We start from the raw sequence: 57671 nt of genomic DNA, 5'->3' as shown, positions 1-57671 counted from the left end.
TCGTGTGGATGCGGTTCAGAGCGTGGGTTATATGGACCTTCCTCCCGGAAAATATACTTTTGAATTGCGTGCATTCGACAAATATACCCAGCATCAGGTGGGAGAACGTTCCGTTGAAATAGTTGTCGGTTATCCGTTATGGGCTTCGTGGTGGGCCATAGTTATTTATTTGCTCCTGTTTTTGATAGTGGGCTATTTACTCTTCCAGTTCAGACGACAGAGAGTGAGGGAAGATAAAATCAGGGAACGGATACACTCGTTCATCGGAGTAGCTCACGACATACGTACGCCGGTTGCACTGATAAAGGCTCCGTTAAGCGAACTTGAAGCTCAGGACGGTCTGCCGGAAGAGGGTAAGAAGAAACTGGCTATTGCTATGAAGAATGCGGAGAAACTTTTCACTATGATTACCCAGTTGCTGGAGTTACAGAAAGTGGAAGCGCATCCTGAACATCTGAAGGTGGCGTGGTATGATATAAAGGAATATATGGAAGATAAACTGTCCGCTTTCCGCATGGCTGCCGCTCAGAAAGAGATAGAACTGTATCTGGAAGTCGAACCGGAAATGCCTGAAGTGTGGCTGAACAAGAATAAGATGGACCATATTATGGATAATCTGCTCTCTAACGCTTTGAAGTATACAGAGAAAGGATCAATAGGAGTCATAGTGAAACAAGCCCGGAATAAGTGGACAGTCGAGGTGACGGATACGGGAGTCGGTATTCCGGCGGAAGAACAGAAAAACATCTTTAATGAATATTATCGTGCCAGGAATGTGGTGGACTCTCAGGAACAGGGCATTGGCATCGGCCTGATGATTACTTCCAGAATCATCAAACAACATCATGGAAAGATAGAATTCAGAAGTGTGGAGAATAAAGGAACCACGTTTACAATTACATTCCCCAGGAAACTGAAATCTGGGATAATAGTTGCCGCGAAAGAGAAATTGTCTGAAACCACTGCCCCCGATGTTCCATCTCAGGAAGAGAATGAACAAGTGGATAAGAATGTACTGTTGCTCGCCGAGGATGACAAAGACATGCGCGAATACCTGACGGACAGCCTGTCTTCCGAATATAAGGTTGTCAGTGTGCCCGATGGTGGAAAAGCTTTGGATATGGCAAGGGAAATCAATCCGGATATCATCATTTCGGATATCATCATGCCTGTCATCCAGGGGGATGAATTGTGCCGGATATTGAAATCATCAGTTGAAACCAGCCATATACCCGTCGTATTGCTGACTGCTCTTTGTGAAAGGGAAAATATCATATTGGGTCTGGAGGCTGGAGCTAATGACTATATCATTAAACCTTTCGATCTGTCTGTGCTGAAAGTGCGGCTTCGCAATATTCTTCAGAACAGGCAGCATCTCAGGGACACGGTTCTCTCTTCGGATATACCTGTGGATGAAGTGGATTATAGCAGCCAGTTGGATAAGGAATTTCTGGATAATGCAATGGCGGTCATTGACGAAAATATGGCTAATCCGGAATTCTCAATTACTGACTTCTGCCGTGCGTTGGGAATGAGTCGTACTTCTGTTTATAATAAAATAAAAACTTTGACAGGGCAGGGACCTAATGACTTTATCCGCATTGTGCGGTTGAACAAGTCGAAAGAGCTTTTGTTGTCACAGAAATATCCGATTGGTGAAGTCGCCTTTATGGTCGGTTTTTCGGACCCTAAATATTTCAGTACATGTTTTAAGAAGCAGTTTGGGATAAGTCCGAGCAAATTTTAGAGTATAAAAACTGTATTTAAACCTAAGTGGATAAGTAGCCAACCTTTTTTGTTAAATAATCAACTTACGTTTCCCTGATTGTGCGTAATATTGTGGCCAATAGTAACCCTCTAAAAATGCAGATAAAAAATGGAAACGTATTTAGGCCTGGACTTAGGCGGAACTAAATTACTGATTGGCGAAATAGACAGTCGTGGCAATATTCTGAGATACAAAAAATATGACTCCGGATATTTCAACCAACAAGCTGCGCTGGATATTATCAAGTTATCACTGGACGATTATATCAAAACTGTCGGGTGGTATGATAAGAAACCTCTGGCAATGGGAGTTGGACTGATTGGTCGGGTGGACCCTAATCTGGGTATCTGGCTACAGATAGACCCCAGTAGGACGCAACCTATTGCGTTGGCTAAAGAATTGGCGGATATCTATGGCATTCCCTGCCATATAGATAATGATGTGAAAAGTGCCACACGTGCCGAACGTGTATGGGGCTTCGGACAAATTTCCAAAAACTTCATCTATTTAAATATAGGCACAGGCATTGCGGTCGGTACGGTTGTGAATGGCAGGCAGATACGCGGTAGTCATTTCAATGCCGGCGAGGTGGGGCATGTGCGGGTAGGAGTGAACGTAGGAATCAAGTGCACTTGCGGAAGAATGGACTGCGTGGAGGCAATAGCTTCCGGCATTGGCTTCGACCGTTGTGCCCGGTTGCTTCATGAACAATATGAAACAGACTTGCATATTTCTAACGACAGGGGCGAGCGGATACCGGTCAGTGAAATTTTTGCATTAAGCCGTAAGGGCGACCCCCTCTGTGTGAAGCTCGTGGAGAATGCTTCCGAAGCATTGGCAAATCTGATAATGAACCTGGTACGGGTGACGGACCCTGAAACTATTGTTCTGGGGGGTGGTGTCGTGGCTGACGGATATATACATGCCAAGATACTGGAATTGCTGAATCCTACTACCATGCGCTTTGTAAGCAATGGTGTTGTTATCACAAAGTTGAATCCGGAGTTCATCGGTTTGTTGGGTGCAGGAGCTGTAGCCATGAATATGTAGAATCGGGACTACTTATATTTTATTACTAATATGAATATAACTATCACAAAGAATGAAAGCGAATTCGATTGTACGGCTGCCTGGCGCATAATCGGAGAGATATTGCACAAGCCGGAAGCGGTGATCGGGCTCTCAACGGGGCGCACGACCGGAAATCTGCACCGGATTGTCGGAGAAATATATTCCCGTTACCCTTTCAATACCTCTGCCGTCACCTTTTTCGGGTTGGACGAAGTGACCAATGTACCTCGTGAATATGCAGGAGCATGTTATACGATGTTGAAGACAGAAATCATAGATGCATTGGGCATTAAAGATGAGAACTTCCTGATGCTGCCTACCTTCTCGGATGATTTCAGTAGGGATTGCAATGCTTTTCAGGAAGAAATAGCCAGGCGTGGAGGCATCGACCTGTTGATTCTGGGATTGGGAGAGAATGGGCATTTAGGTTTCAATCAACCTCAGTCTCCTTTTAATGGTGAAGCATGGGTTACTAAGATGAACCCGGAATTGGAGGAACGTATCCGTCGGGAAACCGCTACTCCGCCGGAAAAAGAACTGGGTGGGGCTACTTTGGGCATAAAAAATGTCATGCAGGCACGCCGGATTGTGCTGGTGGCTAAGGGTGGCAATAAAGCCGGTATTGTGAAACGAATGCTGGAAGGACCTGTCACTCCCGATGTTCCTGCTTCCGTGCTTCAACTGCATCCGGATTGTGAGTTCCTGCTGGACACAGCTTCCGCTTCCGGACTATCTGAAAAATAATCATTATATTTATAATACTACATGATGACACAACAGGAAAAACAAATCAATTACATGGGACCGTTTCTCACAATGGTCTTTCTATTCCTTATTGTCGGATTCCTGACCACTGCCAATACTCAGTTTCAGGGACCGTTGAAAGAAACTTTCCTTATGAAAGTGGGTAATCTGAAGAATACGTTTGCCACTTTAATTACCTTTTCATGGTTTCTTGCCTATCCCATTTGTGGCGGGGTGGGTTCATCCTGGATTAATAAGTATGGCTATAAGGGAACGTTAATCCGTGGACTCTGGGTGATGATTGTCGGTTTGGGACTCTTTTTTGCTTCTTCTTATTTCACCGTAAGATTTCCTGATGCTGATGTCGTGATGGGAGGGAGTATCATTCCCATCGGTTTCTTTATTTTTTTATTAGGGTCGTTTGTTGTGGGGGCTTCGGCTACCATTCTGCAGGTTGTCATCAATCCTTATCTCACGGCTTGCCGGGTGAAGGGAACGCAGGCTATCCAGCGTCTCGCCATCGGTGGCACGGCAAACTCTGTCGGTACTACGCTTGCTCCTTATTTTGTGACGGGTGTTGTTTTCGGTGGTCTGGCTATGGAGGATATTCAGATCAGCCAGTTGATGATGCCCTTCCTGGCGTTGATGCTGACTATTGTAGTGGTTGTATTCCTGCTGATGAGGCTGTCTTTACCTGACATAGAAGGCACACGGGTTGAAAAAGGAGAGAAACTGGAGAAAAGTGTCTGGTCATTCCGGCATCTGACGCTGGGTGTCTGTGCTATATTCTGCTATGTGGGTGTGGAGGTTTGCATTGGTGCAAATATTAATTTGTATGCCATCGAACGGAATTGTCCTTCACCTGCCCTGATGGCTACACTCTATTGGGGTGGTATGCTGATAGGGCGTTTGGTGGGTAGTTCGTTGAGTAAGGTTCCTCCACGTGTGCAGTTAGTGGTGACTACCATATCGGCAGGTGTGCTGGCTCTGTTGGCTATCATCTTTAATAATCCCTGGTTGCTGACGGCAGTCGGCCTGTTCCACTCCATCATGTGGGGAGCTATCTTCACGTTGTCTGTGGCCCATTTGGGTAAATATACTTCGGTGGCTTCAGGAGTCTTTATGATAGGTGTAGTAGGTGGTGCTATTTTGCCTCTGCTGCAAGGTGTCTTCGCCGATTTGCTGGAAAGTTGGAGATGGTCTTGGTTTATTGTACTTTTGGGAGAATTATTCATGCTGTATTATGCATTGGTAGGTTCCCGCGTTCGTCAAATAGCTGATTAACTATAATATTATGAAAAGAATGAGATTTATGATTTTGTCTGTATTGGCAGTATTGCTGTCGTGCAGTAGTAAGGCAGGAGAATTACGCATGGCTTCTTCGGATGGCAAGGTGATTGTAGCTTATGTGACTTCCTGGAGTAGTGTCATGCCCGACCCGCAATACATGACGCATATCAATTATGCATTCGGTCATGTGAGCGAAACATTCAATGGAGTGGGGATTGATAATGAGAACCGTCTCCGGGAGATTGTTGCTTTGAAGGCTCAGAAACCGGGATTGAAAATAATGCTTTCCATCGGTGGATGGGGAAGCGGGCGTTTCAGTGAAATGGCTGCTAATGATGAATTTCGTCTGGCATTTGCCAAAGATTGCAAACGGGTAGTGAAAGAGTATGGTCTGGATGGCATTGATATCGACTGGGAATATCCTACCAGTGCGGCAGCCAACATTTCCGCTTCACCGGATGATACGAAGAACTTCACATTGCTGATGCGTGATATACGGAAAGAGATAGGAAAGAAAAAGCTGTTGACCCTTGCCACAGTGGCTTCCGGTGAGTATATAGACTTCAAAGCAATTCTACCTTATATTGATTTTGTCAACATCATGTCTTATGACATGGGAAATGCTCCCAAACACCATGCTGCTTTGTATAGTTCGGAAAATACAGGCTGGATGACTGCCGACGCTGCAGTTGAAGCACATCTCAAAGCGGGCATTCCGGCTTCTAAGCTGACTATGGGAGTGCCTTTCTATGGACGTGGTGGCGACCAGTATCCCAATTTCCAGGACTACCGTAAAGTGGGTGGTACGTCTGAATTTGAAGAGCGTTGGGATGATACGGCCAAAGTACCCTATCTGGCAAACAAGGATGGTGTGCTGGTTTTTGGTTATGAAAATCCCCGTTCGCTGGCTATTAAGTGCCAATATATTTTAGACAAGGGATTGCTTGGCGGTATGTATTGGGATTATGCTGGTGATAACCCTCAGGGGGATTTGCGCCGTACGATGTATGAGAGCCTGCTCGTGAATAAGAAAGGCCAGGCAGCTCCTTATCAAGTGTTGGTGCTGACTGAGCGCGGTGGACAGCATGGCGGATTTACGGATGCAGGTCTGCAATGGTTGGCTCAGGAGAGTGGAGCAATGAACTTTGAAATTACGGAAATAAATAATGCGAAACCTATTACGGAGGAATATCTCAATCGTTTCCATTTGATTATCCAATTGGACTATCCGCCTTATACATGGAGTGAAGCGGCACAAGCCGCCTTTACCAAATATATTGATGAGGGACGTGGCGGCTGGATAGGTTTCCATCATGCTACTTTATTGGGAGAATTTGATGGTTATCCGATGTGGCAATGGTTCTCCGACTTTATGGGCGGGGTGCGTTTCAAGAACTATATTGCTCCGTTGGCTGATGGAGTGGTTATCACGGAAGATTCGGAGCATCCGGTTATGAAAGGGGTGCAGGGTACGTTTATTATCCCTGATGATGAGTGGTATACCTATGACAAGAGTCCGCGCCGCAATGTGCATGTATTGGCACATGTGGACGAATATAGCTATACTCCTGCCTCGGATGTCAAGATGGGAGACCATCCTGTGGTGTGGGTGAATGAAAGTAAAAAAGCGCGTAATGTCTATTTCCAGATTGGACATAGCAAGAAGCTGTACGAAACGGAAGACTTTACGAAGATGTTCAGGAATGCGATTCAGTGGACATTGAAGAAATGATGTATATATAAAAGGCGCTCCTGTAAAGAGCGCCTTTTATATATACAACTGTTATTTTTTTAGTTTGATCCGCCTGTATGATCCCTGCTGAAGCCTTGAATCTGAATACTCGCCGCACCATACTTTTTGGCGGTGACCTTCACTACTTTAACTCCGTTGGGAGTAGCCACCTTAAAATTCCAAGCGTAGTTGACCAGTGCCTGGGATGCAGATACGATACGTATACCTTGACCTACCTGTAAATTCATACCGGTTTTGTAAGTCCTCTCTTCAGTATTGACTTTAGTTGTACCGACACGGTTAGCCACGATGTTTTTAATCATGCGGAAGCTCACATCCGACAATCCTTGGGCACTGCAAGCCGATTTTATATCACTTGTTTCTACCCCTTGCTTCACGGTATAAGGAATCTCCACATTAGTCAGCGTTTTTGAGCCGAGCGTGTTGTCAACGCCTGTGACGGTCAGGTTTTCGCTGGCAGTTGTAATCGCCGGGATAATTTCCGGGAGTTTTACCGAGTAAGCAGAAAAGTGAGTAACCTGAGTCTTATAACCGTCATCTGTTAATTTCACTTCTGCCATGTCCTTTTCCCATAGATTCGTTTTCGGGTTGAGGTAATAAAGTGCGGCACCCTCAAAGCTTTCATCACCCATCGGGTTGGCAACAGTTAACTCGACGGGAGTAACAAATTGAAGTCCGTCAGGACCACAAACCACGGTTGCTACGGCAGGTGCCGAAGCCGGTGATTCGGCTGTATTGTCTTCTGCCGAAGCTACATGGGCTACAGGTGCTATCGTAATCGTGAGATCTTCGGGAACGTCTACCACATTGCCGGTCTCGTCCTTAACATACATCACGGTCTGGGCAGGAATGGCTACTTCCACTGTTACGGTAGCCTCCGCATCTTCTGCTGCCACTTCGGTCGATGCTTCTACTTTTACTTCTTCTTTCGTCTGGACAATTTGTTCCTTAGTTACGTCTGCCAAGTCTTCTTTAGCCGCTTCGGTTGCGTTTTCCTGTTGGGTCGCTTCATCAGCAGCCTTTTGGGCTTCTTCGTCGGTTGCGATTTCCACTTTTACCTCTTCGGTCACTTTTTGCTCCACCGCTTTTTTATCCATCACGATGGTGATGCTTTCATTATGCGATTTCTTATCATCGGCAATCATGACTTCCGTACTCGCATCTATTCGTTTGTCGGCTGTGAAAGTCAAGACGTATGTACCGGTCTTTTCCAAATTCTCAAACGCAAACTTACCTTGTGCGTCGGTGTTGGTTTTCAAGATCTTGTCTCCGATGGTTGCGGTCACTTTAACATCACTGAGGGCTGTCTCAGCAGGTGTTAATACCATGCCGGTAATACTATGGGTTACGACCTCTACTACCGGAATCTCTACCTTCTCTTCGTCCTTATCCTTACAGGATAACAGACCTAAAGTTGTTGCTGCTGCAACGAGAGTTAAAACACTCCATTTCTTTAAATTTGAATTCATTTTCATGTCTCCTTTTTGGGGTTAATTATTAATTGGTTTGATAAACTTTTCGCTTATGTTATGATGGCTTTCAGAATAGATTCATTTGGAAGCAAATTCCTCCGGAGAAATATTTTCCATCCTGTAGGGAGGCTTGTAGCAACAGATGCTTCCATAGCAGGCAGTCGGCACCCACATTGATATCATCGCCTGTATATTCTGCTATCAGCCGGAGTTTTTTAACAAAAGAAGGCTGATAAGTAATGCCTCCTACAATCCCGTCCCATTTTCGGTTATAGTTGCGTTTCCACTTGCGGTAGGCGACATGTATGCCGATTTGGCTATTTTTGATTGGAAAGTGCTTGGTAGCAGCTATGTAGTAATTGCAGAAATATTGACTCTTCCCGTCACCATTGTGACTTTTTCCCTCATCCGCAGTGGCATTGCCTTTATCCTTTTTCCCGTCCGTACCATACGGATCATTGGTTCCTATGGCGATGGCAGGCCAATATTTACCTTCTTTCAACGGACGCAACTTTAGCGAGAAGTAGCGGTCCTGATAGTAATATCCTGTCTTTTTCTCCGCATTTTTATTAGCATCTCTCCCGCTTCCTTTTTGCAATGTGCAGGTGTAGGCTATTTCAATCCAGGAGAAAGGAGTTATACTTAAATAGTAAGTTCCGGTGTTGTAACTGAAAAATTGTGGGCTAAACTCTTTTGCAAGAAAATGGGCGCCTATTCTCGCTGTTCCCTCTTTATTCATTTCAGCCGAAGGAGTATGAATAAGTCCGGTTGTTCCTGTATATTGTTGGGCAACAGCAGTTGTCTGGAAAGCAAGAAATATCATGGCGATTAACCATTTTATCCGCCTCCCCTTATCCGTCATTCTTAATTCTTCATTCTTCATTTCCCACTACCTCCTTCCTTTTCGGAGAAATCGGCAGGCATCCTGTTCGCTCCCCATTGCAGTGAATCCCGGTTGAAGTTGCCTTCCCGTTCATTTTCTTCCGGATCTGTTCTATACATTAGCATGGAATAAGGATCAGCCTGCAGGTTGTAAGTTAACCGGAAGTTAGATGCCGGGCGGAAATTTACTTTTCGCATCTTTCGTTTGTAAGGTGGAATCATCATAACAATCTTGAAACCGAAATTTTCTTCACCCCAATCGCTGTATTGGGCATACACTCCTACTGTACAATGTTTGAAGTGTCGCATACATTCTCCCCTCACTCCATAGTCTTCATAAATGTACCTTCCTCCTTGCAGTCGAAATTCTGTATTCAGTTTGTCCATATACATCCTTACACCTATCCATCCTGTCATTCTCTCCATCTTGCTGCATTCCCAGTCTACAGCCATCGAGCAAAATCCTGTATAACCTATTTGTGCGTCCATGGCAAGCCAACGGTTCATTGGATACATCCACTTCACGTCCACCCCGTATCGTTCCCGGCCAAACAATCCGCCGCTAAACTTGAAGAACTGTTTGCCCCATTGCGCCTCTTTGGATACTACAGCCATGTTCAGCCGTATTCTTTTGTATCGTTCTCCGTAATCATTATAGATAGGAACATATCCTTCTGCCGCTATCATCCATTGCTTCTTGAGATGCCACTTGAAGCCCGGAGTCAGGTTTATCAGCAAGTCGTACAACTTGTTGTTATAATATATATTCCGATAATTGAATTCCACACCGGAGAATATATCTATGTACGATTCTCTTTGTGTTTGGGCACCACAGCTCATGCCGTTGCACATCATCGTAGCTACTCCGATAATAAGTGATAAGATTCTTCTATTCATATAATGCTTCATATTGTTTTGCTATATACTTCCATGTATATCGTCTTTCCGCAACTTTTTTCAGCGATTCTCCGTTTTCTTCAGTCCCATGCAGCAGTTCTACCAACTGTTCGCTGTCTCTGAAGTAGCAGGCTTTGTTTTCCGTAGTTTCCCGGTTGTAGATCACATTGTATGCCAAAATCGGCTTGCCGAAAAACATGGCTTCCACCAATGATGGATTTGTACCTCCGGCACTATGACCATGAATATAGACTCTCGCATTGTTTCTTAATGTGTATAGTACATCAAGAGTGTATAGCGCATTCAACATACAGATATTCGGATATTTGGAGTATTTCCTCTGCAACTCCTTTCCGTATGTACTATATTTCCAGTTACCTATAAACACCAGTTTCTGTCCCACTTCCGCAAATGCCTCGAGCGTAATGTGACAATTGTTTTCAGGCTCAATGCGGCAAATAGAAACGGCATATTCCTTTTTTATAAGCCCGTATTTTTCTAATATTTCGTTTTGTCTCATCATTGGCACATCCCTTAATACATGATTTCCGCCGTAAGCTATCAGTTCCGAATGCTTGTGATAGGTATCTGTCACATAGTCCTGAATACCTTTGTTATCGGTAATCACTACATCCGCATAGCGTACTGCTATTGCCTCGCTTGTTCGCAGAAAACATTTGGCAAACCTGCCCCATTTGTCTCTCCGGTGTTCCAGTCCGTCAATGTTTACTATCAGCCGCTTGCGATACAATAGTCTGAAGATGGGTAGGAAAATGCAGCCCGACACGCCTAATATGACTACTGCATCATAGCCTCGCAGACATTTAAGCATCGACAGGATATCATAAGGAGTGCTTTGCGCCCCATTAGCATGGAATAGCGGGACGTATTTCAGTTGTGCCCCTTTGTAGGATTTCATACGTGTGGAATAGTCTTTACCACTACAGAAAATGGTATAACGAACTTCGGACGAACAATTATCGCCGATAATGTTCTCCACTAAAGTCTCAAAGCCGCCATATTTTGCAGGCACACCTTGGATGCCCACAATAGCTACTTGTTTCATGAATATAAAAAGATTAGATGCTTTTATTGGACAGCTTACGAATTACGCAGGAAGTTCCTGCGCAAATCTCTCTCTGCTATTATTTTTGCTTGCAGAATCTTTTTGAGTAAGCTATTAAAAGAGTATAGGAGGAAAATTTAAACAAAAACTAATTGAAATAAAATCGGGATTACTTTTTCAGAAGTCAGACTTCATTTTCAAAATTGTATTGTGTAAAATGGGTAAATCTATTTTGATTACTTTAAATATTTCTTCAGCGTCAATATGGTGATATTCATGTGCTATGATATCTCGTAGCCCCATAATATCATTCCATGGGATATTGGGATATTTTAATAAATAGTCGTGTTCTGTTTTGGCATCAAGCACCTTGACACTCTCACCAATAAAAATGAGTTGCATGCAAATACCGCTCAATGTGAACATTCCATCCGAACTGTATAAAAAATCTTGGGCGGATTTGATATGAGAGGAGTTTTTCTCAATCAAGTTAATGGCTTCTTCTATTCGGCTAAGCAATGTCTGTATACGTTCTGTTTTATACATAAATCAAATCTTTTGAGATATTTTCTCCAAACAAAGATGAATTGATTTGATTGCTCAAACGAATAATGTCAACCTTGCAATTGAATAATTGTTCCAACTCCTTTTTCATACGTATTCGGGTGAATATATTGGCTTCTCCTTCGTAGGCAACATCTATATCGCTTTCGTTATTTTGTTCGTTACGAGAAACAGAACCAAAAAGTCCCATCCGCTCCACACCGTAGCTGATAGCTTTAGTGCGGAAATATTCGCTGAGCAAAGCAATATATTCTTTTTGAGATTTCATGATGGTCATTGTTTACTGTTAAATGCAAAGTAACAAATTCTATTTTGTATTTCCTAATCTATTCCGTTGTTTTTCTTTTAATGATGATGTGGCGAGTACTTTTGTAATTTGCCCAATCATATTGCCAGCATTAAATTTTTCAGAGTATTTTAAAGCATTAGTTGCCAATAGAGTGTATAGTGTTTTATCCGATAGAATATTCTTGATGACATTGGTTATTTTATCCAGTTCTTGTACGTCTATCTTGTAACCGTTCTCTCCGTCCACAACCATTTCTGCAATTCCTCCTTCTGTGGGCACTATCACTGGCAATCCGGCACTCATTGCTTCCAATGCCGTCAATCCGAATGTTTCTACGAACCGTTTCTTATCGGAGAGATTCAAAACGAGTGAAGCATGATTGTAGAAAGGTACGACATCATTCTGTCGAGGATATATGGTCAGATTTTGACAGATATTTATCTTGTGTTCCTTCATAAAGCAGTTAATATTCTCCTGCGTGTCGTTTACTACTAATTCAAAAGCAAACTGTGGTAATATTTGTGCGAGTTCGATAAACTCCAACGGACTCTTATACAATTTCAATGAGCCGAGCATTAAAATCTGTTTTCGCTCAAAGGCTGCCTGGGGGGTGGGAGTCAGTCTGTTCTCGAAATTCTTTGGCAGGGCATTGGGGACAACTGTTACATCTTTTTTCCGTTGCAGGAACGATGCTTGGTATTCTGATACGCAGATGATTTCATGCGCTAACTTCTGCATGGCAGTAGCCAGTACCTTGTAGAATGCCCCCTTTACAAATGCGTTCTCGTGATAATGATAAACTATGTGTTTACCCATGATGCGCCCGGCTAATGCCGGTCCGACAGGGAGTAAAGTGTTGATATAGAATACCACATCTTTATAGAATAGCCAACGGAACGCCAATAAAAATGTGTAAATCTGTATAGTACTATAGCGCAGTATTGTTATTACCGGATTATTGGAAAAGCGGTAAGAGTAAGAGTACTTACGCAAGTTCTTGTAATGCAGTAACTCATCCAGCGTGCCACCTTTGGAAGATATTAAATCTACTTGATAACCCTTTTTGAGTAAGCCTTCCAGCGCCATTTTTAGAACTTTGGGACTGCCACTGTAGTCGTTAAAGAGGTGGAAACAAATGATACGGTTCATTCCTGTAAATATTTTAGTAAGGATATCCAGATTCGGAATGATTTAACCATTTCTCTGTTTATGTTCCCTTTCTCACGAATAGCGAAACGAGATATTATCTCCAATAAATAGAGTAAATACATCTCTCGGTCTATCCATTTCCCATTTTCTGAATTTATATATTCGATAATCTGCGAAACGCTCCAATGCTTCTCAAAATATGCCGTTTGAGTAAAGAAGTGATATTTATCTAACTTGGGAGGGTAGGTAAGCTGTGCATATTCCCAATCAAATACAAATAATTGTCCGTTCTCCATAAACATATTCCATGGAGTGAAGTCAGCGTGATAGGTAGAAAAATCCATTTCCTGTTTTTGGTATTGCGACAATATCCGGTTAATGACGCTCGTTACCAATGTGACATCTACTTCTTGGGGAAGCCATTCGATATGCAACTGTAAATCAGTTAATGTCCGGTAGTAATCACTTTGCTCAAAAGTAATGAGTTGATGGGTGCTTTTATAGAGTCGGTCAAGAAAATCCTCATGCAACGCTGTCCATTTATGCACAACTTGTGAATTCCGGGTTTTTACTGTACTTTGCACGAACAACTTTATTCCATCTGTTGTTTCTCCGCAGAACATGCATACTGGTGTTTCCTTTAATCCTTTTTGATCCAACTCTTTTAGAATATGGGCTTCGCTTTTGAACAAAGTAGCAATATTCTCACTGTCCGTCACCTTACAATAGCCTAAAATACGCTTGCCTTTGCTGATTTGCATTGTAATCTTCTGATGTACACAAGGAGTACCGCAGAAAATCGAAAAATCGATCTCTGCTTCGTGGAATAACTGATAAAACAACCGCTTCAACTCATCATTTATGTCAAAATACACACTTCTCGCATGGATGACTTTGAGAACGAATGGTAAGCGGTGTAGCCACGGAAATAACGCTTTCACCATTTTTCCATTTCGTCCGCTGGGCTGGTAAAGATTCATTGCCACCTGCATATTATGTGCAGGCATCAGCCAAGTTTTACCGTCAGCGTTAGAAAAACGATATAGATGTTTACCCGTTCCCTTTATGAGGAAACGTTCTAAAATGGAATCGACTTGCATTTATTTTATTTGGAAGAATAAGATATATAAGCCTTGACAATCGCATCGCGAATTTCTTTCCCGTGATTCTCCCATGAGAATTTACAGGAGGCTTCCTGTGCCTTTCGTCCGAACATTTCCCGTTCTCTTGAGTCTGTGAGACGTAATATTCCGCCTTTTATATTCCGGATGACTTCTTTTCTTCCGGTTCGCGGAATTAAGATGGCATATTCATTGGTAAAGTAGCGGGTGTAACCGGTGGTATCCAGACAAATCAACGGTTTTCCCATAGCCATGCAGTCGAATGATACGGTAACAGCACCCTCTTTAAGGGCAGCGTTAATCACAACATCTGCTCTATCCATCATTGTTCTATAAGTTTCCATAGGAACTTTTCCTGTTAGTGTCACAGCCTTTTCCAACTTAAATCTTTTAATAAGTTTTTCAAGTCTTTTCTTGTCCGATCCATCCCCAACGATTGTCAAATGAAGATGAGTATTTTCTTTTATGGCTTCTGCCATAGCTTCAATCGTTAGGTCAAAACCTCGCCATGCATCCAGATGTCCTACAGTGATAAATTCAATCGTATCATTTTTCTTTTGGGATACTCTTGGTGTGTTGATAATATCTGCTGCCACATCAGTAAAAAGAATTGCTTTGTTTGCGTACTTCTGTGGTACTCGCTTATGGGTTATTTCTGTCTTACAAAGAATTAGATTGGCTCGTTTACAACGTTGTCTAAATCCGTAGTTATAAGATGTTGCCGATATTGCTATCCTCCGGATTTTCTCTATGATTTGCGATTTCTTATTGTAATGCCGGGAATATTCCGAAGGAATACTCTCTAATCCACCAACTGGTCCCCATACGAAGAACTGTGTTTGTCCATATTTACTCACCTTCCAGAGTACATTGCCGTAAGTAAGATGATGGAAAATCTTTATCTCATTCTCTTGCATTGTTCGTTTCACGATGTCATTGGTGCAATACTGCCAGATATTGTAGTAAGTGCGTACGCCTCGCAAACCTTTTTTCCAAAACCGTGCCCACTTGGGCCAATCGTAATAGAGGAAATGAATATGGTTGTATTCGGGATATTTAGCAATCCAAGGTTCAATGGTAGGTTGGTTACTCTTGCGAGTTAATACCCAAAGGTCGAAGTATTTGGACATTTCCAGCACCCAGTGCCAGCCCACACCGATTTCACTGCCTAAACCCGGTTCACAAGCGTAGGCAGAAACGAATATTTTAAGTTTGTTCATTGTTGATACTCAATTACCTCATTCTTTTCAAATTCTTCTGATGTTGCTCTTCAAACACAATCCGTAGAATTTTGCCGACTGCTTCTTGCGGTGTATTTTCATTCAATACTTTGTAGTACCCTTTCTTGTTGGCCAAGTAATCTATTTTTTGGTTGATGGTGGTTATGCCTTCTTTGTCTAATTCACGTTTACGAGTAAGAATAGTCTCCGATGAAGCGGTTAGAAGAATATTGTAATCAAGGGATGGGATGAAAATCTGTCCGTATGTATGTAGGAATTTGGGATTCAGATAAATACGACTTCGGCGGCTGTCACATATGATGTCTGTATAGTATCGGTCAAAAATTACGATTCGTGTAATGCGTATCACAGACTTCACTTTCATGAAATAGCCAATAATGTAATCTGCCGAATAGTAAAGGAGACGAATCAGAGAACTCAGTACACTTGTTTTTCCACCTCGATGTGGTTTACTGAAATTCCTGTCTACATCCTTTTTTACACCGGCTGAATATGCTATTTCTCCTAAATTGCCAAACAAGGTCGGGCGGAAATGGTAATAGGTATGAGCTTTGCGAAACACATCTCCTAAATTTTCTATCAGCAAGTCTATCACTGTAGTCTTTCCTGAACCGTCAGGTCCCGTAAAACCGATACTGAAACCGGTGTTGGAGCAGAGGTAGTTTTTAATATGGTGATATTCAAATTGCAAAAAGTTAGCTATTGCTCTCCAACCAAATCTATGGAAATTCCATTTCAAAGCAGCTTTCAGCAACTCTTTCTTATTGGCTTTATCACAAGCGGCAAGATTATTTTTGCCGAATATATCAACTATCAGTTTTTCCACTTGTGGGTTGTTCTCAACTATCTGCCGTGTATTTTTGTATTTATCAGGGTAGGTGGCACCTACAGCACGGTCGTACACATATTTGTCTAAAAATTCATATACCTTATTGGCATGATAAACCTGTCCGTTGAATAGCCGATGTTTTAATATCTCTTTATTTTCTATCAATACAATGCCGAATATGGAGGTGTGATAAAAGAAATCAAGCTGTACTAAATCTGCACTGTCGTTTTCATGCACCGTACCACATACCCATGTCACCAAGCGGTCACTGTTCAAGTAGGTCACAATATGCCATCCGCATAGTTCTATCAATGATATTAATTGTGGACGGATTTTCTGCAATTCACTTTTCTCAATGGCTATATCAATGTCTCGACTATTGTTGTGATACGGTAGTCCTTCAAAATTTCGCAGTACGGCATATTCTGTCTCAGTATTCAGAAAGTCAAATATGATTTTTAGAAAATCAGATGTTCCCATTATTTCATTCTTAACAAATTGTGCTTTACTTTATCTACAGCGTACCCCGGATTACAGAACGCGGACACTGATAAATACTTTATAAATTGAATCAGCTTACCTTTTTTCAGGCAATAATAAGCATTCCGTAAGCAGTCTGCCGACTTTGCGTCTTTTTCCAGCTTCTTTAGCTCTTCCTTACTCATCCGATCACGAAATTCAATAAAAGAAAGCTCTTTTTCTCCTCTTCTTCTCTGTTTCAAGTTGGCTTTGATATGGCGCATACGGAGTATCATTCCTAATGAATTGGCCGAAAGTGCTTGTTCGTGTTTCCTGTATTTGCACAATACTTCCGGAATCACTACAATTGCTTTTCCCTTTTTATATAGGTCGCTCATGCGTGTCCACAAATCCAAGTCTTCACATAAATCTTGATAGCGAGGCTTGCCATTTGGAAACCCAGTGATATTATGTCCACCTACTTGTAAGGCAAGCAAACGGTCGTATATGGCTGTGGGTTGCATGAAGATTAGCTTTTCTTTAGCTGCTTTTTCATAGAATCCTTCTTTGGTGGTTTCCCCTAAAAAGATTCCTCCATCCATCTTACCACCATTACTGTCCATGTATTCCAAATGACATCCCACCGCCATCAGATTACCGTCCGAACTGATTTTATTGTATAGCTTTTCCACCAAAGAGGGATACGGACAATCATCTGCATCCACGAATAAGAGATATTTTGTTGTCACATATTCCTCCACGAATCTGCGTCCGGCACACAAACCTCCATTTTGGGGCAAGTTGACCAATTCATACTGGCGCAAATTTCTTTTAAAGAAATCTTCAACTATCTGAACGCTGTTATCTGTCGAGCAATCATTCACTATCAATAAATAGAAATCCTGCATAGTTTGTGCTATGATGCACTGCAAGGTTTCCTCAATATATTTCTCTGCATTGTACATGCAGATAGCAAGTGTTAAATCATTAGTCATTTCTGTTTACCTATTAAGAATGGACACCTTTTATTCATAAAATATATGATAGGAATGTGTATTGATAGAAGAAGTGTAACCATGAGCAAGGCTGCCCACAAAGAATAGGTTGTAATTCCAAGCCAATGAACAACAATTTGTTTCATCATGGCTTGTATATTTCCATGCAATCCCAGAATTACCGCAGTACCTCCTCCTATTATTAAAATATACTCATTTCTACCTATTGTTCTGCTCACTACAATAACTCCCAAGCTTCCCAAAATCGCTCCAATATACATCAACAATAAACTGTGTCCATATCCTGCATCACTTATCTCTACATGACCATTATTGATACTTATATAATATGTGAGTATAAACAAGACACAGGATAGCATTCCTGCTGACCAATAAGATTTTTTCTTGAATATAACACTGCTATTGAAATATTTCATTGTAAAGCCAATCACATAAAAAGGGAAACAAAGCAATGCGGAGTCAAATCGAAAAAGTAGTTGTATACCAAGGCTTTTAGTGAAGAGAAAAAGTATTGTGCAAACAATGCTCATGGAAATTAATGAATATTTTGACGTATAAAATAGTTTGCATAAGAAAAATAGCATTTTTACGATGAATAAGGCTGCAAAGAACCATATTGGCCCGGTAAAGTATGATATTGCAGTTGTTTTCACAAAGAATATTCCTAATATAGGCATTATCAGAAAATCATTCCAACTGTTACAACCAAGCATGTCTCTATTACTCCATAAATGAAAATAGGTTAGAGGCAATACTATCAGACAAAACATAAAATAGGGCACCAGTAAACTTCGAATGTTTTTTTTCAAGTATGGCATGAACGGTTCCCTTTTGTCCGATGCAAAATATCCTGATAGGATAAAGAATAGAGGCATGTGAAAAGCATATATAAAATCAAATACTTCATTGCTGGCCAAACTGTTATGCCCAATCAGCATTAAGGTTATACCTATAAATTTAGCATTATCCGCCCATATTTCCCGCCTTTTATTCATCTTTCGTCTCATTTTCTATAATCAAACTGCCTTGTTCATTCTGTTTCTGAAACCAACTAATAGCTGTCATTATCATAAAACAACCCCATGTATAGTAGATATTATTAATAGAGAAACCTATAAAAAACAGAAAAATCAAGGTTTCTACGCTGAAAAAACGATAAATCATACAAGAATAAACCAGCAACATTGAAATTAAAAATGCAATCAGGCCATATTGATCTATGATTGAACTGTCCGTTTTCGACCACCATGCTTTATCTTTTTCCATAGACTGTCGTCCAATCCATGTTTCCTTTTTCGTCAAATCAGTCTTGGTGAATAAATTCAATACAGGAATTATGCGAACGGCACCACTACCTTCTTCTTCTTGCATCTTTTTGGTATTTCCTGTCATACTAGCTTTTGTCAATATTTCGACCCGTTTCATCTGCTGTAGTTCTATTGACTGTCCAAAAATAAAACAACCGACTAAAAAGGGAATAATATATATTGCAGTATGACGAGTTATGAAATAGAGGCTTAAAATAGCGATTCCCACAAAAGCTGTACCGCTACCCATAGTTAGCATAGCCCAGAAAAAAAATGCAGTTACCCAGCGGTGCTTACTATAAAATAGTTCTCCCAAGGTTAATTTTCTTGAAATGGAAATTTCTTCACATCTTAAATATCCCAGCATGGCTACTGTCAAGATACGCGCTGAATGACTTGGTTCCAAGGTAAGAGAAGGGAGCTTGCTTATACTCAAGAAAAACTGGTTTTGTAGGTTGATGATGGGCATATTGCGGATACCTATCAGTAGGCAACACTGCTGCAATATCAATACTATTCCATAAGCAATGATAAGTGACTTCAGTATATTTTGAAAATAATTTAGTGTAAAAGTCCCCTTGATGATAAAATCATAGTATGTAATGAACATCATCAAGTACATGGCTAAAAAGCCAAGGGTGGAGAAACGCATCTCGCCTTTGAACAACGACAAAAAATAAACGACTAACCAATATCCCATTCCCAATAACAGGGCTTTTGAGATATAGGGCTTTTTTAAAATGAATATCAGTGGACACAAAGCCATTACTGCCACTTTGACCGTGCTGATTGCACTCTGTTCAATGGGGACGAACAAGATGCAGAATAACACTACCAAAAATGTGGCAATGGTGCGGTCATTGAAAAATAGTCTGAGAGACAGCTTGGGGAATATTTTCATGAAGATCAAACTGATTATGTCAGAGAAGAATCTAGGAAAGGGGAAGTCGTAATTTTCCCGTAGAAAGTTTGCCTGCCGCTAGGATCATATCTCTTCCATTTAGAACGAAAACTTAACTTGAATACAAAATCTGTTTTGATTAAATTCAAATAATCTTTTTCACTCCATGATGAATTCATCAATTCGGCTAATCGGTTGCGGTACTTACATTCGTACTTTTGGCATTTCTGCATGTCATTTCTCACTTGTTGAAAATTTCGACAAGCGTAAAGTATGAGATAATCTTGAATTACATAATCAGGCCAACATCTTTCGTTGATAGCAATAGCTTGCAACATTTCGCTTACGAACTCAAACAACTTATACCTTTTTGCATTAGCGAATAGGCACCAACTACTCCAATTATATTCGAATGAAGTCCAAAAACGAATGGAATGGTTTAGAACTGGTACCTTACCGTTTGAAGAAAAGAGAGATAATTGCGACAATTTCTCAAACGGGAGTTTCCCAGACACCCATACAGTGGCATCCAGCCACAACCCTCCATATTGTGCCAATAAGGTATTGCGCACTATGTCGCTGTAATGCGCCCACGTAATACGTCCGGACAGAACTTTATCCATGATAACCGGCGATAACGAAATATAATCATCTACATTCTGATTGGTCACTAATGTTACATTGTGATTAAAATGCGTAAGTTGACGGTAACAGGCACGTATCAAGGGAGGCATATTTTCTTCGCCCTGTCCCCAGAATACCCAGATTTTATAATTCTCGACAGGAGCTTGATTTAAATTCTTAGTCCGATAACTCTCTATAATGTCAGAATAACGTTGACCTATATACCTGTCTAACCATACTGTCTTTTTACATATGACAAAAGAGGATAATTTATATGCGAAAGGTGGTCGCAAGTAAAAACATATCCACCAAATAAAATCATATAGAGCAAATGATATGCTATAATGTTTGGCCTTGAAAAATAAATCTTTAAAACGTTTGATTATAATCTGTTTCATTATCATTAATTTTGTTCATCCAAAACCTCCTTTATAGCTTCTAAGAAACCAGTACCATATAATTCATCTGGCTCCAGATATCCACCTTCCGCCCATTCATTCCAAGCAAAAACAAAAATTTTATCCGATTTATAATACTTCTTCGCATTCTCTACCAATAATGCAAAATAATGCTTGAATTTTTGGGGAGTAACTCCTGTATAACAAGAGCCGTTTATTCCAAAGCGTGGAGAATTATCCCAATCCGTAAAAGCACAAGGAATCATTCTAATAGTTCCGTTAGGACGCAGTTGCAATATTTTCTGCCACACTTCATCATAGTCATTTTGTTTTATTTCAGAATTATTCTTAGTCACCAGCAACCTCCTATTGATATGCAATATTCGTTTTATTTCACGACTATATTTCATTAATCGTGAAATCTGTCGTATATTCCTGTTTGAAATGCCATTTACATAGCCGGGATTCATTTCGATCCCGTACTCAAAACGAGATTTGTCCCATGATCTATCAAACGAAGAAGCAGCACTTTGATAAATATATGTGATGCCTTCAAAACCCTCTTTCTTAGCCATCTGTGTCCATAAATCCAACATCTTATTTAATTTCGTAATAATATGGGGAGTATATATAACCAATATAGGCTTGTTGTTCTCCTTCATATAACGATTGTCTTTAAAAAAAGGGAGCATGTAATTAAAATGATCTACCCACAGTTTCTCATTATTATAATCGTCATAAATCAATATTTTGGTAGATTTCGCATCTTTATATTTCCATGTATCGCGCCATTCTCCATTTGCCCAAGATATGCAATAATTTATATTGATTTCAGGGTGTGTTAATAATAGTTCCATTGGTCTGTGTAAAAGAACTTTTCCACTAAACCAATAATGATACATACAGAAACCGTAGATGCCGTACTCTTTGGCCATTTTACACTGCCATTTCAAAGTTTCAACATCATTCAAATCATAATAATTTTTATTGAGTGGTACACGGGGTTGATTATGTCCTTCAAACAGAGGTTTTGCTCCTTTTACATTTACCCATTCGGTAAATCCTTTTCCCCACCATTCGTCATTCTCCGGAATAGCATGGAATTGTGGGAGATACACCGGAATCACTTTTATATCTTTCATTTTTCTAACTATTTTATCATTTTTACTACTTTAGCCGGGCAACCAGCTACTACAGCATACGCCGGCACGTCTTTGGTCACGACAGTATTGGTAGCCACAATGGCTCCTTCACCAACAGTTACATTAGGCAGTATGGTAACTTTATCACCTATCCACACGTTATTACCGATAATAACTGCTCCATTGCTATGAATAGGACGCGTTAAAGGAGGGCTGATCATCTCTTCTTTGTAAGAACTTCCATGACTATTGTCGGTTATCAAGACGAATCGACCAGTCAGAACCCCATTGCCTATCACCACTTTCCGAGCGCAAGTGATATGTGAATATTCACCCAGCGAAACATTGTCTCCTATCTCCAACTGTGGATGTAAACCGGCATTAGGACAGGTTTCCAGTATGCAATGGCGCATAATAGAACTATGATTTCCTATGCTGATATGCTGTGCGGAAAGCAGGTTTATACCAGGAGCTAATAATGAACCATTGCCAAATTTTTGGAAGCGATTTCTGAAACGACGGGACACTACTGCACGCCTAAATAGATACCAGCCAAACGACCATTTAATAGGAAAGAGCAGAGAGAGGATACCAACCCAATTTCCAACGAATAGAATAAACTTTACCATAAACTATTTTTGATCAAGAATTTGCTTGTAAATTTCCAGTAACTTTGTTCGTATTGCATCAGGATCGTGCCTCTCAATAGCTTGTTGCCGGGCTTTATAACTCAATTGTAGAGCCAATTCCGTATCGGTACTGATACGTTTAATCAGTGCTGCTAATGTATAAGGAGCATTGGCTGGAAACAAAATACCTGTTTCCCCATTTCTTACTAAGGAAGTAATACCACCTACATACGTTGCTAAAACAGGAAGTCCAAGTACTTGAGCTTCACACAGGCTGTTCGGACTGTTGTCAATATAGCTGGGATGCACGTAACACGTAGCACTGCATAGGGCATTCACCAGTCTTTCTTCAGAGGCGGTTCCTATAATCTTTACATTCGTATCTGTCGCTTTTATCTTATATTTGTGCTCATAGAAACGAATATCTCGCACTCCATAGACTTGCCATTCAAAGTCTAAATCTGTGAAACGTTTCAGTAATTGGGCTGTTTTCAGAATCAGGTCAACTCCCTTGTACCAAGGATTGGAAATTACACTTATAATCTTTACTTTATCCGATTTTTGTAGATTCCACCGCTTACCATTGTTCATAAAAGAATCACGAAGTGCCTCTTCACAATGAAAATAGATAGCGTTTGGATTAAAGAGATTGATTAGATTTTTATCCCATTCAGTCCGTCCCATAAAGAAATAGCAATTTTGGATAGTCTTTATTTCCTGCTCAGCTCTTTTGTGGAAAGCAGGTTCTGACCGTATTCCTATTATACGACGTTGTAAACTCAATCCTTTATGGAAAATAAAATCAGAAGAACTCATCCCCACAGGAAATAAAGCATTATGATAAGGTGGGATACACCCTTGCATGTGAATTACCACTGGAATCAGCGTGTGCTGGCAAATGATTCCGAAATCGTTCTCACTACCAAATATCTGAATTAAATCGGGTTTAAAGTCCTCGATTATCTTAAGATAATATCTTACTTTCTCCTCCTTATTAGTGTTGTTTAACCACTTTTTCATCTGCGACCTTATGTTATATTGTATCGGATAATATACTACATCGTTTTTCTCATAACGAAAGTGGTCATCAGAAAAATTGAAGGCAACTCCCAATTGGATATTTTCTTCTGTCCGAATAATTTGCTCCAATGATGCAATCCAGCCTCCGCCATTATGTTCATTCGTATGAGGGTTGAAAAGGGAGGGGGTAACAGAAAACCAAAGCACGCGCATATTAAATTTGATTTATTGGCAATAAAAATATATGTAGTTTTTACCTAATCTGAAATGTCATTTATAGTGACTTAATTATATTTTTTGATTTTATGATAATTGAACTAATAAACAGATAAACATGAGCTTTAAAGATACTTCCTTTAAGAGCAGTCTTAAGTACATAACCATTAGGGGTCATTACGTGATATGAACGATATTCTGATAATACTTGTTCCTTTATTTCAGGGTAAGTCTGATTCAAGAGTGTATATTGGCGCAAACAAAAGAGGCTAAATAGTACATCTTTTTTAAAATAGTAGAGCTCATTCAGGTTATTTATGAATGGCTGTTTACTCATTAACTCAATAAAGCATATTTTCTCTTTTGTAGACTTTAGCGTGATACGTACCGAAAGTGTGTCTGCACTATATCCTATAAAATAATGATAAAACGCTTTGGGAAGATAACCTACCCTAATGTTATTGTGTAGCATCTGACAAGTGACGTACAAATCTTCATAGATGTTCACTCCTTGTGGAAAGGATACATTGGGCATGTTGTAACAAACCCGTGAAACGAGTTTGTTACAACAACTACCGTGCAATTGTTGGAACAGAAATTTGTGCAGCAAACTTTTAGTATCTGTAGTGTTTGGATTTTGACAGCAATAGTTGGTTTTTCTAATAAATTCCTCATAATAATCGCATATAACCATATCGTAATTCCCCTCGATAGCTTTAGAATAGAGCTGGGCAATCATATCCTTATCAATCCAATCATCAGAATCTACATGAATTAAATATTCGCCTGTAGCATAATCTACTCCTTTTTGTCTGGATGCGCTTACTCCGCAGTTTTTTTGGTGAATAACTCGTATCCTATGGTCTTTTGTCGCATACTCATCGCAAATATTTGCGCTTCCATCCAGACTACCATCATTTATTAAAAGAATTTCTAAGTTTTGATAAGTCTGATTGATTACGCTGTTCAAACATCGGCAGAGCCAACGTTCAGCGTTGTAAACCGGAATTATTATAGTTACCAATGATTTCATTGTAATATGGTTATGGTAATAAAAAGTATTTGATAGCTATACCTTCTGCTACTTTTTAATAAAGCGTGATAGTAAATCATTCCATTCATCGGTAATATAGTTGATGTTGAAGCGATTAAAAAAGGAAGTATCTGTTTGAATATTCATTTGGATTTGTTGTCTCAAATTATCGTTGAACATCAGGTTTTTCAAAATATTTGCATAATGTTTTATTTGAAATGGTTTCACTAAAAAACCATTTTTTCCTGTGTCAATGATGTCATGGACGGATTCGAAAGAATCAAATGCAACAGGTATTACACCATATTGCAACGCTTCTGTTAATACAAGAGGAAATCCTTCGTAAGTGGATGATACACAAAGAATTTGTGCCCTTTTGTATAAAGGCGAGGGATCGGTATGCCCCATAAAATCAATATTTCGTAATTGATATTTCATTGCTAAGTTTTTGTATAATATGGCATCCGGACCGTCACCGACAATCATTAAACGCCACCCAACATGATTTCCTATTATACTCCACACTTTAAGTATGCGATCCAATCTTTTAGGACTGTAGTCCAAACGGGAAACATATAACACTATCTTTTCTTTTTGATACTTTTCTATGTTTCTTGTTTGTTGGTAAGATAAAGGGTTTGAAATTGAAAAAAGCTTATTACTTTGGCTTATATTAATAAGATGCAGAAAAGGTTCCTTAAATTTTTCTGAGAGTAGTACTATTCCATCATTATTTTCATAAAAATATTTATGATGCTTTTTTATGCTATGGTATCTAAAACAATAGCGCAAGATGGTTCGGAGTATATAATAAGGAAGCAATAAAAGAAATTTCCATCGATTTTCATTCAATTTCCAATAATCCCAATTATCTCTTACTCCTTTTACTACAGATAGGGGATCGGTGTGAATAACTGAAAGGACCGGAGCCTTACTTTTGGCTTGTAATATTAAGCGAAGGATATCTATTCTTTCTGACTGATTAATAATTATATCAATCTTGTTATTTGCTAAAAAATCAGATAGATATTGCGTGTTTTCTTGACTAAGAATGGATTCTTTGGGTAAAATCTGCTGATAGGATTCTGAAAAATCTCCTTCGTGAGGTTTACATACTGATATCATATAGATATTATAGCCACGTGTTATGAATGAACGAGCAAGCACATCTGTTACACGGTCTATTCCACCTCGCATTTTGGACACATGTCCGTATGTTAGAAATAATATATTCATCGGATTCTTTTTTTAAGCAATCTATTTGTTGCTATTCTCAATCCTTTTGACATCGGATAAGCAAATAGATATAAGAATATGGTGATTGATATGGTAAATAGAACAGATGTTAGGAACCAATTAAACCATCCAAACTGAATTGCAATAATACTCATCATGGCATTTGATACTTTAACGGCAGAATAATATGCAAGTAATGTAGGTAATAGGTGAGATAAAACTAAATAATAGAAGTTAGACACTGATTTTTTGAATCCTTTCTTAAAGAGAAAAAATGGTTTCCAACCATAAATAATGATAAGATTGGCACCCAATGGACCGGCTAGAACACCGGGTAAACCATAATATGTTCCAAATATTGCAGTTAATAGCATGAAGAGGACAGATTCTGTGACAGGTGCCCAGACATCATAAAACAATCCATAACCAAATAAAAATTGGTCTGTGGTTCCACGAAGTAGAAATAAATACATCTGGACTGAAACAAGTATTACTACAACATTTGATAGCAAATATTCTTCACCAAGCCATAATATAATAAATGGAGATATTAAATGATAAACGCAACAAGCCAATATGCCGGAAACGAATGCGCGAATTGCAAACAGTTCTTTATATACCTCAAAAATTTTTGTTCTATTTCCTTCTGAAATCAAGTTACCTACAGCTGCACCTGTACTATCCAGAACACCATTCATTAAACTTTGTACACGCTGAGTTACTAGTGTATAGTTGATGTAAATAGCAACCATAGGAAGTGAAACAAAAGAATAAATGAATAAGGGTAGGGTTTGGAATTGTACAAATCCTGCTATTTTATGTACAAATAATTGTTTTATATACCTTCCTATTTCCGGATATTTTTTGAAAAGGAGTTTCCCTCGCTGTATATTACTCTCTAACCAAGGATAAGTTTTGTCTATGATATGATTAAGTATAATGGAATTTAGTATTCCGGTAAATAATTCTATTAATAGGAATAGGTAGTAATTCTTTGTATAATAGGCTAATACCATTTGTAGTACTACTTTGGTTGTATTAGTTAATTGAAAACATCCAGTTACAATGTAGTTTCGTTGGTCAGCAGAAAGCAGCGACATTCGATAATTGAAAAAGTAACCAAATAGAGAAGCGAATAAATAAGAGTAGAATCCCAAGTACACAACATAAAGAGAGATTTCAGCATCTTGAAATATTAATGGTAAAAAGCATGAGAGTATTACACCTGATCCCAATATAAAGAATCCTATTATACGGTATAAATAACCAAAAACTGATACAACTTCTTCTATTTTTATTTTATTGTCATCAAAAATAGGTTTATATAGTACATATCCTATGGCTACACCTACACCTAATTCTGCTAAATTTAGAAATCCTAGTAAGCTACCTAGTGTACCTGTGAAGCCGATAAATTCAGTACCTAAATAGTTTAACAATATTTTACGAGTAAAGAAAGCTGCTATCAATGATACGAAATAACATATTAAATTCATTCGTGCATTAAGTAGGCTTTTGGTAACTCTTGATTCTTTTGCCATAAATATAGTACTTTATTGGGGGAGGGGATATAATCCCATGTTCTTTTCTTTGGATTGTCTTTTCATTTCCATTAGACATTTTGCTTTTTCTTTGTTTTGCACTTCTAAAGTTTGTGTTTTATAAGCTCGTATCTACTGTTGTCAAAATGGAGGTATTATCTTGTTCTTTAAGTTTATTATGCAGTTTAGATGTGTCTCATCCTGTTTTTTATCTTCTATCACTCATAAACCCCCATCCCATACTCAAACGGACTCTCAAAATCCCTCAGCAACGGATGTTTCATGTCTTTCTCGCTAAGTATCGCCTTATCAACCGGTATTTTCCAGTCTATTCCTATGCCTTCATCCAAGATACTGATTCCACCGTCAGCTTGCGGAGCATAATAATTATCGCATTTGTATTGAAATACAGCCACCTCGCTCAGTACGGCAAAACCATGGGCAAAACCTCTGGGAATGAAGAACTGAAGATGATTATCTTCCGACAATTCTACAGCCACATGCTCACCGTATGTGGGCGATCCTTTGCGAATATCAACCGCCACATCCAGTACGCTGCCTTTTACGCAACGTACCAATTTGCTTTGTGCAAAAGGTGGCTTCTGAAAATGAAGTCCACGCATCACTCCGTAAGATGACATACTCTCATTGTCCTGCACGAAATTCACCTTGCGTACTTTCTCTTCGAATTCCCGTTGGGAAAAAGACTCGAAGAAATAGCCGCGTACGTCTTTGAGAAGGCGTGGCTCAATGATGGCCAAACCCTCTACGTTTGTCTTTTGTATAAACACTGTTTTTAAAAGATGAAAGGTTTTATTTTAAAGATATAATGGGGTGTAGGAGTTTTCGTTTTTCTTAAAGCTTGCTGCGTTCCGCATTAGAGTTCTTTTTTGAAATCGTTGATTCCTTTAATGCTCTGATCTGCTTTAATTTTTGCTCCCGCGAGTAGGGATGCAATGACATGACTCGAACCTCCCGCTGAGCAGCCATGCTGTTCAACCGGTGGAAGTCGTTTATATACAAGTTGCCCGCTGATAAATTGTTCTGCACTGATAACAGTATCTATTGACACTCAAAAATCTGAGTTGTTTATTGTCCTTCTATCTTCCACTCCCCCAGCGTCCTCCGTTCACTGTCGAAGTTGATTCCCACTTTCACCACCGGCAGTCCGCACGAAGCGTTCGGGATAATTTTTCAGGTCAATCTGCTGCATGGCGGCATCGGCGGTTTTATCCAGTTTCAGTTCTATGACGTAGAGGGTGCTATGGGTGCGCAACACCACATCCACACGTCCGCGGGGAGTGCGTACTTCCACGTCCACGTAGAAGCCGAGAAGGCTGAAGATGACATAGAGCAAGGATTGATAATGCCCCTCATAGTCCGTGTTGTCGCACTGCGGAATGGTAGAGAGGAAGGTCTGGAGCAGTTGCAAGGCCTCGTCCATATTGCCACGGTCAATGGAATCGAACAGATAGGCTGTCAGCGTTGCGGCACGCTCGGTCTCGGTGGGCGGCACATAGTGGGGCAACAGACTTTCCATCAGCCCCAGACGCACCTCTTTGTTGGGGATGTCGAGCGTGTACAGGTCCAGACGGGCGTCATAATCCTTGATGGTGATGTAACCGCTCTGGTAGAGTAGGGGAGTAATGTTTGTCATCCGTTCCGTAGGGGCGTCGAAAGCTGTGGCAAATACTTTCTGTCCTCCTATCTGTTGGGGAGCAACGCCATACTTGTTCAGCATTTCTATCAGATAGGTGGGTGTACCGCTACCAAACCAGTAAGACTTCATCTTGCCATCGGCAAAAGCGTTCAGCAGGCTGAACGGATTGTATAGATCGGGCGACGGCCAGGTGAAATGATAGCCGTCATAGTTCTCTTTCAGCTTTTTCAGGACTTCATCACGGGTCAACTTCATGCGCGCGGCCAGCAAGTCCAGGTCATCGGACATCTGGGTCAGCATTTCCTCTTCGCTAATACCGCAGAGGGCGGCGTATGGCTCGTCCATGCTGATATTCTTGATGTTGTTCAGTTCGCTGAAAATGCTCAACTGGGAGAATTTCGTGATTCCCGTGAGAAACACGAAACGCAAATAAGGGTCGCACGCCTTGAGGGGGCTGTAGAAGTTACGCATCACGTTCCGAAGCACGGGCAGGTTCTTCTCTTCATGAATCACGTCGAGAAGCGGGGCGTCGTATTCGTCTATCAGTACAACTGCCTGTCTACCTGTTTGCCGGAAAGCACGTTGTATCAAACCTGTAAATCGGTCATTCAACGTTTCCTCTTGCTCCAAACGGCCATAAATTTCTTCATATCTATACAATTGAATTCCCAGCATTTTTTCTAACTGTTCCTTATCAACATGTTTCGCCATGCTCATGTCGAAATGCAGCACGGGATACGGGATCCATTCCTTCTCCAATTTTTCAATGGCAAGGCCTTCGAACAGTTCTTTCCGACCTTCGAAATAAGAATGAAGCGTGCTGGTTAACAGGCTTTTTCCGAAGCGGCGCGGGCGACTCAGGAACACATAACTTGATTCGGAATGTGTCATCCGATAAACGTACTCCGTTTTATCGATATACAAATAATTGCCTTCCCGTATTTTTGAGAAAGTCTGTATCCCTATCGGATAAAGTCGTCGCTGCATCATATCTGTTTCCTCCTTTGGTCTATTGATTACTTGCAAAGTAACAAAATCCATTCGTTTTCTCCAAGCAAAGCTTTCTCTTATTTTCTTTCCCTCCCCCTCGTCATCAGCATATTATTAATCTGTTGCCTCACGTTATCTACCTTTGCCCCCGACGTCAGCCGGTAGGCGAAAGGAAGAAGAACCTCGATGAAGGCACCTTTCACCACTGTCTCCTTGCACACACGGGGCTCGCCGAGCATGATGCTTACCACACCCGCCAGATCGTGGGCGGTGGTGCATTCGCCCAGGAGCCGGGTGTACTCGTGCACCTTTTTCACATCGGGCACGTAGGTGAAGAGGTGGCACTCGTCATCATTCAGACTTTCAACGCCCTCGGTTGCTTCGGGGCGGATGGCGATCTCGGCAAACTGATCGCCGTAAAAGTTCTGAACGGCGGTAGTACCCGCAGGAACTATCATGTTCGTACCGCCGAATATCTTTATCTCTATTTCCGGTTTGTCGTTCATAGTTATATTTTCTCTCTCCATTTTTATCTTTTTCTTCTTGATTTATTTCAACTATTTTTAATGAATTATCAACGAGCATTCAATGATTGCAAATACTTTGTAAACGCCTGTGTGAATGTTGTGGAAGACGGGTTATGTACTGTATCTTTGTTGATATAAATCTGATGAATATAAAATGTATCTTTAATTAAATTAGAATCAACATCATGAAAGAATATATCATGTCTTTTTTCAACGCTCCCGTCACTAATAAAGTACCTGCGGGAGTGTGCAGTGTAGCAGGGCTTCATGCCTACATCTCTTCCGATTCCAATTTGGAGGAACTGACGCAAAGAGTGAGAGCCAATACGGAAAACGATAAGGCGTTCCGTGGAAAAAAGCAGACGTTACTACCTTACGTCACGCCTGCGGGAGTTTTCTCGTACTGCCGTGAACAGTGCATCGTGGTGCCTTCGGGACTATTCGTGATAGATATCGATCATCTTGCTTCTACCGAAGAAGCCGCAATGTGGCGTGACCGCCTTTTTGCCGACGAAGTGTTGCAGCCCGACCTTGCTTTTGTAAGCCCCGGTGCCAAAGGAGTGAAACTCTTTGTATCCTACCGCCTGAGCCTCACGGATACGCTGGAACAGTCGTTTGACAATGCTGTACACACCGCCTGGGACTATCTGGAATGGAAGCACGGCTTGAAAGCCGATACCGCCAACGCCGATATGTCGAGAGCCTGCTTCCTGGCACATGATGCGGATTGTAAATTAAAAATTAATAATTAAAAATTAAAGGCTGCGCAGCCCATAAATTATAAATCCCAAATCATTTCATGAACGAAATTGATATTATTGAACAATTGACTATTGCCGTTGAACAGGCGGGAGTCAATCTTGCACCCACTTATCAGGAATATATGCCACTGGCTTTTGCCGTGGCTAATAGTTGTGGCGAAGCAGGACGGAGTTTCTTCCATCGTCTTTGCTGCTTGTCCGCCAAGTACCGACAGAATGAAGCCGACAAGCTCTACAGTCATGCCTTGCAGAATGGGCGGGGAGGTAATTCACTTGGAACGGTGTTTCATCTTGCCCAACTGGCAGGTGTGCGCCTCGACAAGAAACTTGCAAACTTGCAAAACTTGCAGGCACCCCACACACACGCACCCGCGAAGAATAATTTCGCACCCGCGTACGAACCACCTGCACCCATATCAAAAGAAAACGCCGAAAATCCCGTCCCCCTGCCTTGCTTTCCGGATTACTCCTGGCCGCTCTTCCTGCAACAGGTGATAGACTGCGGCGACACACCTGCCCAAAGGGACATCTTGCTGCTGGGAGCCGCGACCGTGTTCGGTGCCACCCTCAACAAGTTGCTGTACTTCACCTACGGGCGTAAGAACAAATATCCGTGCCTGCAAACCTTCATCATTGCTCCGCCCGCTTCCGGAAAAGGTGCGCTGACGTGGGTGCGCCGGCTGGCAGAACCTATACACGACTCGCTGATGGATGCATACAGCGAAAAGATGAAAATCTACCGCCGCGAGAAAGCGCAGTGGGACGTGTTGGGCAAGGAGAAGGCGAAAACACCTGAACCCGAACAGCCTTGCATGAAGATGTTTCTCATCGCAGGTGACAACTCCGGCGCCGGTATGCTGGAGAACCTGATGGATGCTGACGGTGCCGGACTGATATGCGAAACCGAAGCCGACACCGTGAGCACAGCTATCGGTACAGACTACGGGCATTGGAGCGACACGCTTCGCAAGAGTTACGACCACGAACGGCTTGCCTACAACCGCCGCACCAACCACGAATATAGGGAGTGCAAGAAATCATGTCTCAGTGTACTGCTCAGTGGCACACCCGCCCAAGTGAAGCCGCTCATCCCGTCGGCAGAAAACGGACTGTTTTCGCGTCAGGTGTTCTACTGCATGCCTCCCATTCATGAATGGGTGGACCAGTTCGACCAGTCCGGTAGCGACTACGACACTCTGTTCACCGCCTGGGGCGAACGTTGGAAACATTGGCTTGATGCCCTCACGGCTGTTGTAAGCGGTATAAACCTGAAGTTCACCCAAGAGCAGAAAGATGAATTCAATGTTCACTTCTCATGCGTATTCGGTCGTGCAAGTGTGGTTCATGGCGACCACATGAAAAGTGCAGTGGCACGTATCGCCATCAATATCTGCCGCATCATCAGCATTGTGGCATTGATGCGCTCGCTCGACGCCCTGTTGATGTCGGGCACGACGGACGCCCTTGTAAAAGCATTGATGTCATGTCCGGGCCTGTCGCCCTCATCCCGCATTCCGCAAGAGAATGTGCAAGACGGTGTGGTGCCGGAGTTCGACCTTGCCGTCAGCAGTGAAGACTTTCACGCCGTTCTGGCGCTCACGGAGCCTCTTTACCTGCATTCGTGCCACGTCCTTTCGCTTCTTCCGTCCGGTGACACCGTGCAGCAGCAGAAAGCGCCACAGGAGGCATTTCTGGATTTGTTGCCCCTCAGCTTCACTCGCACTCAGGCACTCCGGGCAAGCGCTCGGTGCGGAATATCTCCCAACACTCTCGACTCGCTGCTGAAACGCATGACCGACAAGGGTCAGTTGGCGAAAAACGGCAGAGGGGAATACAGGTTTAATTGATGCTTCGTTTGCAGTAAAAGTCGAGTTTTCCTCTCGCGCATGTATGTATGCGTGTGTGCGTGTGAAGACCTCTGCAAGAATTGCAAGTTTGCAAGCCTTTTATTTTTTCCCAACTGGGAAAAAATATTTTTCCAATAGGCCGGCAGTTTGCGCTTCTTCTATTTTTTAATTTTTAATTTTCAATTTTTATGTTTTTCCATCCCATCTCCATGACGAAGAGTGAATTATCTCTTCTCTACTTTCCGAAGTCAACGCCTGCAGTGGGTACCAACCGTTTGATGCGTTGGGTTCACGGTTGTCCTCCCCTGATGGAGGAACTGGAAACCACCGGCTATCATCGTTCTCAGAAGTTGCTCACCTCCCGGCAAGTGTTGCTGATTACCCGTCATTTGGGTGATCCGTAAAGAGTAAACCGGCAGAAGCCATAGAAACCCATAAGCTGGTTTCCGGTCTGTTTTATCTTTGTCGGGAGAGATAAGTTGACAAGGTTTTCAGTTGACAAGTTGACAAGGGAGGATGTTTCCCTTTATGTTTTTAACACTACTTCAAGAGACTATTCTCCTTGTCTCCTTGTCAACTGAAACCTCGTCAACTAATTATTAACTAATTATTGAGATTATGGGAATCAAAGTAAAAGCCCGTCAGACCAAACTGACGGTGGGCCCCTCAGCGGGGCAGTATCGCTTCATTATGCAGGCAGAAATCTACAGCACGTTGAAGCAGGAAAAAGTTATATCCGAAGCCTCCATCCGGTCGGGAATCCCGAAAGGGAGCCTCAATGCCTCCTGGCAAGCTATCGGCGACGTCGTCAAGGCATGGGCCACCGAAGGGCATTCCGTTGCCGTTCCCGGACTGGGTACCATGCGCTTTGGCCTTCAAGCTGGAGCGGTGAGCAAAGTAGAGGATGTGAGTGCGGGACTCATCACCACCCGTAAGGTTATCTTCACACCCAGTACCAACATCAAACAGGAACTGAAGGATACCTCTGTCAACATCACCTGCTACGATAAGGACGGAAACGTCATCAAGCAGGTGGCTTCCTCCGACCCGGGTGACGTGGATGACGGAGGCGGAAGCGGCGGTTCCGGAGAAGGAGGTCTTGAAGAGGACCCGCTTGGAAAATTAATAATTAATAATTAAAAAATTATGACCGACTCTGTAAAAAAGAACAAAATCACTTGGGCGTCTTTGCTCAAAGCTATCATTCAGGCAGCCATTGCGGCTCTCACGGCACTAGGGGTGACCAGTTGTTCAACTGCTATTGAATATATGGTGCTATGATACAAGAGACATTTCCTATGACTGTGGGCGGGGAGGAAGTGCTCAATGAGCGCGAACTTCTCGCCGGGGTGGAGAACGGGTTAATGATGGACTCTGCCGACTCGGTGCGCTACATTATCCTGCACTGTTCCGCTACTCGTTGTAACTGCGACTATACTGTGGAGCAACTTTTGCGTGACCATCGTGCCCGCGGATTCCGTACCATCGGTTATCATTTCTATGTCCGCCGTGACGGGACTGTCAGCCCCGCCGGTTGCTCGAAGTGGGGGCTCATTGCCGTCCCTTCAATCGGTGTTCCATCGGCGTATGCTACGAAGGCGGGCTGGACCCGGAAGGACATCCTGCCGACACGCTCACCCGGGAGCAGTTCGAACAACTGGAACAACTGCTGTCCCGGTTGCTGAAACTCTTTCCGAAGGCACAGCTCAGAGGCCATCGTGACATGCCCGGAAGTGTGCCCAAAGCATGTCCCTGTCTTGATTGCCAATCCGTGTTCCAAGCCATACTCTGAAATTCTCCGCAGAATGCATATCGGTTCCTGTCAGGTCGTACATCCCCGCTTTCAGCAGGGATGCGGCCTTTTTTTGTGCATGTACGCCATACATTCCCGTCAGTGACGGAAGGTTCAACTGGAAAGCGATTCCTTCATGCTTCAATGCACGGTAATCGGGGATATCCATGTACAGATAACGTTCGGGATGTGCCAGCAACGGTCGGTAGCCTTTCGCTTGAATGTGCTTCAGGAGGGATAGCAAATTCATGGGCGGATTGAAACAGGAAGTTTCCACCAGTAGATACTGCCTGTTGCTTTCGTGGAGCGGGAGCAGATCACCGGCTTCCAGACGTTCCTCGAAGAGGTTGTCCATCATGTATTCGGCGGCCAGATTCAACTTCACCATGCCGCAGTAGGCGGTTTGTAACTCCTTGAATTTCTCTTTCAAAGCAAGAGTGGTATTAGGGATGTCTTCCATCACATGGGGAGTGAGCCACATTTTGCAGATACCCTGCCGTTCCATCTCCGCCAGAATCAGAAGTGATTCGTCCATTGTTTTCACCCCGTCATCTACTCCGGGCAGGATGTGGCAATGGTAGTCGGTCATTCTTTTCAGAAGATTGCTTTCCGCGATAGATTGGGATTTGGAAAATAACCACATGAATCTTACTGCTGTTATTGAAACAAGGGCTGGGAACTTGAAAAAGATTATTTCTTAATCAATTTAGACAATTCTTCCTTGCTGGGCAACACCGTTTGATAACGACTTGCGAAAATTTGTGTCGAGTCCTCGGGCAAAGTGATTTCGACCAGTGCATCTTTCTTGTCACGGCACAAAATAATCCCGATAGTCTTATTTTCCTCTGGCAATTTAACAAAACGGTCGTAATAGTGGACGTACATTTGCATCTGCCCCAAGTCCTGATGCTTTAGTTGGCCAATCTTGAGGTCGAGTAAGACGAAACAACGTAGAAGACGATTATAAAAAACTAAATCTACACGATAGTGGTCTTCATCAATCGTAATGCGAACTTGCCTCCCAACAAATGTAAAACCCTTCCCCATTTCCAGTAGAAATGTTTGAAGTTTGTCAATTAAGGCTTGTTCCAACTCCTTTTCACTGTATGAGGGCAGTTCTGGAAGTCCGGTAAATTCCAACACATAAGGGTCTTTCAGTGCATCCTCAGGCTTTTCTAATATTTGTCCTTTTCGAGAAAGCTCCAATACCTTTTCTTTATCACGACTAAGTGCTAAACGCTGGTATAGGGCAGAGTCAAATTGCCGGTTAAGTTCACGCACACTCCAATGATTGGCTTCACATTCTATCTCGTAAAAGCGGCGTTCAGCCTCATCAGAGATTCTCATCAGGCGAATATAATGCGTCCAACTGAGAGATTGCGAAATCGGTGATTGCGTAATCTTGTATGTCAGGTAAAACTGTCGCATCAATTCGATATTACGTTTGGAATAACCTTTGCCAAAGGAAGCAGAAAGAGATTTAGAGAGTTCTACTATCAGATAATTACCATATCCGGCTTGAGCCTCTCCTTTTTGTTCTTGTTCCACAATGCGTTTTCCTATTTCAAAATACGTCTTCAGCATTGTAGTATTCACTTGACGAACTACCTGTTTTCGTGCCTCTTCCAGCAGTTGCTTTATTTCTCCAATGAATCCATTGTTGCCTATATCGTCTACCTGTTTCATGCCAATTAAGTTAATGCGTACAAAAGTAACAGAAAATAGCCTTATCCTATACATCTGAGAATGCTTATTTTCTTAATTTTTAATCTATCTACGCATTCAGATTCCGGTTTCTTGTGCTTAACTGCACTATTATAGTTAATTTATGTTTCTACACTGCACTATTTAGTCTTATTTCCCTTTGCCTCCATAATAGGAAGCATATCCGTAATGGTATCCGTAGCGATAGCCGTATCCGTAGCGTCCTCCGGCGTTTTCCGTTCCATTCAATATCATGGAGAGGTTCTTGAACCGTTTTCCGGTATACATCGTTTCCAGCTCGGAAAGCAGGACACGGTCCAGTAGCCCCGAACGGACTACGAAGATGGTGCGGTCCGCCAGTTTTTCGATGATTTGCGCATCGGCCACAATGTCAACGGGCGGACAGTCGATGAAGATATAATCATATTCTGGTCTCAAAGCCGTTATCAGGTCAGCCAGCTTTCTGTCTTCCAGCAGCTCCGTAGGATTGGGAGGGACAGTACCGATGGGGAGGAATTGCAGGTTTGCGTATTCCTTGTGAGGGACGACGATTTCCCTCCAGTTCTCAATCCGGTTGTTCAGATAGTCGCTGAGTCCTTTTTCCGGAGAATTGATATCGGAAGAAATGGTGCCGTGCCGCAAGTCACCGTCGATGACCAGAATCCGCTTCTTCTTGATGGCGAAACTCATGGCGATGTTCATGGTGAGGAAACTCTTTCCACTGCCGGGATTGAACGAGGTCAGCACGAAGACATTCTGACTGCTGTCCTTGCTTGCCATAAAGTCCATGTTGGAGCGCAGCACGCGGAATGCTTCGTTGATGATGTTGCGGTTGCCTTCATTTACCACAATGGTATTCATCTTCTGCCGCTTCTTAAGTCCCCATTTGCTTTTTGTGCCGGAGCACTGCGGAATCTCGCCTATGAGCGGCACGCTTAGATTTTCCATATCCTTGCGACCACGTACTTTGGTATTCATGTTCTCTTTCATGAAGATGACTACCGCCGGAACCAGTAGCCCGACGACAAATGCCACTAACAGGATATTCATCCGGCGGGGAGCAGTAGGAAACATGCTGCCGCGCGGAGCAGTAATCAGGCGGGTGTTGTAGGCGGTGAACGCTTGCGAGAGTTCGTTTTCCTCACGTTTCTGGAGCAGGTAGAGATAAAGCTCCTCTTTCACTTTTTGCTGACGTTCCACCGAAAGCAGATATTTCGCCTGGTTGGGATTGGATGCCAGCCGGTTGGTGGTAGCTTCTTCCTGCCGGCGGATGCTGCGGATTTGGGTGTTCAGGGAGACGATCAGGTTATCGACCGATTGGATGATGGTGCGCTGCATGCTTTGCAGGGAGTTTGCCATGTTCTTTACCAACGGATTTTTCTCGCTACTGTTGGCTATCAACCGGTTGCGGTCGAGTACCAGATTGTTGTATTCACTGATGAGTGTTTCTATATTGGCGTTGACGATACCGGAATTGGCTGGTAACGGCTGGTCCAATTGCTTAGCATTCAACTCCCTGCGGATATATTGAGCGGTGGAGAGTTGGTTGTTTAGTGCCGACAGTTCCTTTTTGTTTTCGGCGGACTGCGCCATGTAGAGGCTGGAGGCGGCCTGCACGTCGGGCAGCAGGTGCTCGCTCTTGTAACTGGAGATGTTTTCGTCCACATGTCCCAGTTCGTTTTCTATAACGCCCAGGCGGTCGCTGATGAATTGTGAAGTGCTGACGGCAATCTGGTTCTTGTCCTGAATCCAGTTCTCGTTATAGACCTCGATCAGAGTGTTCAGGATGTCTTCCGCTTTCCGGATGGAGGCGTCGTTGATGCTGAGGGTGATGATGGTGGCGTTTTCGTCGCCCAATTCGGCAACCAGCTCTCTTGCATAGGTGTCGGCGACATTGCGCACGCCTCCACGCACGTATCGGATAGGAATGTCCTTAAAAGCGTTGCTGAACTCTTGCACAGGAGATATGATCATTGTTCCGGCGGAGGTATGTATGGAGTCACCCATTTGAGCGGAGAAAGTTTCTTCTGTGCTTTCTCCCGACACTTCAAACTCGGAAAGGATGAACGTGTCTTTTGAGGAGAATTCGATGGTGAAACTTAATGGTGTTTCTACTTTGTCGGTGAACGTGACGCTGACAGGAGCCGATTTATATAGATCGACGTTCTTTAATCCCCTGCGTACAGTGAAACTCTCGTTCAATCCCAATCGGTTGACCACCTCGGTCATTAGTGTGGGGGACTTCAACGTCAGCAGTTCATTGTTGATGTTGGTATTGGACTTGAAGATGCCCAAATCGGAAAAATCGTTCATAGCACTCGTCGAAGAGCTGTTTTTAGAGTTATCCTTGACGAGAATGGCGGCGGTGCGGGTATAAATGGGCGGAGTGCTCAACAGATATAATACTGCTACAGTCAGAGTAATGAACAGGGAAACGACGAACCAATACCACTTGGGAACAAATATTCCCCACAAATCCTGTACCCGTATAAAATCATCGGAAGGCTTTTTCTTTTCAATCATAATAATATAAATTAGTTACGAGCTACGAGCTACAAGCTACGAGTGGCTGCGCTATGTTCCGAAAGGCACTTGTAGCTTGTAGCTTGTAACTGTCTCCTACTTAAACAGCAATACTCCCAGTGAGGTGAGGAACGACCCTATACTGATCCATAGTCCTACGCTCTTCACACTGTTCTCATTCAGTGTAGATTGTCCGGCACGCACCTTGTTGGGTTGTACATACACCACATCGTTCTGTTTCAGGTAATAAACGGGAGATTTGAATAAATCACAGGAGCGGAGATCCACCCAGTGCGTCACCCGTTCTCCTTTTTCTTCGCGGATTACGAAGATGGCGTCCCGCTTGCCGTAAATGGTCAGGTCTCCGGCCATGCTGATAGCTTCCAACAAGGTTATATAGTCTTTTGAAATGCTGTACTTTCCGGGAGTTTTCACTTCGCCCAGAACGGAGAAACTGAGGTTCATGAATTCCACGGTGACCACCGGGTCGTTTACCAGATTTTCCTCCTTCAGCCTTTGCTTCACCAGCGCGGCAATCTGGCTCCGGGTCATACCTGCCACGGTGAGGCTTCCCAATACTGGGAAGTCAATATCACCCTTGTCATCCAGCGTATAGCCGGAAATCTCTCCGCTACTATTGCCGCTATTCTGGTCTGTGGAGCCTGCCCTGTATTGCACACGGGTCAGGTTGAACAAAGCCGCCAGTTCGGGGTCCTTGCTCGACACTACGATGGATATCTGGTCCTTGGGTTGCACGGTGATATCTTGGGGCGGGGCCACTGCTTCGGGATTGTTGACCTGTACATCCTGAAAATAGATTATCTCTTTTGATGTGTTGCATGAAGTTAGTAACGCCAACGAAAAGAATAGGTGTAAAAGATGATTCTTCATATTTTAATTATAGAGTATAAAATATTAATTTCTTTAGTTCTGTTTCTTCAAGATTTTTGCTGTAATGTAGAAGTGCATTGACGTCCACACCGCCACGTCCAGCAGGAACAGTACGGTGACGGATAGATAAGAGGCCAGGATTGTATTGACTATGATAAAAATCCAGGCAATGCTCAGTATGAAGCCCAAGGCCCGGTGTTGTGACATTCCCAAGGCGATGAATTTATGATGGATATGATTCTTGTCGGGAAGAAACGGAGGCTTATGGTTGCGTAGGCGATGGAGTACTACCCGGACTACATCCAGCATCGGTACCAGCAGGAAGGAAAAAGCCGTCACGATGGCACCGGGGAAAATGTCTTCTTTGACAGGATCGAACATGCTGAGATGAATGGCCATAACAGCCAGTAGCAGGCCGATGGTCAGTGAACCGGTATCTCCCATGAACACTTTCCGCCCCCGGTGGGCCTGTCCGAACATATTATAATAGAAGAAGGGTATCAGCACGCCCAAGGCAGCAAAGGAGATGAAAGCATATAACCACCAGCGCAAATAAACGAACATACAACCGAAAGCGAAGAACGCTATCATGCTCAGCCCGGAAGCCAGACCGTCTATGCCATCTATCAGATTGATTGCATTCATAATATAGACAATGATGAGGACTGTGAATGGTACGCCTACGTAGTAGGGCAACTCGTGTATGCCGAACAGTCCATAAAGATTATTGAAGCAAAAACCGGAGGCAACCAACAGGAGGCCGCAAAGTGTCTGGATGACAAACTTTGCGCGGTAGCGCATGCCTATCAGGTCGTCTTTCATTCCCATCAGATAGAGTATAAAGAGGCAACTGAACATGGTGAGCAAACAGGTGGATTGTTCCCAACAGAGCAAGTTGCTGTCCGTGCAGAGATTGTGACAGGCAATGATGAGCGAAATGGGTACGGCGATGCATGGAAAAAAAGCTATTCCGCCTAGGCGGGGAATGGGTACCGTGTGTAACTTTCGGTCACTCTGCGGATCGAAAAGTCTCCGTTTGAAGGCTACCAGTGATATCTTGGGGATAATCATTGCACTGAGCAGGCAACTGACGGCGAATGCTGCCAAAGTTTCAAAAAGGTAGATTGTCATGTATGAAGAATTTATTTTAAATGTAATGTATTATATCTTCCTGAGAAAGCATTGGGGAATATAGGCAGTTGCCACTGCACATACGCCTTGGATGGCTACTATCAGGCGACGGTTTCCTTTGATGCGATGTATGCAACCTTCTGCTCCTTTGAACGGACCATCCGTCACAAGCACGCGTTCACCGGTGCTATACTCCATGGGGGCATCGCCCAAATAATCCAGTCCTTTCTCTCCGGAGGAAGTGACAAGCATGAAAATCTTCATCTCCCGTTCGGGAATGGCTATCGGTAACTTCTGCCAATTGACAAGATGGGTATATAGGATGACGCGGTCTGTCAGCTTTTGCTGCAATGCCAGTGCCTGCTTCTCTGTGGAATAGAAGAACAAAAGGGAGGAAATGATAGGCTTGCGCACATGCTTTTTCGTTCCGCTACGTTCCACAAGAGTTGTTTCACAGGGAATATAGGTCTCGATTTTGTCTTTATTCAGCGTGTCTTCTATTTCGAATACTTTGTTGTAAAAGACTTTGAATGCGTACCAATGCATGATTGAAGGTACTTCTTCCATAGTTGTCGTGTCTTACCTAAAAGATATTCCTTCCATTCCTGTGCATCTGAGTTTTTACTCTTTAAAAGAACTCTGATACGCAGCAAGCAAGGTTAATCCAATTCTTCGTTTTGTCTGTCGATTTTTGGAACCCGGAACTTCTCCTGACCCAGGAGAAGGCATCCGTAACCCTGTAATTGTACCGTTTCTAAGTAAGAGATGGTACAATGCTTTAAAACGTTGAAATACTGTAAGATAAAGAATGATTTTTTATCCTATTTTTTTAGGTTTTGTAGATTCGATACTATGTTTTTGATTATTTTATTAGAATATATTTATTGAATTCTATTTCATATTTATTTTGAATATCTATTCATTTCTTCTTGCATATAAGCGCTTATTGTGCTTTCAATCAATATTTTATACTGGTTTTAAAGTACAAGTATAAACAAATATTTATAGTATTATGTTGTTTTATTCTTTTATTTGTTATATCTTTGCGCGGTAATTTTAAGGTTTCTTACTTAGAAACGTTACGACATAAAGCCTTCAGAATACCTTCATTTGCTTTATCTATCAGCAAATTTTCTACAGACTCCAAGTATATGAGCGTGGTCTTTTCGGAAGTATGTCCCATGCCTGCACTAATGACGGATAACGGGACGTTATGGTTGCGTGCAATCGTCGCCCAACTATGCCTTGCAGTATAGGAAGAGAGGCGTAGGTTTTCTCCTGTCAACTTCCCCAGTTTCTTCAACTTTCGGTTATGATAGCCCAGTGCCGTCTGATATTGTCGAAAAGCTTCTTCGGGATCATTGGAGGTAATGATAGGAAAAAGATAAGGACTATTGCGTACGGACGATTCGTAGCGTTTGATAATCTCCTCAATAAGAGGTTCTATACGTACGGTGAGGCGTTGTCCTGTCTTGTGGCGGACATAGCTAAGCACTCCTCCGTTTATGTTTTCTTTCTTTAGATAGGCAATATCTACGAAGGCCATTCCACGGGTGCAATAGCTGAAGATAAACAAGTCGCGTGAGAAGGCCAGTGGAGCAGAACGCGCCAGATCCAGTTTTTGCAAACAAACCATGACGTCCTCACGCACAGCACGTTTGCGAGTTCGTTCCACGCCGGTATAAACATTCCGAAAGGGATACGTCTGTTCCCATTGCTTCGTGCTTATCACTTTATTATAGGCAGAACGCAAAGTCCGCATATAAAAAGAACTGCTATTCTTGCTCACCTTTCGTGCCCGGAGCCATTGCTCATACTCCATGATAAGCTTTTCATCCACTTGCTCGAAGGGAATATCCAGACCTCCCAAAAAGCCTGAAAAGCTGTTCGTTGCACGTTGCAAATTACGGGCATTCCCCCATCGCTCGTCGTTTTTAAACTCATCGACCAGAGCTGCCAAACAGGACAGCATTGTGTCTTCGTTTTCATCCTGAGCATGAAAGCGGGCAATGACGTCCGCTAAAGTGTAGTCTTTCCCCATTCCGTCCCATTCGCATAGAATCCGACGGATGCAATGCAAGTCTTTCTCTATTTGACGTTGGTAGCGGGCTGACATTCCACTATTGTCCGCTTCACTTATAAATGTTTCCTTTTCTGCATCCCACCATTGAGAAAGCACATGCATTCGGGTGGTTATCTGCTTGTTGCTCTGCTTGTGGCATAGCTGATAATAGATAGTACCGGCTTTTCCTTTCACCGATGATTTTCTGAATTTTACTTTTACAGTCGCCATAGTTTTTTTATCAATTTATATAAATATATACTATGTACGACAAAAAAGAAAGTAATCTGTTCAAACTATTTTCTTCCGACCTCTGATAGGAATCACATTTTTCAAAAAGTCCACCGAAGAACCTTAGCTCTCCGGTGGACTTGAAATGTTTACAGATGTCAGGCTATGACTTCTTTGTATAGAGTTTAATCTGTCTTAATCTGAATCTTAGTGATTGTTATGTCGCCGCCAATGATGAGAGCGGTTTCAGTGCCATTCATTGTTGCTGCCATACCTTCCGAGATTTTGAATTCCAGGAAGTCCTCACCAGCGGCAAGAACGATGTTGTTACCGCTTTCACCGCCATCGCGGATGAAAGGAGCACCCCACCAACCATCGCACAGACAGAAAGTCTGAGGAGCATCATGGTGAGTGAACGTGAACCTAATAGTTTGGCCGGCTTCCGGCGTTATTGCCGAGAGGTCAAGCTCAGATGCCGGGAGATACCACCACCAGCCGGTAGTGTATTCACCTTCCCAGATTGAAGCATATCCTTCACCTCCTTCGCTGCCACCTGCAACCTCGTCAGACAGCGTTACCTCTGGCAAAGTATATTTCTTGCCGCTGCAGTCTTCGAGAACAACTTGGGCAGGTCCGGCTTTTATACCCATTGGCGAATAGATGTAGAGAGAACCGGTAGCTTTGCGCTTAAAGTCGCTTGCATCTACAACAATGTCCTTGCCGTCTTCACCGGGGAAATAAGCCTTGGTGATAAATTCGAGGTCGTTGCCGTACACCTCCACACATTCGTTGATTTTTATTTCCTTGTCAAGAGGAGCCACGCGCAAAGGCTCGGGCTTGCCGACAGTCAGCGTCATGACCGACTCTGCCGATTCGCCGTTGGCTTCTATTGTTACTGTTCCTCCCTCTGCAGAAACGCCGGCAGGAGTTATTACAGAGATATAGCCGTTGCCTATTTTGGTAATGTTGTTCACAGAGACATTGCCAGGGAACACAACGGAAATGGCCTTCTCAAGACCCGTACCAGTGATGGTGACAACCTGTCCTTCCATAACTTTTGTAGGCAGGACAGTATTCACCATAAGCACATCGTTGGCATCCGCCACATCATCATCGCTGCACGAGGTCAGTGCCATGTTCGACAGCAAAGCGAATCCTAAGATCAGAAGATATATAATATGTTTTTTCATAAATCTTATTCGTTTGAAATTTCATTGAATCAGTTTTACCAATTGGGGTTCTGCTTCAGATTGCCATTCTTCTGAATTTCAGACTGCGGAATCGGGTACAGGTTGTACTTCTCATCCCACTGGCGAGTCTTGGTAACTCGATTGAGAATCAAGTTGCCGTTTCCATTCAGTTTGAAGTCTGCCACATCAACATTCTTGAAGAACTCGGCCCCCTTCTTCCAGCGACGTACATCCCAGAAGCGCTGACCTTCGAAAGCAAGCTCTACCATACGCTCACGCATGTAGCGCTCTTCGAAACCATTGTTTCCTTGGAATTCAGGCATCATGATGTCAGGACGGTTACGAAGCACATTGATAGCCTCGTTGGCTGACATGCCGAAATCGCCCTGTTCGTCAGCATTGCCGTAGTAGTTGTACATGGCTTCTGCATAGTTAAGGTAAACCTCGGCCAGACGCATCACAATCCAGTTGTGGCGTGTTGTAGTCTGGTTGTTGGCTGTGGTGACACAGTTGCCGTCCACAAACTTCTTCAAGTAGTAGCCCGTGGGAGTTGCGCTGTACTTAGGAGCACCGTTGAAGCCACTCTGATACGTCTCAATGGCAATCTGCTGAGTTGTGTTAGATGGCCAAAGATCACCATTCTTCACTACAGTGAGTTCGAAACGTGGGTCGAGACCATCGTATGGATTCTCAGTAGTCACATCAACATCTCCAGGATGTTTCTCCTTGAATGTCTTACCGTCGGTCTGATATTCGTATGCGTCCACCAGTGCCTGTGTAGGGCAGTTGCCGGAGTTACCGTTCTCCACACCCACAGGATAATTGTACTGCTCGAAGGTGTTGCTTGCCTGGGTGCCAAGAACGAAGATAAATTCAGGATTGGTGAATGTATCGTGCCCCCATAGGTTGGCATACTCGCTGAGTTTGTAGCCCCAGCGCTGTGCATTATCGATGATGACCTTACTGGCAGCAGCGGCCTCTTTCCAAAGCTCCTTGTTGTTGTCTGTATTAAACAAGGGTGAAGCCTGATAAAGAAGTGCGCGTGCCTTCAGTGCAAGGGCAGCGCCACGGGTGGCACGACCAATTTCCTGACCAGGGATGTCATTATACGACACGGGCAGATATTCAGCCACGGCATCCAATTCGTTGATGATGAACTTGAACACATCCTTGGCTGGAGTGCGTTCCACGCTGTTGGCCTGCTCATTGGTGAGGGCTGTGGTCACCAAAGGCACATCGCCGTAGGCACGTACCAACTCGAAGTAGAAATAGGCACGGAGGAAACGCAACTCATAAGGGAATATCTCAAACTGCTGCACCATGGTCTGGTAGTCGGGATCATATTCATAATCCGACAAGTCTATCTTGTGGATGCGCTCAAGGTACATGTGTACCTGAGTGATGGCACGGTATGACCTGTCCCATGTGGTCGAAAAAGGATTCGAAGGAGTCCAACCACCGTTGAAATACTTGTGGATGGGTGAGAAGGAAAGTGCAAACTCAGACTCGTCTGTGGCACTGGCTATCAGGGCGCCATTACCGTAGGAATTGTCCTTGAATTCGCTCGGCATTTGTGCGTAGACATCGTATACAAGAGCCTTGACACCATTGAGGGGGCTGTTGTAGGTCCAGTCCTCGTCACGATTCGAAGCTTCGTTGTAATCTAGGTCGGCGCAGCCTGCAAAGACTGCTACCGCCATACCTAAAAGAGTATATTTTATCTTGTTCATAAATGTATCTTTAATTAGAAAGTTAATGTGACACCTATGTTGACACCCTTGAACATGGGATATGCCGTCGAAAGTACCTCAGCATCCATAGCGTCGACGTTGTCGAAGGAAAGAAGGTTCTCGCCCTGAACAAACACTCTGGCTGCGGTAAGAGAGAGCTTCGAGAGCACCCTTGCAGGAACTTTATAGTAAACCTCGATGTTGCGCATCTTCAAGAAGTGAACAGGCTTGTACCAGATGTTGCTTGCCTGGCTGTTGTTGCTGTTGTCCTGAGTTGTCAGACGTGGGTAGAGAGCGTTGTTTCCAGCTACATCCCAGCAGTTGTTGTAGTAATCCACTGAAAGGTTACCATTGTCGGCCATGCCACCCCATATTGCTGACGGAAGATACTTCATGTAGTTGCCAGTGCCTTGGAACCATGCGTTTAGACCGAAGCCTTTGTATTCTACACCGACATTGAAGGCGTAGTTGAGCTCAGGGATGTCAGTAGCGCCATCGAGACTGGTAATATCGAACTCGTTGATTACCTGGTCACCGTTGAGGTCTTGGTATTTGATGTCACCAGGGCTTACGGTAGAGTATTCCTGACGGTAGCTGGAGTTGATGTCGGCCTGATCCTTGAAAAATCCTGCCGACTTGAGTCCCCATGCCTCGTTTACACGACGGCCTACAGGGTCGCTCAACGGATAGGTCGGTGTGCCGATATACTTGCTCACCTCATTGCGTGCCCACGACAAGTTGGCACCCAAGTTGAGATTGAGGTCGGAAGTGATTTTCTTCACATACTTGGCACTTACCTCAAAACCGTAACTCTTAACTTCGCCAACATCGTTGTATGACGACTGTATACCAACCACCGATGAATTCTCATTGCTTGCAGAGAGCATGATGTGGCTGCGAAGCTGGTAGAAAGCGTCAACTGAGATGTCAAGAGCATTTGCCAGACGAAGGTCAGTACCAAGGTTGAAGCTCGTAGATGTCTCTTGCGAGAAATTGGTAGTGGGGAAGGAGCCAAGCGATGCTCCCCATGTAGCACCGTAGCTGTTACCAATAATCACATAACCGTGCGAAACATCCCATGTGGGAAGCCACATGCCATAGGTAGGCATATAGTCGGTATGCTGGATGCCAGCCGATGCACGCAGCTTACCGTAATTGAGCAGACCATTGTTGTTGTCAGCGTAAATCCAGCCGAGCGACAGTGTGGGTGAGAATGCCCACTTTGAAGGATAGGTACGGCTGGAACCGTTACCTGCAAGCACAAGGTCGGCAACGTAGCGGTTCTGAAAATCGTAGTGGAAGGCTCCCATGATGTTCTGACGATAGTAGGTGTTTCCACGTCCATCAGCACTCACGCCACTGTTGTCGTAAACAACGGTAGCATTGAAGTGGTCGTTGTCGAAGAACGAGCGTTTGTAGTTGATACCTACACTGGCCTTTGCTTTCCACCACTGGCCGGCATTCCAGTTGCTGAAGGTGAGGTTGGTCTCCTTGTTACCGAATGTGTTCAGAGCTACGTTGTTCTTGTCACCAATGGTACCGGTGTAACGCTCGTAGCCATACTGGTGTGCCTTGTGCGAATTTTCCGCGTAAATCGACGAATTGGCATAGCCGGCACTGACAAATACGTTCAGACCATTGAGCAGGAAATCTAGTTTTTGAGACAGCTTGGCATCTACCCACAGCTGACGTTGATGGGTCTTGTAGAAACCGGACTCCTGAATCTTGGCAATGGGGTTGGCATCACCGTATGCCTCGTTACCACCCCAGATACCTGTTGAGGTCTTGTAGGGGAAAGCGCTTGCCGGCAGTTGGTAGATAGCAGCTGTAGCATCGTCAGCACCGATGTCGGAGGGCCGCTTGGTCTCCTGGAACATACCGAAGAGGTTCACCGACATGAGAGTTGTGTTGGTGATGTTGAAGTCGAGGTTGGCACGGATATTGGCCTTCGACTGGCGCAACTGCGTATTGTAGTCCGGCAGCTTGGTGTCCTTGAAAGCACCGCGCACATCGGTATAATCGATATGGGTGTAGTATTTCACCTTGTTCGTACCTCCGTACACCGAAACGTATGCATGGTCTTCCTCGGCAGTGTTCTTGAAAGTAAGGTCGCGCCAGTTCACGTTAGGATAGAAGTACGGGTCGGAACCGTCTTTGAAGAGGTTAAGCTCCTGCTCGGTGTATGCGGCAGAGAGTCCGTCGTTGTGACGGGCACGATTGAACGCATTGGCATATCCGTAACCATCTACCATGTCTGCGAATTCAGGGTCGAACTGGAACTTATGACTGTAGTTCACCTTGACGTGTGTCTTGCCTTCAACGCCACGCTTTGTCTTCACAAGTATAGCACCATTGATACCCTCATGGCCAAGAAGTGCCGTAGCGGCAGCATCTTTGAGGATGGTGACGCTCTCCACTTCCTCTACACTGAGGCGGTCGATGGGACGCTCGTAGCCATCGACGAGGATGAGGATACTTTTATCGCTAAGCGTGTGATAGCCACGAATATTAAACGCGGCACCCTTATTTTCGTCGCCCGAGAAGCCGCCTTGAGATAGAGCCGTGAGGCCTGGTAGACGTCCATAGAGGGCCTGGGCAAGGTTAGTTGCCGAAGTCTGCTGCAATTCTTCACCTGTGATTGTGGTTGCGGAAGCAGTGCTGAGGAAATTGCTTATTTCCACGCCGTAACCCAAATCATAGGCATTTGCATTCTTATCGTCGAGTTTTACCTGCGCATTTGCCGTGAGAGAGACAACAGCAGTCGCAAGCATCAACATTCTATTTATATTCATATTTTATAAGTCTTATTGATTTTTTAAATCTGGATTACCAACCCGGGTTCTGGTTCAGGCCATAGCCCTTGTTGATCTCATCACGTGAAAGAGGCGCGAGATACCATTTGTCGGTCCACTTACTCGTCTGGTTGTCGGTATCCCACCATACACGGGTATTGTTGGTACAAGGTATCTTCTCATAGATACAGTTCGGCCAAGGTTCACCGGGTTCGAGGCTCGTGTCGCCATTGTAGTCGGCAGGATTCATCTTGTTTCCGTTGGCATCCTTGCGCCATACACGCAGTTGGTGTACCTGTTTCTTGAATATGTCGGATCTCTTGTAGCGGATGAGGTCATACCAGCGGGAGTCTTCATAACCGAACTCACAGGCACGTTCCTTAAGGAGTTGATCGATAAAGTTGTCTTTGTTGGTGGTTAGGTTGAGCTCTGGATTCATAATCTCTACCTTACCAAGACCTACGCGTGCGCGTACCTTATTCATTTCATCGCAGGCTTTCTGCAGATTGCCTGTCTGTGCGAGTGCCTCAGCGTAGCAAAGGTGAATGTCAGCCATACGCAGATAAGCAAAGTTGGTCGGATAGTATGCTGCATAGCCGTTGTCGCGGAGATACTTGAACAGTTTCATACGGGTAGACCATGGATTGTCGGTAACAGCAGGATTGAAGGTCTGGTCAACATTGCCACCTTGCCACATCTCGGTGCTCGAAAGCCCCTGATATTGCTCGGCAAGATTGTTGCGATTCACCACCATTGTCTCGTAGAGACGTGGGTCGCGGTTGGCAAAGATGTCTACGTTGTTGGTGTTATCGGTATTGAATACGTCGTCGTAAGGGAAGTTACGACCATTTGCCATACCAAACATTTCCATATATTCGAGGGTGAAGAGAGCCATACCGAACTCATCCATACCTTGTACGTTCCAGTCACCATTCCAAGCGTTTGTACCCGGACCAGCATGAACTTCAATCACCTTCTCGCTGTTGCCACGGAACCAGTAGGCGGCACGGAAAGCGTTGCAATAGTCTTGCTCGCTGTTACCGGTGGGCTGTACAAGGGCGAAATAGTTGCCGTTGGCGCTATTGGCTTGGAAGAAATCCTCACAAGCTTTCAGCGCTTTCTGCCAAAGTTCGGATTTGTAGCCGCCAGCCCATATTTGGTTGAGGTCCTGATTCTCCTCGTTGCGAGTGAATTCAAGATAAGGTTTGTCACTGTTAAACAGAGGCGAAGCCACGAAGTTCCACAGCCTTACACGCAGACCATAGGCTGAGCCTTTGGTCAGACGTCCGGAGTTGGTGGCCTGATCCTGCACAAAGAAAGGAAGACCCGGTTCATTGATGGCGCCCTGGATAAGCTCGTCGATGAACTCTGCTGTCTCGATTACGCTCATGCGCTTGCCATCTACAACATCAGTAGCCACGAATGAGCGGTCGACTTTTGGAAGACCTCCGAAGTTGCGGAAAGCATCAAGATAGCGCGATGCCATGATGACGTACACCTCACCACGGAGCTGGCTCTTCTCTGATTCGCTCAAGTCGGGAACGCGATCGATGTTCTCGATGAAAATCCAACCCTCACGGATGGTACGCCAGATGCCTGCACGACCATTGCCGTCACCGTTGGCGATGAAGGGGAACTTGACAAGACCGCCGTTATCCTGATCGGTCTCGGTAAGGTCACCACCGTAGTACTTTCCGAGATTGTGCCATCCGCAGTACGACTGGCAAATATCGGTAAGGGCATCGGGGTGAGAATACCATACTGCACCTGTATAGGTGAAAGGGTTATGCATGGCACCGTACATGTGCCAGAGGAAACGCTTTGCATTCTCTCCCTTGGCAAAGATGGAGTCTACGGTTACGTCGACACCTGGCTGCTTGTCGAGGAAGCCATTTCCGATGTTGATATCATCGACACAGGAACTCAGCGATCCTATCCCTATCATGGCACCAGCTACACATATAATAGTAGCAGTTTTTATTTTTTCTATAAGATTCATTGTCTTGAATGTTAGAAGTTTAAGTTGATACCGAAGTTGTAAACACGAGTCATAGGATAACGTGTGCTACCAAAGCCGGCTTGTGCCTCCGGGTCATTGGCCTTGAAGCTTGTGAAAGTAAGAAGGTTATAGCCATTGGCATAAACACGGATGTTGTTGATGGGCACACCGGGTATGCGGAACGAATAACCAATTTCCAGGTTCTTCAGACGGATATACGATGCATCGACCATCCATGGGTCTGAAAGTGAACCATTATGCTCGCGTGCCGATTTCTCAAGAGAGATACGTGGCAGGCTGGCACCGGGGTTATTCTCGGTCCAAGAATTGTCATAGACCCATTTGTTTAGCATTGACTGGTTACCAGTACCGAAGGCTGGAGTATAGAAAGAACTGAGCTGACGGTTGACGTGGGTGGCACCTACCCAAGTCATGGAGAAGTCGAGACCTTTCCAGTTGAGCGTTGCGTTTATGCTACCAGTATACTCAGGAATATCGCTGTAGCCGATAGCATGTACATCGTTAGCATCCACCTTACCATCACCTGTGAGGTCAACGAATACGCTGTCACCAGGACGCAATGTAATCTGCTGGTCTGGCATGTCAACACCGTAAACTTCCTTGTAGCGCTGTTCGGTTTCACCAGGAACATAGAACTCAAAGAAGTCGTAGCCAAAAGGCTGACCTACAGGATGACCTGTGTGATACATGTGTGGGAATTCCTTCTTCACTTCTGCCATTTCCACAACCTTGTTGCGTGCGAAAGCTAATGTAGGAGCTATCGAGTAGTTCACTTTACCTATCTGGTCGGTCCAGCGTAGGGTAATTTCATAACCATGGTTCTTGACACGGCCGAAGTTGACGGAGTTGGGTTTGAGAGCGGAAATACCTGCGATGCTTGTTTCGTTGGAAATAAGGATGTTCTTGCGGTCTTCCCAGAAGAAGTCTACACCGAGATTCAAGCGACCTCCAAAGAAGTGTACATCGGCACCATAATTCTGCTTGGTGGCTGTTTCCCAAGTGACATCGGGGTTACCGTTGCTGGATTCGCGTGCGCCGGGCATGAACACACCGTTGTTGGTACCGAAGTTACCTGTACGGTCGTTGGTCCACCATGCACCACCATTGTTGTTGTAGAACTGCCATGTGCCAGGCAGATAGAGGAAACGCCCGACACCCTGGTCATTACCTACCTTACCGATAGAACCGCGAAGTTTGAAATAGGAAACAACATTACGGATAGGCTCCCAGAATTTTTCAGAAGAGATTATCCAGCCGAGAGAAGCAGAAGGGAAAAAGCCAAAGCGCTTACCTTTTGCGAAGTTCTCTGAGCCGTTATAGCCCATGTTGAGGTCTACCATATATTTAGTCTGGTAGTCGTAGGTGATACGGCCTACCATACCTACATAACCACGGGGGATAGAATTGTAGACACCACCGGGATAGTAGTTTTTAGATTCATTATAAAGAACGAGCGCACCGAAATTGTGGTCACCGAACTTGCGGGTATAGTTGAGACTCGCCTCTGCATACCAGTTTCTACCCCCCCATTTGGACTCCTCATAGCCAAGAGGCCATGAGTCACCCTGACGGACATAAACAATCTTTGGAGAACCGTTTTCCTCGTATTCACCCTTAGCAATGGTGGCCTTGTAGCTGATACCACCGCCGGTAGTGCGTGCTTTCTGCTGTGTATAGTCAGAGTTGTAAGAACCCTTGATACGGAAATCAAGCCCCTTGGTGATAAAGTCGAGCTTGAGCTTGTACTGAAGGTCGAGGTTTACAACGCTCTGACGCTGAGTTGTATAACCCTGCTCGTAGATAAGGCCGAGACCATCGGAGCCAACTGCGCCAACGAGATTAGGGTCGGAAATAATACGACGTCCCTCACTATCAAGACCGTAGCCTGACATTGGCGTACCATTGTTGAGAAGACCCTCAACACCAAAAACACCTGACTGACCGTTATACTCACCATTACCGATAGAGTTGCGTCTGCCAATGCGTCCACCGATGCCGATAGAAAGCGTACTCAGCTTGGAGAAATCTACATCGAGGTTGGCACGGAAGTTGTAACGGCGGTATTTGAAGTTTGCGTCATCACCTTGGTCGAAGGTTTTGAAAAGACCGTCCTGATTGAGCATACCGACAGAAACGAAATAGCGGGCACGTTCAGTACCACCCGACACATTAATATTATATTGTTCCTGCCATGCGTGGTCGTTCATCAAGTACTTGAACCAGTTGGTGCTTGGATAAACGGTGGGCATATCCATGTCCTTCCAGTGCTGTATAGCTTCCTTCGAGAACTTCCATCCGTCTTCGGCTACTCCTTCCACTTTCTGAGCATGATTGTAAGCCGTTGCATACTCGTAGGAGTTTGCCGGTTCAAGGAATTTAGAAATCTGCTGAAGGCCTACTGAAGTTGTCAGTGTGATGGTAGGCTTGCCCATCTCGCCGCGACGAGTTGTAACGAGAATAACGCCGTTGGCACCACGCACACCAAAGACAGCCGTAGCAGAAGCATCCTTAAGAATAGAAATGTCCTGCACCTCGTTCGGGTCTATTTGGCTGAACTCACGCTCGACACCATCGACAAGCACGAGAGGTTCGGCGCTGTTGAACGAACCGACACCACGGATGCGGATGACAGGGTCGTCGGCACCGGGAACGCCGGTGTACTGCACCGACTGGAGACCTGGGAGCTTACCCGAAAGGGTGTTACCAAGCGATGCGGCTGGCGATTTGAGAAGTTCCTTACCACCCACGTTGGAGACAGAACCCGTCAGCGTCACCTTACGCTGCTGGCCATAGCCGATGACAACTACTTCATCGAGCATCTCATCATCCGATTCCAAAACAACATTAAGAGAAGTTGATGTTGCATTTACTTCTTTCGACTTGTAGCCGACATACGAAAACACCAAGGTTGAACCCTTGGGAACTCCCGACAAAGCATAGTTGCCACTGCTATCTGTTATCGTGCCTTTCGACTTGTCTTTAGTCTGCACGGTAGCCCCGATAAGTGGCTCGTTCTGCTCGTCAGTAACACAACCTTGCACTTTAAAAAGATTTTGTGCGAAGGACACTCCCGGTAGCAATAAAGCCAACAAAAGGAGATGTAATCTGCATAACTTTCCCATAGCATTAAATTTAAATAAAATCATTAAGTGTTAAAATCATTAGCGTTAGAATTTTCACAAATGTATGTAGATTTGTTTTCGATAGTGGATGAAAAAATGACATTTGAGGTTTAAAAAACGCTAGTATTTGCATTTTAATGCCGCATAGGTTTAAAAGCTATCAAAGAAAGTCCAAAATACATCATTTCCCCCAAAGCATACCGCCTAACCTATATAATTCATAGTCACGCCTCTTTCATTTCAAAGGAGTTAGAGCCGACTGATGACTCCCGACAACTCCTTCTAACTACAAAAAAAGAGACTATCTAACTTTTTAGTTAGACAGCCTCATTTTGCTACCTGAAAACATCACTCCTATTCTTGCTGTTCTGTTATCGTTTTCCTATGAATTCATCTATATATGCCCTGTAATCGTGGTGTGTATTATAGGTACTTTTCCCTATTCCGTTCAATATATAGTTGAAACCTTTAGCACCTCCTCCCGAAAGGGTGTTGTTGCACATGTGATACATTCTTATACCGGCTTTATCGGGTACTTCTATTGAATTTTCAATCATTATTTCGTTATGTAGCACATCATAAATGCCGAAGGAAAAAGCTTCATGAATATTCACATTATCAGCTACTTTATATGCGGCATATCCGGCGCGTGTGCCGTTTTCGCTCATGTAGTATTCCTGTGAGGGAGCATCATAGGGCGTTTCGCATTGATAGAAGTAAGTTCGTCCATGTTCTCCTGTCCAGTAAGTCTGATATTCCTGGAAGTGCTCGTTGAATAAGCCGTAAATGGTGACATAGTCGCCGTTTACTATCAGACCGTTTCTGGTGGTATTGATTTCCCAGCCTACACTGCCGCGAACACCATGGTCTGCCCTCCATATCCAGAAATGGTCGCCAATCACGTCATTGCTGTTTAATTCGACTGCACGGTCTACATGTACCTTTGCCGGGCGGAATCCGCCTATCCGGAAGAAAAGGTCGGTGAGCAGAATAGGATTTTGTATATGTCTTTGAGATGTTTTCTCCGTACCGACCTGAATCAGGGTATTGGAAGTGTAATGTGCATCAAACATCAGAGAGGCAATCGTTACCCCGTCTATATCTTCTACCAAAATCGCCGTATCGGAATTTTTTTCTCCCGGAATCAGAGTCGCCCATCCTATTCCCAATATAATGGTGTTGGGGCGGGTGACGTGGAGTGGTTCTGAAAGCTCGTACATGCCGGGGGTTATAAGCAGATGTTTGCCCGCTGTGAGTTGTTTATTCATGTATTCGGCCGAGGCACCCGGTTTCACTACATAGAATTCATTTAATAAATCCAGACTTTCACCTTCGCCCATATCAGTGCGGCTGTAGGAGACTCCTTTGTGTTCGTGTTTCAATGCCGGACGGAATACTTTGTATCTTCCGTCGTCACCGATAAACAAGAACGGCTTTTCGCGTATGACTGGGGTGGTGGGGATGAAAGTTACATTTCCTCCTTTGTCCCAGTTGTTCTGATAGGTATTTGTATCTACTTCCGGACCCAATTCAACGCCTTGGAAACAGTAGTTGTATTTGATTTCTTCGAATTCCCCACGTCCTTTATTCAGGAAGGAATTGCGGGTGTACCATTGTTGTTGGTTTTTAGAACCTGCGGCAGCTTCAAAATAGCAGTCTGCGGTGAATCCGCCGCTTACCCATCCGTTTTCCCACTGATTACGCACAACGCGTTGTGAGTAGATGCGGCGAATAGGTGCTGCCTGCGATACGGCCCATTTGAAAGTTTCTTCTTCGTCGTAGGTTTCCGGTCCTATGACGGACAAGTTTTCTGTAGAGCGCCAGAAGGTACATGTGCCGTTTCCGTTACTTAGATGGGGTGGAGTGTGTATATTGGAAACTTCCACATCAAAGGGTGTTTTGCCCAACCCTGCCAGATGTACATAGAACGGGACTTTCAGCAGTCCAGCTTCCTTGTAATCTCCTGCCTTGAACAAGAGGGCATAACGGTTGGGGCTGAATTCCTTGCCGAACATCTGATCGTGAATGGCATTGATTTCATGTCCTACGTCTTCTTTCCGGTCTGTATCACTATATATGTATACATAGTCGCCGAATAACTCGGCATCCATAGAAATGGAAGCCAATAGTTCGCCTTTACTATCCATAATCTGATAGTAATAATCATGGGGATTTCCTTTTGGCTTTTTATCGACAAATGTCGTTGAAGATGTACTGCCGATTGTTTTGTACTCGCTGAATTTTCCGGTAGCTCTTTTTATGGTGTACTTGCCGGCAGAGGCTTGCGGTGAAATCATGGTGCTGAAATCCAGGATGATATTCCCATTCCGCACTTCGATGTCTTTGGCATTGGCTTGCAGACCAATTAACTGGAGACAAACCGCAATGAATACTATCTTGAGAAGTTGATTTGTTTTCATATTTCTGCAAATCTTCGGATTATATAATCAGTTTAATAAACACACCCACGGCCGCTACACGTTGCAATGTTGAGTTTTTCATTCAGTATAGGGTATTTGCTGACTTTTATTTCTTAAACGGATCTCCTTTCTTATCAGTACTAACCACCCAACGGAAAGCATTTACAAATAAGAGATTTTGTGTAGCGTCAATGAATTCTTCATCGCCATGTCCCATGTTCAGGTATATCATTCTGTACTTGGTATTGGTCCATACAAGAGGGAAGTCGCCAAAATTGACCACGTCTTTGATTCCTAACGGATAGTTCTTGGGAGAGAGAGTGAGCAGAACTTCTACGTCTTTGTTGGCTCTCGGGCTGGGATTCCACTGATACCATTCGCTGGACGGAGCCACAAAGGAAGCGGGTAAATTCTTGGTGACGGGGTGATTCTCATTGTCAACTTCAACCAATACAGGTTGAGGGGGCCAGTTATTACAATAGAAAACCCCGCCACCAAGAAAATCTACAAACCAAGGCCAATTTGTGTTCTTGTCATTATAGGCGGCAACGTGGAAGCCTACCCAGCCTCCTCCGTTTTCCATATATTTTTCAAAAGCGTCACGTTCGGCTTTTGTATTG

46 protein-coding genes and 2 pseudogenes (2 of these 48 cut by a window edge) are annotated in these 57671 nt (G+C 43.7%); 11 read left to right on the top strand and 37 right to left on the bottom strand.

Annotated features, from left to right (window positions below; genetic code table 11):
* From QZ135_RS00445 to QZ135_RS00425, 5 genes are all read left to right on the top strand, one after another.
* Positions 1-1747: the 3' portion of an ATP-binding protein gene (locus QZ135_RS00445; RefSeq protein WP_294604784.1), read on the top strand. The gene continues 2165 nt to the left of window position 1, outside the view; only the last 1747 of its 3912 coding nucleotides appear in the window; its start codon lies off the left edge, out of view; the stop codon is at positions 1745-1747.
* A gap of 129 nt (positions 1748-1876) precedes the next feature.
* Positions 1877-2818: an ROK family protein gene (locus QZ135_RS00440; RefSeq protein WP_294604779.1), complete on the top strand. Its 942-nt coding sequence runs from the start codon at positions 1877-1879 to the stop codon at positions 2816-2818.
* A 30-nt stretch (positions 2819-2848) separates the two neighbouring features.
* A complete protein-coding gene (locus tag QZ135_RS00435; RefSeq protein ID WP_294604777.1) occupies positions 2849-3583 on the top strand; it encodes a 6-phosphogluconolactonase in 735 nt (244 codons plus the stop codon).
* Positions 3584-3607: 24 nt separating this feature from the next.
* Positions 3608-4867, top strand: a complete 1260-nt coding sequence (locus QZ135_RS00430) for an MFS transporter (RefSeq protein WP_294604990.1) — start codon at positions 3608-3610, stop codon at positions 4865-4867.
* Between the two features lie 10 nt (positions 4868-4877).
* Positions 4878-6605 carry a glycosyl hydrolase family 18 protein gene (locus tag QZ135_RS00425; protein WP_294604774.1) on the top strand — a complete coding sequence of 576 codons (1728 nt, stop codon included), beginning with the start codon at positions 4878-4880 and terminating at the stop codon, positions 6603-6605.
* Between the two features lie 59 nt (positions 6606-6664).
* Here the strand turns inward: QZ135_RS00425 and QZ135_RS00420 are convergent, their stop codons facing one another.
* From QZ135_RS00420 to QZ135_RS00310, 23 genes and pseudogenes are all read right to left on the bottom strand, one after another.
* On the bottom strand, positions 6665-8095 hold the full coding sequence (locus QZ135_RS00420) for a carboxypeptidase regulatory-like domain-containing protein (RefSeq protein WP_294604771.1): 1431 nt from the start codon (positions 8093-8095) through the stop codon (positions 6665-6667).
* A 70-nt stretch (positions 8096-8165) separates the two neighbouring features.
* The gene (locus QZ135_RS00415) at positions 8166-8981 is read right to left on the bottom strand and encodes a YjbH domain-containing protein (protein WP_294604770.1); all 816 of its coding nucleotides are present in this window, start codon (positions 8979-8981) and stop codon (positions 8166-8168) included.
* Entirely contained in the window at positions 8978-9835 is an 858-nt protein-coding gene (locus QZ135_RS00410) for a YjbH domain-containing protein (RefSeq protein ID WP_294604988.1), read from the bottom strand. Before QZ135_RS00410 ends, QZ135_RS00415 begins: the two co-directional genes overlap by 4 nt.
* A gap of 34 nt (positions 9836-9869) precedes the next feature.
* Complete coding sequence (locus QZ135_RS00405; protein ID WP_294604769.1) at positions 9870-10943, bottom strand: DUF1972 domain-containing protein; 1074 nt, start codon at positions 10941-10943, stop codon at positions 9870-9872.
* A gap of 177 nt (positions 10944-11120) precedes the next feature.
* Entirely contained in the window at positions 11121-11489 is a 369-nt protein-coding gene (locus tag QZ135_RS00400; RefSeq protein WP_294604767.1) for a HepT-like ribonuclease domain-containing protein, read from the bottom strand.
* The gene (locus tag QZ135_RS00395) at positions 11482-11775 is read right to left on the bottom strand and encodes a nucleotidyltransferase domain-containing protein (protein WP_294604766.1); all 294 of its coding nucleotides are present in this window, start codon (positions 11773-11775) and stop codon (positions 11482-11484) included. Before QZ135_RS00395 ends, QZ135_RS00400 begins: the two co-directional genes overlap by 8 nt.
* Positions 11776-11814: 39 nt before the next feature.
* Positions 11815-12945 (bottom strand): glycosyltransferase family 4 protein, encoded by a 1131-nt coding sequence (locus tag QZ135_RS00390; protein ID WP_294604762.1) that lies wholly within the window; start codon positions 12943-12945, stop codon positions 11815-11817.
* Positions 12942-14045 carry a phosphotransferase gene (locus QZ135_RS00385; RefSeq protein ID WP_294604760.1) on the bottom strand — a complete coding sequence of 368 codons (1104 nt, stop codon included), beginning with the start codon at positions 14043-14045 and terminating at the stop codon, positions 12942-12944. Before QZ135_RS00385 ends, QZ135_RS00390 begins: the two co-directional genes overlap by 4 nt.
* Before the next feature lie 5 nt (positions 14046-14050).
* On the bottom strand, positions 14051-15286 hold the full coding sequence (locus QZ135_RS00380; RefSeq protein ID WP_294604758.1) for a glycosyltransferase family 4 protein: 1236 nt from the start codon (positions 15284-15286) through the stop codon (positions 14051-14053).
* A gap of 13 nt (positions 15287-15299) precedes the next feature.
* On the bottom strand, positions 15300-16616 hold the full coding sequence (locus QZ135_RS00375; protein WP_294604756.1) for a hypothetical protein: 1317 nt from the start codon (positions 16614-16616) through the stop codon (positions 15300-15302).
* On the bottom strand, positions 16616-17590 hold the full coding sequence (locus QZ135_RS00370; protein ID WP_294604753.1) for a glycosyltransferase family 2 protein: 975 nt from the start codon (positions 17588-17590) through the stop codon (positions 16616-16618). Before QZ135_RS00370 ends, QZ135_RS00375 begins: the two co-directional genes overlap by 1 nt.
* On the bottom strand, positions 17587-18606 hold the full coding sequence (locus QZ135_RS00365; protein ID WP_294604751.1) for an acyltransferase family protein: 1020 nt from the start codon (positions 18604-18606) through the stop codon (positions 17587-17589). The genes QZ135_RS00370 and QZ135_RS00365 overlap by 4 nt, the downstream gene beginning before the upstream one ends.
* Positions 18599-19819, bottom strand: a complete 1221-nt coding sequence (locus tag QZ135_RS00360) for a hypothetical protein (RefSeq protein WP_294604749.1) — start codon at positions 19817-19819, stop codon at positions 18599-18601. The genes QZ135_RS00365 and QZ135_RS00360 overlap by 8 nt, the downstream gene beginning before the upstream one ends.
* Before the next feature lie 14 nt (positions 19820-19833).
* The gene (locus tag QZ135_RS00355; RefSeq protein WP_294604746.1) at positions 19834-20841 is read right to left on the bottom strand and encodes a capsular polysaccharide synthesis protein; all 1008 of its coding nucleotides are present in this window, start codon (positions 20839-20841) and stop codon (positions 19834-19836) included.
* A gap of 5 nt (positions 20842-20846) precedes the next feature.
* A complete protein-coding gene (locus QZ135_RS00350; RefSeq protein ID WP_294604744.1) occupies positions 20847-21983 on the bottom strand; it encodes a glycoside hydrolase family 99-like domain-containing protein in 1137 nt (378 codons plus the stop codon).
* An 8-nt stretch (positions 21984-21991) separates the two neighbouring features.
* Positions 21992-22396 (bottom strand): acyltransferase, encoded by a 405-nt coding sequence (locus tag QZ135_RS00345; RefSeq protein WP_308757804.1) that lies wholly within the window; start codon positions 22394-22396, stop codon positions 21992-21994.
* A gap of 219 nt (positions 22397-22615) precedes the next feature.
* Positions 22616-23632, bottom strand: a complete 1017-nt coding sequence (locus QZ135_RS00340) for a glycosyltransferase (RefSeq protein ID WP_294604739.1) — start codon at positions 23630-23632, stop codon at positions 22616-22618.
* Positions 23633-23906: 274 nt separating this feature from the next.
* Complete coding sequence (locus QZ135_RS00335; protein ID WP_294604736.1) at positions 23907-24881, bottom strand: glycosyltransferase family 2 protein; 975 nt, start codon at positions 24879-24881, stop codon at positions 23907-23909.
* Between the two features lie 48 nt (positions 24882-24929).
* Positions 24930-26117, bottom strand: coding sequence for a glycosyltransferase (locus QZ135_RS00330; protein ID WP_294604735.1), 1188 nt, complete (start codon positions 26115-26117; stop codon positions 24930-24932).
* Entirely contained in the window at positions 26114-27658 is a 1545-nt protein-coding gene (locus tag QZ135_RS00325) for a sugar transporter (protein WP_294604733.1), read from the bottom strand. The genes QZ135_RS00330 and QZ135_RS00325 overlap by 4 nt, the downstream gene beginning before the upstream one ends.
* A 218-nt stretch (positions 27659-27876) precedes the next feature.
* Positions 27877-28449, bottom strand: coding sequence for a dTDP-4-dehydrorhamnose 3,5-epimerase (gene rfbC / locus QZ135_RS00320; protein WP_294604730.1), 573 nt, complete (start codon positions 28447-28449; stop codon positions 27877-27879).
* 298 nt (positions 28450-28747) lie between these two features.
* Positions 28748-30308 (bottom strand): annotated as a pseudogene (locus QZ135_RS00315) (AAA family ATPase).
* Between the two features lie 77 nt (positions 30309-30385).
* Complete coding sequence (locus QZ135_RS00310; protein ID WP_294604728.1) at positions 30386-30835, bottom strand: hypothetical protein; 450 nt, start codon at positions 30833-30835, stop codon at positions 30386-30388.
* A 185-nt stretch (positions 30836-31020) separates the two neighbouring features.
* Here QZ135_RS00310 and QZ135_RS00305 point away from each other — a divergent pair, with 185 nt between their 5' ends.
* The 6 genes and pseudogenes from QZ135_RS00305 (at position 31021) to QZ135_RS00280 (ending at position 35235) form a co-directional block, all read left to right on the top strand.
* Positions 31021-31587 (top strand): BT4734/BF3469 family protein, encoded by a 567-nt coding sequence (locus tag QZ135_RS00305; RefSeq protein WP_294604725.1) that lies wholly within the window; start codon positions 31021-31023, stop codon positions 31585-31587.
* Between the two features lie 47 nt (positions 31588-31634).
* Positions 31635-33443: a DUF3987 domain-containing protein gene (locus QZ135_RS00300; RefSeq protein ID WP_294604723.1), complete on the top strand. Its 1809-nt coding sequence runs from the start codon at positions 31635-31637 to the stop codon at positions 33441-33443.
* 188 nt (positions 33444-33631) lie between these two features.
* Positions 33632-33847 carry a DUF4248 domain-containing protein gene (locus QZ135_RS00295; RefSeq protein WP_294604721.1) on the top strand — a complete coding sequence of 72 codons (216 nt, stop codon included), beginning with the start codon at positions 33632-33634 and terminating at the stop codon, positions 33845-33847.
* A gap of 214 nt (positions 33848-34061) precedes the next feature.
* Positions 34062-34583 carry a DNA-binding protein gene (locus tag QZ135_RS00290; RefSeq protein WP_294604719.1) on the top strand — a complete coding sequence of 174 codons (522 nt, stop codon included), beginning with the start codon at positions 34062-34064 and terminating at the stop codon, positions 34581-34583.
* Positions 34584-34589: 6 nt separating this feature from the next.
* A complete protein-coding gene (locus QZ135_RS00285) occupies positions 34590-34724 on the top strand; it encodes a smalltalk protein (RefSeq protein WP_294604716.1) in 135 nt (44 codons plus the stop codon).
* A pseudogene (locus tag QZ135_RS00280) lies at positions 34721-35235 on the top strand (N-acetylmuramoyl-L-alanine amidase). Before QZ135_RS00285 ends, QZ135_RS00280 begins: the two are co-directional and overlap by 4 nt.
* Here QZ135_RS00280 and QZ135_RS00275 read toward each other — a convergent pair.
* The 14 genes from QZ135_RS00275 to QZ135_RS00210 all read right to left on the bottom strand — a co-directional run.
* Complete coding sequence (locus tag QZ135_RS00275) at positions 35150-35878, bottom strand: CpsB/CapC family capsule biosynthesis tyrosine phosphatase (RefSeq protein ID WP_294604713.1); 729 nt, start codon at positions 35876-35878, stop codon at positions 35150-35152. The pseudogene QZ135_RS00280 and the gene QZ135_RS00275 sit on opposite strands and share 86 nt — an antisense overlap.
* A 47-nt stretch (positions 35879-35925) precedes the next feature.
* Positions 35926-36921 (bottom strand): PDDEXK nuclease domain-containing protein, encoded by a 996-nt coding sequence (locus QZ135_RS00270; protein ID WP_294604709.1) that lies wholly within the window; start codon positions 36919-36921, stop codon positions 35926-35928.
* Positions 36922-37089: 168 nt separating this feature from the next.
* Positions 37090-39462 carry a polysaccharide biosynthesis tyrosine autokinase gene (locus tag QZ135_RS00265; protein ID WP_294604707.1) on the bottom strand — a complete coding sequence of 791 codons (2373 nt, stop codon included), beginning with the start codon at positions 39460-39462 and terminating at the stop codon, positions 37090-37092.
* 96 nt (positions 39463-39558) lie between these two features.
* Positions 39559-40353, bottom strand: a complete 795-nt coding sequence (locus QZ135_RS00260; RefSeq protein ID WP_294604704.1) for a polysaccharide biosynthesis/export family protein — start codon at positions 40351-40353, stop codon at positions 39559-39561.
* 33 nt (positions 40354-40386) lie between these two features.
* On the bottom strand, positions 40387-41484 hold the full coding sequence (locus QZ135_RS00255; RefSeq protein ID WP_294604701.1) for an MraY family glycosyltransferase: 1098 nt from the start codon (positions 41482-41484) through the stop codon (positions 40387-40389).
* 30 nt (positions 41485-41514) lie between these two features.
* On the bottom strand, positions 41515-42051 hold the full coding sequence (locus QZ135_RS00250; RefSeq protein ID WP_294604699.1) for a UpxY family transcription antiterminator: 537 nt from the start codon (positions 42049-42051) through the stop codon (positions 41515-41517).
* Between the two features lie 499 nt (positions 42052-42550).
* Positions 42551-43777, bottom strand: coding sequence for a site-specific integrase (locus QZ135_RS00245; RefSeq protein WP_294604697.1), 1227 nt, complete (start codon positions 43775-43777; stop codon positions 42551-42553).
* 185 nt (positions 43778-43962) lie between these two features.
* Positions 43963-44967, bottom strand: coding sequence for an IPT/TIG domain-containing protein (locus QZ135_RS00240; protein WP_294604692.1), 1005 nt, complete (start codon positions 44965-44967; stop codon positions 43963-43965).
* 35 nt (positions 44968-45002) lie between these two features.
* On the bottom strand, positions 45003-46697 hold the full coding sequence (locus QZ135_RS00235; RefSeq protein WP_294604689.1) for a RagB/SusD family nutrient uptake outer membrane protein: 1695 nt from the start codon (positions 46695-46697) through the stop codon (positions 45003-45005).
* A 14-nt stretch (positions 46698-46711) separates the two neighbouring features.
* Positions 46712-49489, bottom strand: a complete 2778-nt coding sequence (locus QZ135_RS00230; protein ID WP_294604686.1) for a SusC/RagA family TonB-linked outer membrane protein — start codon at positions 49487-49489, stop codon at positions 46712-46714.
* A gap of 34 nt (positions 49490-49523) precedes the next feature.
* A complete protein-coding gene (locus QZ135_RS00225; protein WP_294604683.1) occupies positions 49524-51488 on the bottom strand; it encodes a RagB/SusD family nutrient uptake outer membrane protein in 1965 nt (654 codons plus the stop codon).
* Between the two features lie 11 nt (positions 51489-51499).
* The gene (locus QZ135_RS00220) at positions 51500-54631 is read right to left on the bottom strand and encodes a TonB-dependent receptor (protein ID WP_294604680.1); all 3132 of its coding nucleotides are present in this window, start codon (positions 54629-54631) and stop codon (positions 51500-51502) included.
* Positions 54632-55002: 371 nt separating this feature from the next.
* Positions 55003-57051, bottom strand: coding sequence for a glycoside hydrolase family 16 (locus QZ135_RS00215; RefSeq protein WP_294604677.1), 2049 nt, complete (start codon positions 57049-57051; stop codon positions 55003-55005).
* Positions 57052-57157: 106 nt separating this feature from the next.
* On the bottom strand, positions 57158-57671 hold the 3' portion of the coding sequence (locus tag QZ135_RS00210; RefSeq protein WP_294604673.1) for a ThuA domain-containing protein. Its footprint extends 299 nt past the window's final position; only the last 514 of its 813 coding nucleotides appear in the window; its start codon lies beyond the right edge, outside the window; its stop codon occupies positions 57158-57160.

Source organism: uncultured Bacteroides sp., from assembly GCF_905207245.1.
Classification (GTDB): domain Bacteria; phylum Bacteroidota; class Bacteroidia; order Bacteroidales; family Bacteroidaceae; genus Bacteroides.
This window is presented reverse-complemented; position numbering and strand designations above follow the sequence as displayed.

Bases quoted from the DNA above. Each gene is read 5' to 3' on its own strand.
- QZ135_RS00440 (WP_294604779.1), top strand. From the start codon at position 1,877: ATGGAAACGTATTTAGGCCTGGACTTAGGCGGAACTAAATTACTGATT.
- QZ135_RS00435 (WP_294604777.1), top strand. From the start codon at position 2,849: ATGAATATAACTATCACAAAGAATGAAAGCGAATTCGATTGTACGGCT.
- QZ135_RS00430 (WP_294604990.1), top strand. From the start codon at position 3,608: ATGACACAACAGGAAAAACAAATCAATTACATGGGACCGTTTCTCACA.
- QZ135_RS00425 (WP_294604774.1), top strand. From the start codon at position 4,878: ATGAAAAGAATGAGATTTATGATTTTGTCTGTATTGGCAGTATTGCTG.
- QZ135_RS00420 (WP_294604771.1), bottom strand. From the start codon at position 8,095: ATGAATTCAAATTTAAAGAAATGGAGTGTTTTAACTCTCGTTGCAGCA.
- QZ135_RS00415 (WP_294604770.1), bottom strand. From the start codon at position 8,981: ATGAAGAATGAAGAATTAAGAATGACGGATAAGGGGAGGCGGATAAAA.
- QZ135_RS00410 (WP_294604988.1), bottom strand. From the start codon at position 9,835: ATGATGTGCAACGGCATGAGCTGTGGTGCCCAAACACAAAGAGAATCG.
- QZ135_RS00405 (WP_294604769.1), bottom strand. From the start codon at position 10,943: ATGAAACAAGTAGCTATTGTGGGCATCCAAGGTGTGCCTGCAAAATAT.
- QZ135_RS00400 (WP_294604767.1), bottom strand. From the start codon at position 11,489: ATGTATAAAACAGAACGTATACAGACATTGCTTAGCCGAATAGAAGAA.
- QZ135_RS00395 (WP_294604766.1), bottom strand. From the start codon at position 11,775: ATGAAATCTCAAAAAGAATATATTGCTTTGCTCAGCGAATATTTCCGC.
- QZ135_RS00390 (WP_294604762.1), bottom strand. From the start codon at position 12,945: ATGAACCGTATCATTTGTTTCCACCTCTTTAACGACTACAGTGGCAGT.
- QZ135_RS00385 (WP_294604760.1), bottom strand. From the start codon at position 14,045: ATGCAAGTCGATTCCATTTTAGAACGTTTCCTCATAAAGGGAACGGGT.
- QZ135_RS00380 (WP_294604758.1), bottom strand. From the start codon at position 15,286: ATGAACAAACTTAAAATATTCGTTTCTGCCTACGCTTGTGAACCGGGT.
- QZ135_RS00375 (WP_294604756.1), bottom strand. From the start codon at position 16,616: ATGGGAACATCTGATTTTCTAAAAATCATATTTGACTTTCTGAATACT.
- QZ135_RS00370 (WP_294604753.1), bottom strand. From the start codon at position 17,590: ATGACTAATGATTTAACACTTGCTATCTGCATGTACAATGCAGAGAAA.
- QZ135_RS00365 (WP_294604751.1), bottom strand. From the start codon at position 18,606: ATGAATAAAAGGCGGGAAATATGGGCGGATAATGCTAAATTTATAGGT.
- QZ135_RS00360 (WP_294604749.1), bottom strand. From the start codon at position 19,819: ATGAAAATATTCCCCAAGCTGTCTCTCAGACTATTTTTCAATGACCGC.
- QZ135_RS00355 (WP_294604746.1), bottom strand. From the start codon at position 20,841: ATGAAACAGATTATAATCAAACGTTTTAAAGATTTATTTTTCAAGGCC.
- QZ135_RS00350 (WP_294604744.1), bottom strand. From the start codon at position 21,983: ATGAAAGATATAAAAGTGATTCCGGTGTATCTCCCACAATTCCATGCT.
- QZ135_RS00345 (WP_308757804.1), bottom strand. From the start codon at position 22,396: ATGCGCCATTGCATACTGGAAACCTGTCCTAATGCCGGTTTACATCCA.
- QZ135_RS00340 (WP_294604739.1), bottom strand. From the start codon at position 23,632: ATGAAAAAGTGGTTAAACAACACTAATAAGGAGGAGAAAGTAAGATAT.
- QZ135_RS00335 (WP_294604736.1), bottom strand. From the start codon at position 24,881: ATGAAATCATTGGTAACTATAATAATTCCGGTTTACAACGCTGAACGT.
- QZ135_RS00330 (WP_294604735.1), bottom strand. From the start codon at position 26,117: ATGAATATATTATTTCTAACATACGGACATGTGTCCAAAATGCGAGGT.
- QZ135_RS00325 (WP_294604733.1), bottom strand. From the start codon at position 27,658: ATGGCAAAAGAATCAAGAGTTACCAAAAGCCTACTTAATGCACGAATG.
- QZ135_RS00310 (WP_294604728.1), bottom strand. From the start codon at position 30,835: ATGGAGAGAGAAAATATAACTATGAACGACAAACCGGAAATAGAGATA.
- QZ135_RS00305 (WP_294604725.1), top strand. From the start codon at position 31,021: ATGAAAGAATATATCATGTCTTTTTTCAACGCTCCCGTCACTAATAAA.
- QZ135_RS00300 (WP_294604723.1), top strand. From the start codon at position 31,635: ATGAACGAAATTGATATTATTGAACAATTGACTATTGCCGTTGAACAG.
- QZ135_RS00295 (WP_294604721.1), top strand. From the start codon at position 33,632: ATGTTTTTCCATCCCATCTCCATGACGAAGAGTGAATTATCTCTTCTC.
- QZ135_RS00290 (WP_294604719.1), top strand. From the start codon at position 34,062: ATGGGAATCAAAGTAAAAGCCCGTCAGACCAAACTGACGGTGGGCCCC.
- QZ135_RS00285 (WP_294604716.1), top strand. From the start codon at position 34,590: ATGACCGACTCTGTAAAAAAGAACAAAATCACTTGGGCGTCTTTGCTC.
- QZ135_RS00275 (WP_294604713.1), bottom strand. From the start codon at position 35,878: ATGTGGTTATTTTCCAAATCCCAATCTATCGCGGAAAGCAATCTTCTG.
- QZ135_RS00270 (WP_294604709.1), bottom strand. From the start codon at position 36,921: ATGAAACAGGTAGACGATATAGGCAACAATGGATTCATTGGAGAAATA.
- QZ135_RS00265 (WP_294604707.1), bottom strand. From the start codon at position 39,462: ATGATTGAAAAGAAAAAGCCTTCCGATGATTTTATACGGGTACAGGAT.
- QZ135_RS00260 (WP_294604704.1), bottom strand. From the start codon at position 40,353: ATGAAGAATCATCTTTTACACCTATTCTTTTCGTTGGCGTTACTAACT.
- QZ135_RS00255 (WP_294604701.1), bottom strand. From the start codon at position 41,484: ATGACAATCTACCTTTTTGAAACTTTGGCAGCATTCGCCGTCAGTTGC.
- QZ135_RS00250 (WP_294604699.1), bottom strand. From the start codon at position 42,051: ATGGAAGAAGTACCTTCAATCATGCATTGGTACGCATTCAAAGTCTTT.
- QZ135_RS00245 (WP_294604697.1), bottom strand. From the start codon at position 43,777: ATGGCGACTGTAAAAGTAAAATTCAGAAAATCATCGGTGAAAGGAAAA.
- QZ135_RS00240 (WP_294604692.1), bottom strand. From the start codon at position 44,967: ATGAAAAAACATATTATATATCTTCTGATCTTAGGATTCGCTTTGCTG.
- QZ135_RS00235 (WP_294604689.1), bottom strand. From the start codon at position 46,697: ATGAACAAGATAAAATATACTCTTTTAGGTATGGCGGTAGCAGTCTTT.
- QZ135_RS00230 (WP_294604686.1), bottom strand. From the start codon at position 49,489: ATGAATATAAATAGAATGTTGATGCTTGCGACTGCTGTTGTCTCTCTC.
- QZ135_RS00225 (WP_294604683.1), bottom strand. From the start codon at position 51,488: ATGAATCTTATAGAAAAAATAAAAACTGCTACTATTATATGTGTAGCT.
- QZ135_RS00220 (WP_294604680.1), bottom strand. From the start codon at position 54,631: ATGGGAAAGTTATGCAGATTACATCTCCTTTTGTTGGCTTTATTGCTA.
- QZ135_RS00215 (WP_294604677.1), bottom strand. From the start codon at position 57,051: ATGAAAACAAATCAACTTCTCAAGATAGTATTCATTGCGGTTTGTCTC.